Source organism: Reyranella sp. (assembly GCF_004297405.1).
Taxonomy (GTDB): Bacteria; Pseudomonadota; Alphaproteobacteria; order Reyranellales; family Reyranellaceae; genus Reyranella.
In genome coordinates this window covers 56,099-113,769 of record NZ_SCVC01000049.1, presented here as the reverse complement: position 1 = coordinate 113,769, position 57,671 = coordinate 56,099, and the positions used below count along the sequence as shown (strand labels likewise).

At 61.1% G+C, this 57,671-nt stretch carries 50 protein-coding genes and 4 pseudogenes (2 of these 54 running past the window's edge); 19 read left to right on the top strand and 35 right to left on the bottom strand.

Features of this window, described 5'->3' with window-relative positions:
* A protein-coding gene (locus tag EPO50_RS31290) for a CoA ester lyase (protein WP_296351006.1) crosses the window boundary here: on the bottom strand, positions 1–497 show its 5' portion. It extends 475 nt beyond the left edge of the window; only the first 497 of its 972 coding nucleotides appear in the window; its start codon is at positions 495–497; the stop codon falls past the left edge of the window.
* Positions 498–689: 192 nt separating this feature from the next.
* Between EPO50_RS31290 and EPO50_RS31285 the strand changes: the two genes are divergently transcribed.
* Positions 690–1,643: a LysR family transcriptional regulator gene (locus EPO50_RS31285; RefSeq protein WP_296351003.1), complete on the top strand. Its 954-nt coding sequence runs from the start codon at positions 690–692 to the stop codon at positions 1,641–1,643.
* A gap of 536 nt (positions 1,644–2,179) precedes the next feature.
* Here EPO50_RS31285 and EPO50_RS31280 read toward each other — a convergent pair.
* From EPO50_RS31280 to EPO50_RS31270, 3 genes and pseudogenes are all read right to left on the bottom strand, one after another.
* Positions 2,180–2,401, bottom strand: a complete 222-nt coding sequence (locus EPO50_RS31280; protein WP_296351001.1) for a hypothetical protein — start codon at positions 2,399–2,401, stop codon at positions 2,180–2,182.
* A 31-nt stretch (positions 2,402–2,432) separates the two neighbouring features.
* Positions 2,433–3,685 (bottom strand): annotated as a pseudogene (locus EPO50_RS31275) (IS5 family transposase); the annotation flags it as partial.
* Positions 3,686–3,746: 61 nt separating this feature from the next.
* The gene (locus EPO50_RS31270; protein ID WP_296350999.1) at positions 3,747–5,390 is read right to left on the bottom strand and encodes an IS66 family transposase; all 1,644 of its coding nucleotides are present in this window, start codon (positions 5,388–5,390) and stop codon (positions 3,747–3,749) included.
* A gap of 7 nt (positions 5,391–5,397) precedes the next feature.
* Here EPO50_RS31270 and EPO50_RS31265 point away from each other — a divergent pair.
* Positions 5,398–6,084: pseudogene (locus EPO50_RS31265) on the top strand (ISAzo13 family transposase); the annotation flags it as partial.
* A 108-nt stretch (positions 6,085–6,192) separates the two neighbouring features.
* Here the strand turns inward: EPO50_RS31265 and EPO50_RS31260 are convergent.
* The 5 genes from EPO50_RS31260 to EPO50_RS31240 form a co-directional block, all read right to left on the bottom strand.
* Positions 6,193–6,525 (bottom strand): NAD(P)-binding protein, encoded by a 333-nt coding sequence (locus EPO50_RS31260; RefSeq protein ID WP_367268085.1) that lies wholly within the window; start codon positions 6,523–6,525, stop codon positions 6,193–6,195.
* A gap of 244 nt (positions 6,526–6,769) precedes the next feature.
* The gene (locus tag EPO50_RS31255; protein WP_296350997.1) at positions 6,770–7,543 is read right to left on the bottom strand and encodes an SDR family oxidoreductase; all 774 of its coding nucleotides are present in this window, start codon (positions 7,541–7,543) and stop codon (positions 6,770–6,772) included.
* 109 nt (positions 7,544–7,652) lie between these two features.
* A complete protein-coding gene (locus EPO50_RS31250) occupies positions 7,653–8,888 on the bottom strand; it encodes an acyl-CoA dehydrogenase family protein (RefSeq protein WP_296350995.1) in 1,236 nt (411 codons plus the stop codon).
* Between the two features lie 103 nt (positions 8,889–8,991).
* Complete coding sequence (locus EPO50_RS31245; protein WP_296350993.1) at positions 8,992–9,756, bottom strand: SDR family NAD(P)-dependent oxidoreductase; 765 nt, start codon at positions 9,754–9,756, stop codon at positions 8,992–8,994.
* Positions 9,757–9,873: 117 nt separating this feature from the next.
* Positions 9,874–11,115, bottom strand: coding sequence for a phenylacetate--CoA ligase family protein (locus EPO50_RS31240; RefSeq protein WP_296350991.1), 1,242 nt, complete (start codon positions 11,113–11,115; stop codon positions 9,874–9,876).
* Between the two features lie 217 nt (positions 11,116–11,332).
* On the opposite strand from EPO50_RS31240, the gene EPO50_RS31235 reads away from it, so the two are divergent.
* Positions 11,333–11,467: a hypothetical protein gene (locus EPO50_RS31235; protein WP_296350989.1), complete on the top strand. Its 135-nt coding sequence runs from the start codon at positions 11,333–11,335 to the stop codon at positions 11,465–11,467.
* A 334-nt stretch (positions 11,468–11,801) separates the two neighbouring features.
* On the opposite strand, the gene EPO50_RS31230 is transcribed toward EPO50_RS31235, so the two are convergent.
* The gene (locus EPO50_RS31230) at positions 11,802–12,191 is read right to left on the bottom strand and encodes a hypothetical protein (RefSeq protein ID WP_296350988.1); all 390 of its coding nucleotides are present in this window, start codon (positions 12,189–12,191) and stop codon (positions 11,802–11,804) included.
* 81 nt (positions 12,192–12,272) lie between these two features.
* Between EPO50_RS31230 and EPO50_RS31225 the strand changes: the two genes are divergently transcribed.
* From EPO50_RS31225 to EPO50_RS31205, 5 genes are all read left to right on the top strand, one after another.
* A complete protein-coding gene (locus EPO50_RS31225) occupies positions 12,273–12,758 on the top strand; it encodes a MarR family transcriptional regulator (RefSeq protein WP_296350985.1) in 486 nt (161 codons plus the stop codon).
* Positions 12,755–13,861, top strand: coding sequence for an HlyD family secretion protein (locus EPO50_RS31220; protein WP_296350983.1), 1,107 nt, complete (start codon positions 12,755–12,757; stop codon positions 13,859–13,861). Before EPO50_RS31225 ends, EPO50_RS31220 begins: the two co-directional genes overlap by 4 nt.
* A complete protein-coding gene (locus EPO50_RS31215; RefSeq protein ID WP_296350981.1) occupies positions 13,858–15,369 on the top strand; it encodes a DHA2 family efflux MFS transporter permease subunit in 1,512 nt (503 codons plus the stop codon). Before EPO50_RS31220 ends, EPO50_RS31215 begins: the two co-directional genes overlap by 4 nt.
* Positions 15,370–15,554: 185 nt before the next feature.
* A protein-coding gene (locus tag EPO50_RS31210) for an IS5 family transposase (protein WP_296350979.1) occupies positions 15,555–16,318 on the top strand; the annotation gives its coding sequence in 2 pieces (ribosomal slippage) (positions 15,555–15,885 and positions 15,885–16,318; 765 coding nt in all).
* Between the two features lie 489 nt (positions 16,319–16,807).
* Positions 16,808–17,263, top strand: coding sequence for a MaoC family dehydratase N-terminal domain-containing protein (locus tag EPO50_RS31205; protein WP_296350977.1), 456 nt, complete (start codon positions 16,808–16,810; stop codon positions 17,261–17,263).
* Between the two features lie 65 nt (positions 17,264–17,328).
* On the opposite strand, the gene EPO50_RS31200 is transcribed toward EPO50_RS31205, so the two are convergent.
* The 10 genes from EPO50_RS31200 to EPO50_RS31155 all read right to left on the bottom strand — a co-directional run bounded on the left by EPO50_RS31200 (position 17,329) and on the right by EPO50_RS31155 (position 27,010).
* Complete coding sequence (locus EPO50_RS31200; RefSeq protein WP_296350975.1) at positions 17,329–17,787, bottom strand: PaaI family thioesterase; 459 nt, start codon at positions 17,785–17,787, stop codon at positions 17,329–17,331.
* 35 nt (positions 17,788–17,822) lie between these two features.
* Positions 17,823–18,944 (bottom strand): zinc-binding dehydrogenase, encoded by a 1,122-nt coding sequence (locus EPO50_RS31195; protein WP_296350973.1) that lies wholly within the window; start codon positions 18,942–18,944, stop codon positions 17,823–17,825.
* Between the two features lie 28 nt (positions 18,945–18,972).
* Positions 18,973–19,845 (bottom strand): SDR family oxidoreductase, encoded by an 873-nt coding sequence (locus tag EPO50_RS31190; RefSeq protein WP_296350971.1) that lies wholly within the window; start codon positions 19,843–19,845, stop codon positions 18,973–18,975.
* A 25-nt stretch (positions 19,846–19,870) separates the two neighbouring features.
* A complete protein-coding gene (locus tag EPO50_RS31185) occupies positions 19,871–21,010 on the bottom strand; it encodes an LLM class flavin-dependent oxidoreductase (protein WP_296350970.1) in 1,140 nt (379 codons plus the stop codon).
* A 73-nt stretch (positions 21,011–21,083) separates the two neighbouring features.
* Positions 21,084–22,184, bottom strand: a complete 1,101-nt coding sequence (locus EPO50_RS31180; protein ID WP_296350968.1) for an amidohydrolase family protein — start codon at positions 22,182–22,184, stop codon at positions 21,084–21,086.
* 67 nt (positions 22,185–22,251) lie between these two features.
* Positions 22,252–23,526: an aromatic ring-hydroxylating dioxygenase subunit alpha gene (locus EPO50_RS31175; RefSeq protein WP_296350965.1), complete on the bottom strand. Its 1,275-nt coding sequence runs from the start codon at positions 23,524–23,526 to the stop codon at positions 22,252–22,254.
* Positions 23,495–24,277, bottom strand: a complete 783-nt coding sequence (locus EPO50_RS31170; RefSeq protein WP_296350964.1) for an enoyl-CoA hydratase/isomerase family protein — start codon at positions 24,275–24,277, stop codon at positions 23,495–23,497. The genes EPO50_RS31175 and EPO50_RS31170 overlap by 32 nt, the downstream gene beginning before the upstream one ends.
* Positions 24,278–24,290: 13 nt before the next feature.
* A complete protein-coding gene (locus EPO50_RS31165) occupies positions 24,291–25,445 on the bottom strand; it encodes an acyl-CoA dehydrogenase family protein (RefSeq protein ID WP_296350962.1) in 1,155 nt (384 codons plus the stop codon).
* Between the two features lie 10 nt (positions 25,446–25,455).
* Complete coding sequence (locus EPO50_RS31160; RefSeq protein ID WP_296350960.1) at positions 25,456–26,247, bottom strand: enoyl-CoA hydratase-related protein; 792 nt, start codon at positions 26,245–26,247, stop codon at positions 25,456–25,458.
* Between the two features lie 4 nt (positions 26,248–26,251).
* Positions 26,252–27,010, bottom strand: a complete 759-nt coding sequence (locus EPO50_RS31155) for an SDR family oxidoreductase (RefSeq protein WP_296350958.1) — start codon at positions 27,008–27,010, stop codon at positions 26,252–26,254.
* Positions 27,011–27,578: 568 nt separating this feature from the next.
* Here EPO50_RS31155 and EPO50_RS31150 point away from each other — a divergent pair.
* From EPO50_RS31150 to EPO50_RS31135, 4 genes are all read left to right on the top strand, one after another.
* Positions 27,579–27,794 (top strand): ferredoxin, encoded by a 216-nt coding sequence (locus EPO50_RS31150; RefSeq protein WP_296351050.1) that lies wholly within the window; start codon positions 27,579–27,581, stop codon positions 27,792–27,794.
* Positions 27,795–27,809: 15 nt separating this feature from the next.
* Positions 27,810–29,039 (top strand): cytochrome P450, encoded by a 1,230-nt coding sequence (locus EPO50_RS31145; protein WP_296350956.1) that lies wholly within the window; start codon positions 27,810–27,812, stop codon positions 29,037–29,039.
* Positions 29,040–29,442: 403 nt separating this feature from the next.
* Complete coding sequence (locus EPO50_RS31140) at positions 29,443–29,943, top strand: carboxymuconolactone decarboxylase family protein (protein WP_296350954.1); 501 nt, start codon at positions 29,443–29,445, stop codon at positions 29,941–29,943.
* 99 nt (positions 29,944–30,042) lie between these two features.
* Complete coding sequence (locus tag EPO50_RS31135; protein WP_296350952.1) at positions 30,043–30,927, top strand: alpha/beta hydrolase; 885 nt, start codon at positions 30,043–30,045, stop codon at positions 30,925–30,927.
* Between the two features lie 24 nt (positions 30,928–30,951).
* Here EPO50_RS31135 and EPO50_RS31130 read toward each other — a convergent pair whose 3' ends face one another.
* The 3 genes from EPO50_RS31130 to EPO50_RS31120 all read right to left on the bottom strand — a co-directional run bounded on the left by EPO50_RS31130 (position 30,952) and on the right by EPO50_RS31120 (position 34,584).
* The gene (locus tag EPO50_RS31130) at positions 30,952–32,037 is read right to left on the bottom strand and encodes a Zn-dependent alcohol dehydrogenase (RefSeq protein WP_296350950.1); all 1,086 of its coding nucleotides are present in this window, start codon (positions 32,035–32,037) and stop codon (positions 30,952–30,954) included.
* Positions 32,038–32,110: 73 nt separating this feature from the next.
* Complete coding sequence (locus EPO50_RS31125) at positions 32,111–33,265, bottom strand: acyl-CoA dehydrogenase family protein (protein WP_296350948.1); 1,155 nt, start codon at positions 33,263–33,265, stop codon at positions 32,111–32,113.
* A 161-nt stretch (positions 33,266–33,426) separates the two neighbouring features.
* A complete protein-coding gene (locus tag EPO50_RS31120; protein ID WP_296350946.1) occupies positions 33,427–34,584 on the bottom strand; it encodes an LLM class flavin-dependent oxidoreductase in 1,158 nt (385 codons plus the stop codon).
* A gap of 445 nt (positions 34,585–35,029) precedes the next feature.
* Between EPO50_RS31120 and EPO50_RS31115 the strand changes: the two genes are divergently transcribed.
* A complete protein-coding gene (locus tag EPO50_RS31115; protein WP_296350944.1) occupies positions 35,030–35,668 on the top strand; it encodes a TetR/AcrR family transcriptional regulator in 639 nt (212 codons plus the stop codon).
* A 92-nt stretch (positions 35,669–35,760) separates the two neighbouring features.
* Here EPO50_RS31115 and EPO50_RS31110 read toward each other — a convergent pair whose 3' ends face one another.
* The 7 genes from EPO50_RS31110 to EPO50_RS31080 form a co-directional block, all read right to left on the bottom strand.
* Complete coding sequence (locus EPO50_RS31110; protein ID WP_296350942.1) at positions 35,761–36,555, bottom strand: ABC transporter ATP-binding protein; 795 nt, start codon at positions 36,553–36,555, stop codon at positions 35,761–35,763.
* A 40-nt stretch (positions 36,556–36,595) separates the two neighbouring features.
* Complete coding sequence (locus EPO50_RS31105) at positions 36,596–37,846, bottom strand: ABC transporter substrate-binding protein (RefSeq protein WP_296350940.1); 1,251 nt, start codon at positions 37,844–37,846, stop codon at positions 36,596–36,598.
* Between the two features lie 34 nt (positions 37,847–37,880).
* Positions 37,881–38,948 (bottom strand): branched-chain amino acid ABC transporter permease, encoded by a 1,068-nt coding sequence (locus EPO50_RS31100; protein WP_296350938.1) that lies wholly within the window; start codon positions 38,946–38,948, stop codon positions 37,881–37,883.
* Positions 38,949–38,952: 4 nt separating this feature from the next.
* Positions 38,953–39,849 carry a branched-chain amino acid ABC transporter permease gene (locus EPO50_RS31095; RefSeq protein WP_296350936.1) on the bottom strand — a complete coding sequence of 299 codons (897 nt, stop codon included), beginning with the start codon at positions 39,847–39,849 and terminating at the stop codon, positions 38,953–38,955.
* Between the two features lie 9 nt (positions 39,850–39,858).
* The gene (locus tag EPO50_RS31090; protein WP_296350934.1) at positions 39,859–41,799 is read right to left on the bottom strand and encodes an AMP-binding protein; all 1,941 of its coding nucleotides are present in this window, start codon (positions 41,797–41,799) and stop codon (positions 39,859–39,861) included.
* Positions 41,796–42,590, bottom strand: a complete 795-nt coding sequence (locus EPO50_RS31085) for an ABC transporter ATP-binding protein (RefSeq protein WP_296350932.1) — start codon at positions 42,588–42,590, stop codon at positions 41,796–41,798. The genes EPO50_RS31090 and EPO50_RS31085 overlap by 4 nt, the downstream gene beginning before the upstream one ends.
* Before the next feature lie 307 nt (positions 42,591–42,897).
* The gene (locus EPO50_RS31080) at positions 42,898–44,595 is read right to left on the bottom strand and encodes an amidohydrolase family protein (RefSeq protein WP_296350929.1); all 1,698 of its coding nucleotides are present in this window, start codon (positions 44,593–44,595) and stop codon (positions 42,898–42,900) included.
* 332 nt (positions 44,596–44,927) lie between these two features.
* On the opposite strand from EPO50_RS31080, the gene EPO50_RS31075 reads away from it, so the two are divergent.
* The 6 genes from EPO50_RS31075 (at position 44,928) to EPO50_RS31050 (ending at position 52,356) form a co-directional block, all read left to right on the top strand.
* The gene (locus EPO50_RS31075) at positions 44,928–46,022 is read left to right on the top strand and encodes an LLM class flavin-dependent oxidoreductase (protein ID WP_296350926.1); all 1,095 of its coding nucleotides are present in this window, start codon (positions 44,928–44,930) and stop codon (positions 46,020–46,022) included.
* Between the two features lie 3 nt (positions 46,023–46,025).
* Entirely contained in the window at positions 46,026–46,823 is a 798-nt protein-coding gene (locus tag EPO50_RS31070) for an SDR family NAD(P)-dependent oxidoreductase (RefSeq protein WP_296350924.1), read from the top strand.
* Between the two features lie 15 nt (positions 46,824–46,838).
* Complete coding sequence (locus EPO50_RS31065) at positions 46,839–48,299, top strand: NAD(P)/FAD-dependent oxidoreductase (protein ID WP_296350922.1); 1,461 nt, start codon at positions 46,839–46,841, stop codon at positions 48,297–48,299.
* 195 nt (positions 48,300–48,494) lie between these two features.
* On the top strand, positions 48,495–49,751 hold the full coding sequence (locus EPO50_RS31060) for a hypothetical protein (protein WP_296350921.1): 1,257 nt from the start codon (positions 48,495–48,497) through the stop codon (positions 49,749–49,751).
* Between the two features lie 16 nt (positions 49,752–49,767).
* Positions 49,768–50,289, top strand: coding sequence for an OB-fold domain-containing protein (locus EPO50_RS31055; protein ID WP_296350919.1), 522 nt, complete (start codon positions 49,768–49,770; stop codon positions 50,287–50,289).
* A 1,182-nt stretch (positions 50,290–51,471) separates the two neighbouring features.
* On the top strand, positions 51,472–52,356 hold the full coding sequence (locus tag EPO50_RS31050; RefSeq protein ID WP_296350918.1) for a helix-turn-helix domain-containing protein: 885 nt from the start codon (positions 51,472–51,474) through the stop codon (positions 52,354–52,356).
* A 476-nt stretch (positions 52,357–52,832) separates the two neighbouring features.
* Here the strand turns inward: EPO50_RS31050 and EPO50_RS31045 are convergent.
* From EPO50_RS31045 to EPO50_RS31025, 5 genes and pseudogenes are all read right to left on the bottom strand, one after another.
* Positions 52,833–53,893: pseudogene (locus tag EPO50_RS31045) on the bottom strand (IS3 family transposase); the annotation flags it as partial.
* 84 nt (positions 53,894–53,977) lie between these two features.
* Positions 53,978–54,377: pseudogene (locus tag EPO50_RS31040) on the bottom strand (transposase); the annotation flags it as partial.
* A 167-nt stretch (positions 54,378–54,544) separates the two neighbouring features.
* Positions 54,545–56,191, bottom strand: coding sequence for an NAD(P)/FAD-dependent oxidoreductase (locus EPO50_RS31035; RefSeq protein WP_296350916.1), 1,647 nt, complete (start codon positions 56,189–56,191; stop codon positions 54,545–54,547).
* A 155-nt stretch (positions 56,192–56,346) separates the two neighbouring features.
* Positions 56,347–57,261, bottom strand: a complete 915-nt coding sequence (locus tag EPO50_RS31030; protein ID WP_296350913.1) for an alpha/beta hydrolase — start codon at positions 57,259–57,261, stop codon at positions 56,347–56,349.
* A 69-nt stretch (positions 57,262–57,330) separates the two neighbouring features.
* On the bottom strand, positions 57,331–57,671 hold the 3' portion of the coding sequence (locus EPO50_RS31025; RefSeq protein ID WP_296350912.1) for an alcohol dehydrogenase catalytic domain-containing protein. 196 nt of this gene lie beyond the right edge of the window; the window shows 341 of its 537 coding nt (coding positions 197–537); the start codon falls outside the window, past its right edge; it ends in the stop codon at positions 57,331–57,333.

Here is a 57,671-nt window from a genome sequence, read left to right as displayed (position 1 = left end):
CCGACACCGAAAATCATCGCCTCGAGCCGGTCGGAGGCCTGGGCGATTTCCTCGACGTTGGCGAGTCCGGCAGCCGTTTCGATCAGAACTTCGATGCCGATCGGCTTCTTGCGGCCAATCGTGGACTCGATGCCGTCGAGCAGTTGCTCGACGACATAGACATCCGCAGCCATGTTGGTTTTCGGCAGCAGGATCAGATCCAGCCGCGGACAGCGCTCGGCCACCGCGATGATGTCGCGATAGGCCCATTTGGTGTCCAGGCTGTTGATCCGGACCGCCATGATCTTGTCGCCCCAGTCGATTTCGTTGAGTGCGGCAACAGCAAGCTCGCGCGCCTTTTCCTTGAGCTCAGGCACGACTGCGTCCTCCAGATCGAGGAAAATACCGTCAGCCGGCCCTTTGGCAGCCTTCTCGAAGAATTTCTCGGAACTGGCGGGAACGGCGAGCTCGGAGCGCTGCAGACGGACCTTGCGAAGCTCTCTGGCGCGGGGAAACACGAAAACGACCTCCTGGCGCGCTTGCCGAAGCGCATTGGACATGGGGCAGGGCAGACCAACCGTGGATTTGAGAGGCCAGCGGATCGCCTCGGACGGTTCCTCGGATTGGACGCTAGTTTCGATCGCGCCCTTGACTGAATTGAAAACCATAGCGTTTGATTGATCAATCGAAAATACGCTATCGATTATTCTATGAAACGTATCAATATTGGACCGGATGAACTTGAGACGTTCATCGCGGTGTCAGAACTGGGCAGTTTCCGCCGCGCCGCCAAAAAACTGGGCGTGTCGCAGCCATCCGTGACGGGACGGCTGCAGCGGCTGGAAAGCGTACTGGGCGTGAAGCTCCTCAATCGCACCACGCGTCGCGTTACCACGACCGAGGCCGGCGAACGGTTGCGTCTGCGGGCAGAGCATACGGTGATGGAGCTTCGTTCGGTCGTTCAGGAGTTCCGGGACGAGGCGACACTGCGGCGCGGCCGGGTCGCCATCGCCGCTTCTCCGACCGTCGCCGCCTCCTTCCTGCCGCCCGTCATCCGGCAGTTCGTCCATGCCAATCCCGGGGTGACACTGACCCTTACCGACCAGTTCGTCGGCCCGGTATTGCAGCAAATCAGCAGCGCCATGGCCGATCTCGCTGTAATCCCCTTTGCCGGCAAGAGTGCAGAGTACGATTTCGAGCCGCTGTTCTACGACGAATTCCTGGTGGTGGCTCCGCGGGATCACCCCATCGGTCGCAAGGGCAGGGCCGATTTCGAGGAGATTAGCCGCTACCCACTGCTGTCGCTGCCAAAGGAATCGGCTGTATGGTTCACGATGCGCGACGAGTTCGAGCGTCGCGGATTGACGTTCCAGCCGGCATTCCAAGCCTTCAATCTCTTCACGCTGGTCGGCCTCGTGGAAGCAGGGCTTGGGCTTTCCGTATTGCCGCAGATCATCATCTCGCGCCTGAATCTGGACACCCTAACGACTGTACGCATCAACGGCGGTATTCGGCGCCATATCGGCATCGTCACCCTGCACGGACGCGCACTGCCCCCGGCCGTCACCGCCTTCATCCGCTGCCTGCGATTGCTACGCAAAAACGACGCAGAAATGGTCTCTAAGTCAGCCAGGCGCACAATCATGCCGCGCCGTCGCCGATAGCGATATAGCCCGTGCCTATCGTGAAGTGGACGTTCTCGTATGTTGAGATATTCAGGCCGCCCCAATAGATGCCCGAATAGAGGGTACGCCTGCGGCAACGGGAGTCGCGCGTTCAAACACAAGAGGTAGCAGGAGCACGACTACCCAGTCGCCCGTGACAACGATTAAGCGGTCGAACGCAAGTCGGTTTTCAATGAAGCCAGCGGGTTTGCGATTGCAAGGTTGCGCGGCCCGATCCGGCTGGTCAGGATCGGCGGTGCGCGGCACGGCTTCGCTTGCAGTGGTCGGTATGTAGGAGTGGGACGAGTGGTCATGCATGAACGAAGGAGCCTATGTGCCGCCACGTCACCAACTGAACTGAGGATCCGTGGAAACCCCATATCCAGCTCACCGAGGCGAAGCGCGTTCCGCATCCACAAGTCCGATCTCTCGATCCGTCCGCTCTGGCATCAGCAGACCGACCGCATGCTGGCCCGTATCCTGGTCTGCTTCCTTGCCTATGCGCTGATGCGGCGGCGCGGCGTGCCGTACTCATCCTATGCGAGGATTAACCCTTCGTAGCCGTTGGCGGCCACCTCGTCGCATTTCTCGCGGTAGGCTGGGGCGCCTCCTGAGTACGGCAGGAAGGTGCGCTTCTGCTTGCCCGGCACGTTCGTGTTGATTCCCGTGAACCAGGAGTCGACCTTGGTGAAGAGCATGCGGGATGCCAGCTCGTAGACATGCTCTGTCCAAACGCGTTCGGCTTCCTGCGTAGGCATGACACGTTTTAAGCTCTTATCGCGTCGGCCGTTAAGAAGCCGGATTGAGAGCTGGTTGGGCTTTAGGGACGGTCGTCAGAGCGGCCAAGATTAGGCGCAAAAATATCCTGAGCCAGGCCAGGATGCGCCTGAAGTTGTATCCGGCGGCAGTGAGTGTGGCATTGGCGGCATCGCCGGCATGGCCCTTGAGGTAGCAGCGTCCGAGGTGGCCTTGCTCTTTCATGTGGCCGATGAGGGGCTCGACGGCGGATCGCCGCCGTAGCTCTCGTTTGATGGCGCCGAAGACGCCACGCTTCTGGCCGGAGACGAAGACGCGGCGCGGCTGCGGCGCGTCGTGCCCGCGATATCCCTTGTCGACGTAGACCCGTTCGATCTCGCGACCGGTGAGGCGCTGGGTGTCCTCGATGGCGGCGCGCAAGGTGTGGCCGTCGTAGGGATTGCCCGGCAGCGCGGCGGCGTGCAGCACGAACTGGCCGCCCGGTGAGCAGGCATTGGTGGTGACGATCGAGACCTTTACGCCGAACTCGTAGGGCGCGCGGGCCTTGCCCTTGCCGATGCACTCGACCTCCGGGGGTGGAAGGAATAGAGCTTCCAGCCGCGTTGGCGTGGCCGCTGCGAGCGGATCTGAGAGGCCCGCGAGAGCGGGCTCTCGAAGGCTGCCTCGGCGGGCTCGTGGCCCGCGATCTTGCGGCGGATGTCACGGATCAGCCGGCCCAGGCGAGTGCGCAGGAAGCGCACTTCTCGATGGTGGCGGTTGAACTGCTTGGCGTGGGCATAGCGTCCCGCCATGAGGGCCGCCCGTTTGGCGACGCGCAGATAGGATTGCCGGAGTCTCACCGTGTGACGACGGGCCAGGCGATTGAGGCCCTTGATCGCCGCATGCAGGAGCCTGGCGTCGGTCGGGAAGGCGATGTTCTTGGGCTGCACGGTGGTGTCGACCGTGACCCGCGCCAGGTCTCTGGTGCGCAGCGCACCGCTGTCGTGCGCCACCCGCAGGCTCTCGGCCAGCAGCAGGTCGAGCTTGTCACCCAAGCGCCGGCGCCAGTGGCTGAGGTCGGAGCGCTCGTGCGGGAAGGTGTGTTGGAAGAACTCTTCACCGGTGAAGTGCTGGAAGTACGGATCGTAGACCCAGCGCTCACAGACGCCTTCGTCGGATAGCCCGAACATGTGCTTGAGCAGTAGCAGGCCGATCACGAAGCGGCTTTCGATCCCGGGGCGGCCCTTGTCGCTGTAGAGCGGCGCCATCTCGTCGTCGATCCACGCCCAGTCGACCTTGCCGGCGAGCTGTACCGTACGCATGCGGTGAGGACCGCGGCGTAGCTATTTGCGGGAGGGGTTGCCGTGTTCAGGCTGCTTCGGAAGCGGCCTGCCGGGAGGCCCAGTTCCAGGGCAGCAGCTCGTCGAGGCGGTTGGCCGGGTGCTCGGCGATGCGCGCCAACACGTCGGCAAGCCATGCCTGGGGATCGACGTCGTTCATCTTCGCGGTGACGATCAGACTGTACAGGAACGCCGCGCGCTGACCGCCGCGGTCTGAGCCGGCGAACAGCCAGGCCTTGCGGCCGAGAGCCAGACCGCGCAACGCACGCTCCGCGGCGTTGTTGGTGAGGCAGATCCGACCGTCGTCGAGGAATCGGGTGAAGGCGGGCCAGCGCTTGAGCATATAGTCGATGGCGCCGGCGACGTCGCTGTGGCGCGACAGTTTGCGGCGTTCCTCGCGCATCCATGCTTGCAGAGCGGCGGCCAGCGGCGCGGCTTGTTCCCGGCGAACGGCCAGCCGCCGGTCGATCGGCAGCCCATTGATGCCACGCTCGATGTCGAACAGGGCATCGATGCGCTGCACCGCTTCCAGCGCAATCGGCGAGACGGCCGCTGGTGCGTGGCGCTGGGCCCTTCGGTGGGCCCTGGTCTCGATATCGGCGAGGATGAAGAACTTGCGTCGGGCATGGCTCCAGCACGCCGCTTCGACGATGGGCCCAGCGTCTCGCCCCTCGGCGTACAGCTTGCCGTAGCCGCCGTAGGCGTCGGCCTGCAGGATACCGCTCCACGTCGCCAGATGCTGCCTGGGATGCTCCCCCGAGCGGTCGCGCGAGTAGAAGAACACTGCCGCTGGCGGCGCCCGGCCGCCGAACGGGCGGTCGTCTCGGACGTAAGTCCAACATCGTCCCGTGACGGTCTTGCCCTTGGCCAGCACCGGCACCGTCGTGTCGTCGCCATGCAGCCGCTCGGCGGCCAGGACGTGGGCGATGAGGCGCTGATGGATCGGCTGCAGCGCCGCGCAGCATGCGCCAACCTGATCGGCCAGCGTCGACAGGCTCAAGGGCACGCCTTCGCGGGTGTAGCGCTCGGCCTGGCGGTTGAGCGGCTGATGCTGGCCGTACTTCTCGAACAGGATCATCGCCAGCAGGCTTGGGCCCGCCCAACCGCGGGGCACGACGTGGAACGGTGCCGGCGTCTGGCCGATGCTCTCGCAGTCCCGGCAGGTGAACTTCTCGCGCACCGTCTGGATCACCTTCCACCCGCGGGGAATGACCTCCAGGGTCTCGGTGACGTCCTCCCCGAGCTTCGACAGGCGCGTGCCGCCACAGCAGGCGCAGGACGTCGGCCCGGCAACGACGACACGCTCGCGCGGCAGGTGTTCGGGGAACGGCTTGCGCGCGGGGCGCTTGCGGGTGAAGGCCGCAACGTTGGTGGTCCGGGCCACTACACTCTCGGCGGCGAGCTCATCCTCGGTGGCCGTGGCTTCCAACTCCTCCAACTGCAACTCGAGCTGATCGAGCAGGCGGGCACTGCGCTCGGAGCGCTGGCCGAAGCGATCCCGGGTGAGCTTCTCGATCTGCAGCTTGAGGTGGACGATCAACGCCTGGTCGTCGGCGGCCTTGGCCCGCAGGGTGGCCGCTTCCGCTGTTACCGATACCAACTCCTCCTCGCGTGCCAGCAGCAGCCGCTTCAGGCTCTCGGCATCGTCTGGCAGGGTATCGACCGATGTCATCGTGGCGACAGAAGAGCACATCTCCGTCGACACCAAGAAGAAGGAGCTGGTGGGCAATTTCAAGACTGCCGGCCGAGAGCTGCGGCGCAAAGGTCGACCACAGCCCGTGCGCGTGCACGACTTCGTCATTCCGGGAAACGGCCGAGCGGTCCCCTACGGCGTCTACGACATTGCCGCCAACGAAGGCTGGGTCAGTGTCGGCATCGACCACGACACCGCGACCTTCGCCGTCGAGAGCATTCGTCGCTGGTGGCGGCGCATGGGGCGCAAGCGCTATCCCAAGGCCAAGCGCCTGCTGATCACCGCTGATTGCGGCGGTAGCAATGGCGCCCGGGTCCGCCTCTGGAAGGTCGAGTTGCAGAACTTCGCCAACCAAACCGGCCTCGCCATCACCGTCGCCCATCACCCGCCTGGCACCAGCAAGTGGAACCGCATCGAACATCGCATGTTCGCCTTCATCACCCAGAACTGGCGCGCCAAGCCTTTGCTCTCCCACAAGGTCATCGTGCAGCTCATCGCCGCCACAACGACAACCTCCGGACTGGCCATCGCCTGTGACATTGACGCCACGAACTATCCGAAGGGAGTCAAAGTCTCCGATCAACTGATAAAGCAACTCAATATTCGCTACGGCCGCTTCCATCCGGATTGGAACTACACCATCGTTCCAAAACTCAACCCTTCACCCAAATGATAAATCGAAGCGTTTATTTCGTCACAGGCCCTAAGCCGCCGCCGTCACACAGCTGTTGAACTCGATGTCGCGTCTCAGGTCGAATTTGTCCGCGACGAAATTGAGATATCATAGCGTTTCTGGCTGGGGGTGAGGGGTTCTTGCCGGCGGAGAAGGGGCAAAATGCTCGCTCCAGTCCCACTCCTGCAAAAGCTCCTGGGAGAACGAGTAACCATACGAATAGCTCTCGGAATCGAACCGTGCCCCGGGGTATCGATCCCAGTACCACGTGCCACCTACGCCATCGCCGGTTTCGAAGACACGAGCCGTGAGCCCGAGCTGCCTGAGCCGGTATAGTTGGTACATTCCGGAAATGCCCGAGCCGATAATGATGGCGTCATATCGCTTTACCGGTTCATGAGCGGCTGCGGGCTTGACCTGCTCGGACACAACATTGGCCATCACCAAGTTTCCTCCTACTTACTTATGGGCTCCATCGGGGTTCTCCGGATAAACCAGGGTTGCCAGCGTCAGCGCAACCATGCACCCTCCTCGCAACAATGCGATGGAACGAACGGATTTCGTTTAGCCAAGGGGAAAAGCGCGTGTAGGTGCCATGGGCGCGCGAGGGCGGGTTCAGCAACAGAAATCCCCGGTTCGGGTTGGCAGGTGCCAATCGCGAATTGCGTCGCGAGCTCAAGCCAGTTCATGCCGTTGATCCACCATCGACTGGCAGAGCCGCGCCGGTCACGAAAGAAGCCTCGTCGGACAACAGGAACAGCGCTGCATTGGCAATCTCCTCAGGCCTGCCTGGTCGACCCAAAGGCGTCATGCCGGCGTGCTTGCGAATCAGTTCATCTGGATCTAGGCCGCGCGTGCTCTGTTGGTCCGGCCTGGCGACGAAAACACGTAACATCGGTGTATCTACGGGGCCGGGACACACGGCATTGACGCGGATCCCATCACGGGCAAGGCGCTTGGCGAGTGAGCGCGTCAGACCGACGACTCCGAACTTCATGGCAGAATAAACGGGACTGAACGGCGAACCATGCAAGCCGGACGTCGAGGCCGTGAAAAGCAACGCGCCACCGCCACGCGCGCGCAATTCTGGAATCGCTGCTTCAGTGGTGATCAGCACAGAGCGCAAGTTGAGGCGAACCGCGAGGTCGAAATCCGCCAAGTCCAGACCCTCAACCGAAGCGGGGCCGGGATGGCCGAGATGATTCCAGACGAAGTCGAGGCCGCCAAAGGTGCTAGCGACATCCTTGACGATTTGGCGCGCTGCATCGTCGTCGCCGAGGTCGGCGATGATCCCTTTCGCAGTACCGCCAAAGGTCACGATCTCGTTGACTGTGGCGGCGACGCCCACTTCGTCCCGATCGATGACGGCCACAGCAGCACCCTCGCGCGCGAAGCGAACTGCTCCTGCCCTCCCCATTCCTGAGGCGGCTGCGGTGACGATGCCGACCTTGCCCTTCATTCGCATGATTACTTTCCTCTCTTGCAAACATTGGTTCAACAATGGCTTGGCGCAGCACACGTTTGTATGATGAGCGAAGCCTGCGAATCCGACGAGGCAGCTGCGACACCTACAATTCCGTATCCCCGGCAAGGAGGCGCTGCGCTATGGTGCGACGCAAAATTTCATTTGTGCCGTCAGCCACGTTGACCGAACGGACGTCCTGCCAGGCGTGAACAAGCCCGAGCTCATTAGTGAAACCCATGGCGCCATGAGTCTGGATTGCGCGATCCAGCGCCCGGGCACCGATTTCTACCGCGTAGGCCTTAGCCATCGACAGTTCCTTGACCGCCCGCTCGCCCCGGTCGATCAATGCCGCCGCGTTCAGCGCCATCAGATGCGCCGCATGCAGCTCCATCGCCGTCTCGGCCAACGGAAACGTCACGCCCTGGTATTCCGCAATCGGCTTGCCAAAGGCCTCGCGTTGTTGTGCGTAGCGCAACGCCATCTCCATCGCCCAGCGCCCAAGTCCCACGGCACGCGCTGAATTGTAGATGCGGCCGATTGAGACGCCCAGCAATCCGATCCGGAAGCCGTCGTGCAGTTCACCGACCAGCTGCCACGGCTCGAGCTGCACATCCTCCAACACGATCGAACCCTCGTTGCCGCCCACCGAGCCATGCATACGGATGACACTCTCCAGCGTGAAGCCAGGTGACGTCGTCGGCACCAGAAACGCGCTAATACCGCCCGCCCTGCGTGATGCGCGTTCAGGATCGGTGACGGCAAAGACGATGCAATAGTCTGCCTGCGGCGCGTTGGTAGTCCAAATCTTGCGGCCGTTGAGTCGCCAGCCAGACCCACTTTGGACCGCCTTCGTCTGGATAGTAGTTGCATCCGAACCGGCACCGGGCTCAGACATGCCGAAACACATCGACGTCCTACCCTCCATCATGCCCGTTAGAATTTCGGCGCGTGCACGGTCCGTTACCATCAGCAAGACCGGGCTGGGACCGAACGCCCAGTGACTGACCGTATAGGCTCCCAGCCAGTTATGACTGCCACAGAGACGATAGATACGCTCCCAGACGACGAAGTAGGCAAGCATGCCCATTCCAGCCCCGCCCAGTTCCGCAGGGACTGACATCGAGTAGTAACCAGTCTCCGCTGCCGCCATACGCACGCCTCGGACATGGTCGACCACAGCAGGGACATAGCGGCCATCCTCGCCGTAAGTGCGGCGCGGATCGGACAGCAGCGCATGATCGCGCTGGTGGCGCGGGAACACTTCCCTGCGCAGGAAGCCTTCGACGCCGTCCGCTACTGCGATGACTTCGTCAGGGATCGGAAAGGCTACAGCGGTCAAGACCGTCCTCTTAGAGTTCACCACTTGCTTCGCCGCGCCTGGACCTCTGATTTAGAGAGCACGCCTCCGTCCCCAAGCGCAGCGAGGACAAACATGGCGAGACCTAAAGCAAGACCGTCCCGCCATCGACGGCGATCGTTTGGCCTGTCACCATCGAACTCGCATCGGAAGCGAGATAGAGGATTGTGCCAACCAGATCGTCCGTCGTGAGCACACGGCGGATGGACTGACCGGAGACGATAGCTTTCACGGCGTCTTCCTTTTTTTCGCTGAAAAACTGATTCATACCCTCTGTCTCAACGGTCGCGGGCGCCACTGCGTTGATGCGTATGTTGAAGCGGCCAAGTTCGCGCGCGAGACCGCGCGTCAACCCGATCACGGCTGCCTTGGAGGTCGTGTAATGCAGGGCGTTGGGCAGACCGTACGTCGCCGCTAGCGAGGAAATGTTGATCACGGAGCCACCTCGTTCGCGCATGGGTGGCACGAACGCACGGCAGCAGTTCCAGACACCGGTAACGTTGACGCGCAGGCATGCCGCCCAGTCTTCCTCGGCGATTGTGTCAAAGCGACCCGACTTGAGCGTTGCGAAGAGCGCCGCATTATTGACAAGCACATCCAACCGCCCAAACCGGGCCAGGGTATCCTCTGCCGCTGCGCGGCAACTAGCCATGTCCCCAACATCGCATTGCCGGCCGAACGCCCGGCCACCGCTCGCCTCAATGTCGCGGACGGTATCGCCACAATCCGAAAGGTCGAGCGCAACCACAGAGGCTCCAGCCTTGGCAAGCCCTTGCGCGTAGGCGCGGCCAAGCCCTCTCGCGGCGCCCGTCACCACCGCCACCCTGCCGCTAAGATCACTCTGCGCCATCTTTATTCTCCACATTTCCACGAGACGCTGTTCCACATACCGCCCTGCCCTATTCATTGGGCGAACCGAACCGGCGTCCTGGCGGAGAGACTATCTCGTCCTCAGGACCTCGCCGGCTCAGTTGTATTTGCGTACATCATCGATCACTTTGCCGTCGTTGGGCAGGCTGCCGGGCGCCACAAACTCAACCCGACCCCGCACTTTGCAGATGTTCTGTACGTCGCCTTCTACCGACTTGGCCAAGTCGGTGGATCCGCCCACAAGCTCGACCTTCAGGGTCATCACGTCTTGCTGATCGACCCAGTCGACGACCAGCCGCAGACGACCCAGGTCGCGATGCCGGCGTGCAATCAGCGCAATCTGTTCTGGGTCAACAAACATGCCCTTGACCTTGGTGCGTTGGTCGGCACGCCCCATCCACCCCCTGATGCGCATGTTTGTGCGGCCGCAAGGACTGATGCCGGGCAGCACCGCGGACAGGTCGCCGGTGCCGAAGCGCACCAGTGGATAGGCCTTGCTGAAAGTCGTAACGACCACTTCGCCAACCTCACCGTCGGCAACGGGATCCCCGGTGCCGGGCCGCACGATCTCGACCACCACGCCTTCGTCGACGATCATGCCCTCGAGCGCCTGGGACTCGTAGGCTATGGTACCGAGATCGGCCGTGCCGTAGCTCTGTAAGGTTGAGATTCCGCGGTCGCGGAACATCTGGCGCAGCGAAGGTGGCAGCGCCTCAGCACCGACGAACGCCTTGCGAATCGACGATATGTCCTTGCCAAGCTCAGCGGCTTTCTCGAGGAGGATCTTGAGGAACGATGGCGTGCCAACATAGCCGACCGGCCGAATGGCTTCTATGGCGTCGAGCTGCAACTCGGTCTGGCCGACGCCGCCTGGTACCACGATGCAGCCCAACGCCCGCGCTGCCGTCTCCATCATGATCCCGGCCGGTGTGAGGTGATACGAGAAGGTGTTGTGGACGGTATCGCCGGCGCGGAAACCTGCAGCGTACATAGCCCGTGCACCGCGGAAATAATCCCTTTCTGCGGTGTCGATCTCGAAGATAGGACCGGGCGACATGAAGATGTGCTGGACCTCCGCGAGCGATACACCGAGCAACCCACCCATCGGCGGCTTTTTCTTCTGCAAGGCACCAAGAGTCCCTTTACGCAGCACCGGAAGTCTGGCGAGCGCAGCGCGGCTGGTAACTGTGGCTGGGTCGACGTCTTTCAGCCATTCGGCGAAAAACGGCGCACTGGCCTTGGCATGCGTGATTTGCGCCTTGAGGGCGGAGGCCAATGCGATCTCCCGTTCCTCGGACGAACGTGTTTCAAGTGTGTCGAAGTATTCGGTGCATTCCATATCTAGCGCCCTCTATGCGCGTCTCTGAACATCCTCTAAGACCGCCAAGGTTTGCCGTATTGGCAATGCTTGACGATGGGCTGGGACCAGCATGAATGGGCCGCGTTCAATCCGAGCTCGAATTTCCTCGAAGCCGGATTTCTCGCGCAACTTGGCCGTCGCTCCTTCCCGCACTAGTCTGCTCTGCTTATTATTGAACATCCATTAGAATTTCAGCGTGCGCGACATTCAATCTGGTTTTTTTGGCGCATACGAAATCATTGCTGCCGAATCCGACTTTACATTAGAATATTCTGCCAAGTATGCCGAAATGCCCTCATTCTGGGAGAGTGAAGGTAACCGTCGCCGGTAGCCTTGCTGCGGCATGTGGGAGATCGCATGGACCACGTCGGCCTCGGACTGTTCTGGACTGACCTCAAGGTCGGCCAGACGTTTCGCACCATCAATCGCACCATCACCGAAGCTGAAGCGCGATCAGAGTCTGGTTGATCCGTTCATTGAGAGGAAGCCGACTCCCTCAAATGACGGGTCAATCGACGTAACAAGTTGGGAGAGGAGTTATGAACTGAGACCTTCCGTCCTCATGGCCGCCTGGGTCGCGGGTCGCGCGCCTACGCGTTTACTCGGCTTCGGCGAGGTCTACCGCTCCGCACGCCTGCGCGGCAATCGCGCCTGGCATCCTCGTATCAAAGCTCCGGGCAATGTCCTCCAGCTCTCGGCAGGCGCACGTCCTGGACGTGGCCGGCGGCCAACATAATCTCGATATGGGCGGGCAGCAGGGTCATGCGTTTCAACCGGCCAACCGTTGTGCTTGCGACGCGACGAATGGCGGTGGCGGCCACGTCGGAGCGTCCTTGTACGAGGCGCAACAGCGCCAAGCCCGGTTGGGGTTCCAAGCGCAACTGGCTCGGGCCTCGATACGCCTCCTCGGCCGCCACGAACTCCCCTTTCAGACGAAATACCTTTGCTTGCTGGTAGAACGCCGCGGCGGCAGCCCGCTGGTTGACGCTCTGCGAACGCGCGCGATTCGTAGGGTGGCGCGCTCCTGCGCATCTGACAGCGCCGCTCTCGATCAACGCGTCGAGACTCTTTCTGTCCTATCGATTTGCGTTCGCAAACAAATAAGCTTAGCTTACTTACTAATGATATCGTCACCGATGCCTGCTGTCGAGCCGGATGATCCCACCCAAACCATGGGCATGCTGGTCTACGACGTGGCGCGACTGATGCGTCGCCACTTCGCCGCCCAGATGGCATGGAGCGGGTTGGGGCAATCGAGCTGGCGCCTTCTCGTGCACGTAGCCCGCAAGCCAGGGTTACGCGCTGCCGATCTCGCCGAGATCATGGAAATGCGGCCGATCTCGGTCAGCCGCGTACTGGACGGCCTCATGCGTTCGGAATTGATCGAGCGTCGTGCGGACGCCCAGGACCGGCGCGCGTGGCGTCTGTTTGCCACACGCAAGGCCCGGCCGCTGATCGCCCGCATGGAACATTTGGCGAGAGAGACCCGTGAGCTGGCGATGACCGGCCTTCGCCCGGAGGAACGATCGACGCTGCTGAGAGCGCTTGCGGTCGCTCGCGTCAACATGTCAAAGGCCAGCAGGGACGGCCATCGACCGGCGGGACGGCCGCAGTCAGAATGAGCGACGACCCGCCCCCGACGATAGCGATCCGTCCTCGCAGATTTTCGCGAAGCCGGACCCGGGTCCTTCTCCTCGCGCTGGTACCTTTGGTCGGCTTAGGAGGCGGCGGATACTGGTACATCTACGGCGCGCGCAACGTTTCGACCGACAATGCCTATGTAAGAGCGGCGAAGACGACCATCTCGGCCGAGGTTTCGGGACGAATCGCCTCTGTGCTCGTGGGCGAGAATGAAGCCGTCCGCGCGGGGCAGCCGCTTCTGGCAATAGACGATGAACTATACCGGATTGCATTGTCGCGAGCTGAGGCCGAGCGCGCGTCCGTGATCGCTCGACTCGATTCCCTGCGCGCCCAAATCCGGCAAAAACGCGAGGAACTGGAACTGGCGACTATCATGGCGAGCTACGCTGAGCGCGAACACGATCGTGGCGCGACGCTTGCCGCAAGAAGCGTCGTTAGCGCAGCCAAGCTCGACGAAGCCAAGAACCGGATGGACGGCGCCCGTCAACAGACGGCGATCGTTCGACAGGAGATCGGGCGCCTGGTTGTAGAACTTGGCGGCGACGAGCAAGCTCCCGCCGATGAGCATCCAGCCGTCAAGCAAGCTCAGGCGATGATAGACGAGGCACGGGTTGCGCTGGAGCGCACGAAGATATTCTCGCCGGTCGACGGCATCGTGTCGCGAGTCGATTCAATTCGGCCTGGGGACCATATCCGCCCCGGAATTTCGCTGTTCTCGGTCATCTCGATGAGCGAGAAGTGGATTGAAGCGAACTTTAAGGAAACAGATCTCACCCGCGTCGTGGCCGGGCAGCGCGTAGAAGCGACCGTCGACACCTTCCCCGGCATCAAGCTGTCAGCCGAGGTTCATAGCATTGGGGCTGCGACGGGAGCGGAATTCGCCCTCATTCCACCACAGAATGCCAGCGGCAACTGGGTCAAGATCGTTCAGCGGATTCCCGTTCGTATCCGACTTCTGGAAGCACGCTCGCTTCCGTCGTTGCGGGCAGGCATGAGCGCGCAAGTAACGATCGACACCGGGTATAATCGTCCTTTGCCTAATCTGGTTGCCCGAGCAATAGGGCGTGCGGATGGCGGTGAGTGAAAGACGCGGCCCCTCGACCGCACGTCAGCCGGGCCGGCATCACGGCATCGGTCATGCTCGCGACAACCATCTATGCCCTTGATAGCACGATGGCCAACGTCGCGCTGCCACACATGCAGGGAAGTCTGAACGCGACTCGCGATCAGGTGTCGTGGACAGTGACTTCGTTCGTGGCGGCAATGGCGATCATGACGCTGCCGATCGGCTTTCTGGCACAAAGGTTCGGCCGGCGCCGCGTCTTCCTCGGCTGCATCTGCGGGTTTACGATAAGCTCTATGGCCTGCGGCGCCGCGGGGTCGCTACCGGAAATGGTCGTCTTCCGCGTCTTGCAGGGCGCGTGTGGTGCCGCGATGGTGCCGCTCTCGCAGGCAATATTGCTCGATACGTACCCGCCCGAACGGCATGCTTCAGCGATGTCAATCTGGGGGGTAGGCGTGATGGTGGGGCCCGTGCTGGGTCCCATCATCGGCGGCTGGTTGACCGATTCATACAGCTGGCGCTGGGTGTTCTACATCAACCTGCCGCTGGGAGCCCTGGCGTTTCTCGGTATCATGGTTTTTCTCGGCGAATCGCCGAAGAAGCCGGCTCGCTTCGACTGGTTCGGATTCGTGGCATTCGCGATCGCAGTGGGGGCGCTCCAGCTGTTCCTCGATCGCGGCGAGAGAAATGGCTGGTTCGAATCGGAAGAGACCGTCGTCGAAGCCTCGATTGCCGCTGCGGCGTTCTACGTTTTCATCGTCCACCTGGCTACGTCCGAGAATTCGCTGGTTTCTCTCAAGGTTTTCAAGGACCTCAATTTTACACTTTGCACTACGCTCATGCTGGTGGTCGGAATGGTGTTTCTCGGTAGCATGGTATTGCTCCCCCTGTTCCTCCAGCAGTTGCGTGGCATGACGGTCCTGGATACGGGAATTCTGCTCGCGCCACGGGGGGTCGGCATGATGGTCACCATGATCATCGCAGGCCGCATGTCTGGGCGCATCGATGCCAGAATACTGATGTCGCTTGGCATGATCATGGCCATGGTCTCAATGTGGGAGACGTCGGGATTCGACATGAACGTTGACGACTGGTCGGTGACGTGGACAGGCCTGCTGCAAGGAGGTGGACTTGGTTTCGTTTTCGCGAGCAGCAGCGCGCTGGCCTTTATCACCCTTCCTGGTCAACTACGCCTCCAGGCGACCGGGCTTTACAGCCTCTTCCGCAACTTCGGAGGCAGTATCGGTATCGCGATTTCGGTTGGCATGCTCGAGCATTTCGCGGCGGTCAACCGCGGCGAGCTCGGCGAGCGCCTCACCGCTTTTTCGACCTGGTTCCACGACCCCGGAGCGAGCATGCCGTGGTTACCTTCCGGCGTGGCCGGGATTGCGATGCTCGATCTCGAACTGGCTCGACAGGGGTTGATGATCGCCTTTCTCAACAACTTCCAGCTCATGGCGGTGATCGGCTTCATTGGCCTGCCGCTGATCGCCTTGCTGCGTACGCCAACATCGATCCGCCGGGCATAGAATTCGATCAACAGTTCAGCTGAAGCCCATTCTCAATTTGAGCCTGCCTGAGAACGACAGCAGGTTGAAGTCGCGGCCGGTAGCGGTCTTCGCTACAAATTCGAATTGACACTAGGCTGTGGTGACAATTTGAGGATTCCCTTGGGAAGGCAGTTCTGATTCAACGCTGGCTTTAGGAGGCTGGCGTGGAAGGCGAAGTGTTGAGAGACGATCAGTGGGCACGGCTGGAGCGGTTCGTGCCTGGCGGTCGCAAGGGGAAGCGCGGTCCCCGCAGTGATGGTCGTCGTTTTCTGGATGCGGTGTTGTGGCTGGCACGCTCTGGGGCCCGCTGGCGAGATCTCCCGGAAGACCGGTTTGGTCCCTACCAGACGGCCAAGCGGCGTTACTATCGATGGATCGAGGCCGGTGTCTTTGATCGGATCTTCGAAGCCGTCGCGGCCGATCGTGATCTGGAATGGCTCTCGATCGACGCCACCGTGATACGCGCCAATGCGCAAGCCGCGAACGGGCGGCGTAAAAGGGGGGACCGCAAGCCCAGGCTCTCGGCCGCTCGCGCGGGGGCTTCGGCAGCAAGCTCCACGCGGTAGTCGATGCGCTCGGTCTGCCGGTCCGCTTCGCGCTCGGGCCGGGGCAACAAAACGATATGGCACCGGCATGCGACTTGATCCGCGGCCTTCCAGCCCATCAGGTCATCGCCGACAAAGCCTATTACGCCGACAGCCTTTACGAACTTGTCCTCGAACAAGGGGGCGAGCCGGTCGTCCCGCCCCGCAGCCATCGCAAGTACCAACATCGATACGACCGTATCGCCTATAAGCAACGCTGGGGCATCGAAGGCTTCTTCGCCAAGCTCAAGCAATGGCGACGCATCGCAACCCGCTACGACAAGCTCGCCGCCAACTTCCTCGGCTTCGTAAAACTCGCAAGCATCATGCTTTGGCTCAAATAGGATTTGTCACCACAGCCTAGTCATCTGGAACTGAACCAGCCGCATTATAAGCAAGCGCTCTGGAGTGAGGAAGGAGGAAGGAGAGGGCTGATGGCGAACGCACTTGCGAGGGACGATGAACCGCCATCGGAGCCCGGCAAACCGGGCATTCTTTCGCGTCAGCGCAATCATCCGGTCATTGTACCCATATCGGGCCAGAGGTTGAGGTCCACCATCCCTCGCATCTGCTGTATGGACGTCGTGTCCGGCAGCATCTTAGCGAGCAGCGCCTCGCCGACCGCTTTGTCTATCTCGAGGCGGCACCCGGCGAGGCCGCACATCAAGGGCTGGCCGCGACGAGCGACATGCGCTCATATGAGAATCAATTGCTACCGAATTCGAATTAACATTAGAACATGCCGCGAAGTATGCCAAACTCGCTCATTCTGGTTCTAGGGAGAGTAAAGGAAACCGTCGCCGCTATCCTTGCTGCGGCATTTGGGAGATCGCATGGACTACGTCGGCCTGGGACTGTTCTGGACTGACCTCAAGGTCGGCCAGAAATTCCGCACCATCAATCGTACCATCACCGAGGCTGATCTGGTGAATTTCATCAATGCGACCGGTATGGTCGAGATGATCTTCACCGACGTGACTTTTAGCGAACAACACGGTGCCATCGCAGGCCGCCCCGTGCCGGGCGCCCTCTGCTACTGTTTCATCGAAGGCCTCTTGGTTCAGGCCACGATGCAGCATACCGGCCTCGCAATGCTGGAATCGACCATAAAGGTGCATGCTCCGACCAATGTCGGCGATACCATTCACGGTGAAGTGGAAGTGACAGCCATCCGGCCAACGAGTAAGGGGAACCGGGGAATCGTCACGACGACCAACAACATCGTTAACCAACGAAGCGAGGTAGTGATAACCTACAGTGCAATCCGCATGATGGCGGGCCGCAGCTGAAGCCATCGCGCCTTGTGCTTCGTTGGCCAACACCGCCGCTGCTCGCCTTTCAAACGAAACCCATGTCAATCCTGGGACTTCGGTAGCCTCGGTTGCATGATCAGAACTGTGCCCTGAGCAGCGCCACAGGCTCGTCCGCCATTCTCGATATCGATCCGCACCACCGCGGTAGAGCGGGTCATGGCGATGATACGCGCCTCTGCGACCACGGTACCGGAGGAGACCGGCGTGAGGAGGTTCAGCTTGAATTCCGTGGTGGCCGCCCACTGGCCAGACTGCATGTGGGGGTAGCACACTAACCCGAGCGCATGATCGCACAACGCCGAAAGAACGCCGCCGTGCATGTTGCCGAAGCGCGTCAACAACTTCGGAGCAACCAACAGTTCCACGCGCAGTCTGCCCGGCTCGACCAACGTAGTGCGCAGACCGAGGAACTCGGGAAGGCCGGATGAAGGTACGGTCGAGTCGAGGAAGCGGCGAGCGACATCTTGATCGAAGGGCGGGAGCCGCGGTGGTAGATCCATGATGCTTCTTTTCCGGCTGTGGTTCAGTGCTAACGTCAAGACGGCGGGATCAGGCAAGAGTGGATTGAGCCTTCGCCATCTACCTGACGCGCCAGCGTACGGATCGCCAAATCCGCATCTTCCAACGCAAAATCATGTGTATGCATCAGCTCAAGCGGAACCTTGCGACTCTCGATGAGATCGATCGCCTTGCGATAGCCTGAACTGAGGACACCGATGGCGCCCTTGATGGTAATCTCCTTCCAGACGACCATGTCGGAAACGAAGTCGGGTACCGTCTTCTGACGCCTTTTGCCGTCCTGCATGGTGAATCCCTTCACCCCAGCCAACACGATCGTCCCACCTCGACGTACATAGTCAAGCGCCCCGCGTACTGGCTGGGTCGCGTATGAAGTGACATCGACGACAATATCCACGCCTCTGCCGGCCGTGATCTCGCGGACGCGCTGCTTGGGGTCCTCATTGTCCACGTCGATGGTGTAGTCGGCACCGAGCGCACGTGCGACGGCCAGCTTCTTGGCATCTGCGGCGAGCCCCGTGACAATAATCGTACCCGCTCCGGCATGGCGGGCGGCCACGACGCTGGCTAATCCACGCTGACCAGGCCCCAAGACCATCACCGTATCACCGACGCTTGTGCCCGGTAGTTCGACCGCCCAACGAAACCCGGCACCAAGGGGATTGAACATGACCGCGATTTCCGGCGGCAAGGATTTGTCGATCCGATGAACGATCGCGTTGGGCGCAAGATACATGTACTGGGAGTATGCGCCCCAGATACCAGGTGCCACCGTGAGCGGGATATAAGAATAGATCTGCCGCCGGTCGCACAAATGATAGTGCCCGCCAAGGCATGTACTGCAGCAATGGCAGGACAGCATCGTCTCGACGCAGACACGGTCGCCGACGTCGACGCGCCAACGCTTTGCCGCAACGTCGCCGATCGCCTCGATGATCCCCAGCGGCTCGTGACCTGGGACCACCGGATAAGGTGTGTTGAGCACTCCTTCGTACTGCTCATGATCGCTGCCGCAAATGCCGCAGGCCTCTATTCTGAGAATGGCGCTGTCGGAGCTGATCGGGGGGATGGGCAGATCGCGACGCTCCAATTGGCGTGGACCGGTCTGAACCATGGCCATCGTTTTCCTGGGCAGCATCGCGTCAACTCTCCTGAGACGTAGACGACTAGCCGATCTTGAAGTAGTCCGGCCGGCCAGCGGACCAGAAATCACCCCACATCTGCTGCCCGCCGTCGATCGTGAGGACTTCCCCCGTGATAAACTTGCCGGACGGGCCGGCCAGATAGACGCAGCCTTCGACGACATCCCATACATCGCCGGGACGACGCATGGGATTGCTCTCGTAAAAAGTCTTCCGGCCTTCGTCCGAGTATTGCGCGAAGCCACTGCTTTCTACGGCGCCAACCCCGAGGCAGTTGACCCGGATGCCCAGTGGCGCCCATTCGACAGCCACCGTCTTCGACAGATAAATGACCCCCGCCCGGGCAGCGGTCGAATGCGCCATGTGAGGCAGGCCGCGCCCGACCGTGGCCGTGACGTTCACAATGTTGCCCGTCTGGGCATGATCGCGCCAGCGCCGAGCGGCGGCCTGCATCATGTACCATGTGCCGTTGAGATTCGTGTCGATGACCGCCTTCCAGCCTTTGACGCTGAAATCGATGGCCGGTTGCGCGAACTGTCCGCCGGCGTTGTTGACGAGCACATCGAGCCGGCCATGGCGCGACCATACGCGCTCCATGAACGATTCGACTTCCTCCGGTTCACGGATGCTCATCGCCATGGCATCGACGTCGGTACCCACGCCGCGCAGCAACGCGACTGCCGCTTCGAGTTTCTCCGGCTTGCGGCCACAGAGAACGAGCCGTGCACCGAGCCTGGCGAAGAGTATGGCGATAGCCTTGCCGATGCCGCTGCCACCGCCCGAAACCACGATCACTTTGTCCTTAAACAGGTCGGGCCCGAACACGGTGGGATGCGCGACGAGTTCGGTATCGGTGAAGCCGAATCGGCGATCGCCAGGGGATGCTGAATCGGTCATGAGTGGCAATGTTTCGCCGGCATGATCAAGCCGGATCCGCGAAGCGCGGCATGACCTTCGTCGCCATCAGCTCCAGCGACCGCAGTATCTGGCCGCGATCATGCAGGCCCTGCGGGATCAGCAGCACGATTTCGTCCTGGCCGGGTACGGCCTTCTGAACTTCCTCCAGACGCCGCGAGATGGTGTCGGGCGACCCGACCAGTAGTTCCGGCAGACCCTGGCCGAACGGAGCAGACCATTGGTCCCAAAACCACCGCATGTCCTCAAGCTGTGCGTGCGCTTCGGCGTCGGTCGGCGCGCAAATGAAGATGCCGCCCCAGGCGGTCGCGTGGCCAGGCTCGACAGCTCGGCCGTGTTTCGCGGCCTCGGCGTGATAGGCGCGATTGAGCTGAGTGTAGAAGTCAAGTTCGTCCGTCAAGACGATCGGCTTGCCGCCGTACTTCGCCCAGAACAGCGCCGTGCGCATTGAGGCGGCGAAGCCGCCATAGAGCGGCGGGTGCGGCGTCTGCAGCGGACGCGGCGCGATGCCGACCTCGTTGATGCGCATGTCCGGGGCGACGCCCTGCCCATAAGTCGTGTAGACGCCGTGCGGATGCGGATTGACCATGCCGACGGGTGGAAAGTTCCAGTACTTGCCACGATGGCTGAAGGTATCGTGCGTCAGCGCCTTGACCACGACGTCGACGAACTCGCTGAAATATTCGCGGTTGGCTTCGTCTGCCGGCGAGTCCTTGTTCCATGGACCGACAGCGTGGAGATCGCCCCGCACCTTGAAATTTTCGACCCATCGAGCCTGATAGCCACGCACCAGGCCGACGCCGAAGCGACCGCCGAGCATGTGGTCCATGGTGGCGATGTCCTCGGCCACGCGCAGCGGATTGTGCGTGGTCGACACGAAGCCGCAAGTGATCACCCGCAATTTCTTGGTATGCTGGCCAATCCACATTCCCATCAGCCGAGGGTCGTTCGAGATCTCGAAGCCCTCGATCTGCAGATGGTGTTCGGGATGGCCGAACCCGAAATAGCCGGCATCGTCGGCGAACCGCGCGTACTCTGCGATCTCGTCCAGCATGCGCTGGTACAGCTCCGGTTTGCGGCCGGCCATCCCGCCTTCGAGTTCAGCCCGCCGGCCGACGGTGCAATAGATGAACAGGCTGAACTTCATGTTGATCCCTCACGGCTAGAAAGCGATTTGCCGGTAGTTCATTCGGCATCTCAGGACGTAAAACCGCCGGCAGCTAGACCGCAAGCTTGTAGAGTTCCGCCACGTTATCGTGCAGAATCCGCTGACGCTGTCCTGCGTCAAGATGGGCTGTCTGTTCGGCGATTACGTCCTTACTCCACGGCCACGTCGAGTCGCTATGCGGGAAGTCGTTGGCCCACATCAGCTGATGCGGCGACATCATGTCGGCTAGCTTGAACGCGACGTAATCGTCCTGAAACGTCAGGCTGATGTTGTCGCGGAAATATTCCGATGGCAGGCGCGGCAGCTCCTGCCCCTTCATCCAGTAGCGGTGGCGCTTGTAGGCATGATCCATACGGTACATGAAATGCGGCGCCCAGCCGGCGTCTGCTTCGACGCACACCACCTTGAGCTTGGGATGACGGGCAAAAACGCCGCTGAATATCAGCATGCCCATGATGTCCTGACAGCCGCGGATGATCGACAGAAACCCGTTGATCTTCGGACCACGGTGCTGATTTATGCTGTCGCTGCTCGACGTCAGGATGTGCCACGACAACGGAATGTCTAGAGCGACGGCAGCTTCCCAAAGGGCATCGTAAGATGGGTTGTCATAGTCGAGCTCGCCGGGATTGCCCGGCATCATGACGCCCTTGAATCCCATGGCTTTGATGCGTTCGAGGTCGGCGACACCTTCCTTGATGGTGCGGATGCCCGTTTGACCGATGCCGATCAGCCGGTCGGGGGCATGTGACGTGTACTGCTGGAGCCAGCGATTGTAGGCGTCGAAGCAGGCCTTCTTATAATCCTGGTCGGGATGGTTGCAGAGGACCATGCCGACAGTTGGATAGATGATTTCGGCGCCCACGCCGTCCTTGTTCTGGTCGGCAAGCCGGGCGGCCGGATCCCATCCCCCGCGATGCAGGTCTTCGAAGTGCGCGCCGCCGATGCGGATGCTACTGGGCTCGACGCCCGCCGCCGCGACAAGACCCATCGGGATGGTCTGCTTCATACCTTCAACGACGTAGATGTCGCCGTATTTGGGGTCGCGCACGACATGGGGCGCGCGTTCGCGGTAGGCGACTTCGATATGCTCGCGATAGCAATCTGGCGGTTCGGTGATATGCGAATCTGCGGAAATCGGAAGCTGCTTCATAGCCATCTCCTCACGTAATTCAGCTGTTCAATCGACGATCAATTTCAAGCATCGAAACGGGCGCGTGCTATCGAGTCGGCTGTCCATATGGCCCAACCAGGCCCGATGCTTCCTGGAGCCTAAGCGCCTCGTGAACCGAGCGATGGAAATGCGCCAGCGCGGGCTCGTTGCGGCCGAACAGCAGATGGTCCTGCGCGCCGGAATGGAAGCCACGCTGCATGTCCTCGCCCAGCGGAAAGTCCTCTTTCTCCACGGTGTCGAGCAGGATCTTCATATTGCGATCCCAATGGCGCTTAGCCTTATCAGTAAGCGCCGGCTCCGGGATGTAAAGGGACGCATGCATCACGCTTTCGTCCGGAGTGTTGCCGGGGAAGACGCGCCACGTCTCCATATGGTCTCCCTGCCAGACCAGCACGGTGTTCGGGAACAATTCGTAGACGACGGCAACATGCTTCAGCACGTCCCACTCGCGTTCCGGCGTTTTGCGTAGCGTCTCGAAACCGGAGCGCGGCACCGCCATTCGAACGTGCCGGCCATAAGGATCGAAGGAGGTTTGTGCCCCCAGAAGTAGCGACGAGATCGTGTTCCGGTGCAGAACCTTGATATGGTAGCCTTCCAGGAACGTGCCGATGACGAGCTTCCAGTTCATCGCTCGCCGCAGCGTGCGCGTCTCGTAGTGGCTGTAGCGCTCGAACCCATACGCCGCCATCTCGGGCGCGAGAGTACCCAGCAACGCGTCGGGGTCGAAGGGCTCTTCGCCACCCGGCCGCACCCAGATGAAGCCGTTGCGCTCAACGGCTGCCAGGCGTCGAAGACCGTGCGTGGAGCGGTCGACCTCGCCGAACGCTTCGGCTTCCCGAACGCCGAGTAGACTTCCATCGAGGCCATAGGCCCATCCATGATAGGGGCATATGAAGGATTCGTTCGTTCGCGCGCAGCCTTGAGCAAGATCGGCGGTCGCCAGCTTGGCACCGCGATGGCGGCACACGTTGAGGAACGCATTGACCTTGCTGTCCTTTCCGCGGACCACGAGAATCGGACGACCCGTGAAATCGTTGGTGAAGAAGTCGCCGGGATTCGGCAAGTCGGCGGTCATGCCGAGGAGGAGAGGATGGTCGTGGAACAGAACATCGCGTTCACGCGCCGCCTGATCGCGACAGATATAGTCTCGTACCGGATTGGCAAAAGGCGCCGCGTTTCGTGCCTGCTCGCCCTTGTCGATGTACGTGAACAGAGTGTGGCCGAGCTCAACCTGTGTTGCATGTTCCATGACCGTTTCTCCTAAACCTTCGACAGGCGGCGTGCCGCCGCTATTTGAATTTCGGCTCCCGCCGCGCGCCAAACGCGGCCAGCCCTTCCGAGACGTTCTCCGAGCGGAGCGCGTCCACGACGCACGCGGACTCGCATGCCACCCCCGCCGCCAGTGTTTCGTCGAGACCAGTGCGGGCGAGCGACTTCATTGCCGCCATGGACTCGGGATTGCGTTTCGCCAGCGCTTGCGCATACGCCACGGCCCGGTCGGTGAGGGCATCATCGTCAACGACGAGATTCACAAGCCCCCATTCGCGCGCCGCTGCCGCATCCAGCCACTCCGCGCTGTACATCAGGTGAAGCGCTCGACGCAGGCCGACCAGGCGCGGCAGGCGCTGCGTACCGCCCCATCCGGGAATGAGTCCATACCGCGAATGCTGGTCACCGAAACGTGCCGAACTGGCGGCGAGCACGACATCGCATGCCATCGAGAGCTCGAGCCCACCGGCCAGGCACAAGCCGTGTACCGCGGCGATGACCGGCAGGCGCGAGCGCTCAAGGGCAGTGAGGGCTTCGTGCCCCGCCGACAGAAAGCTCTCGAGTGACGCCCGCGAAGCGCGCGCCTCGAGAACCTCGTCGAGATCGGCGCCGGTGCAGAAATGCTTGCCATTGGCTTTCAGCAGCACGACTCGGCAGGCTGGATTCGCTTCCAAAGACCGAACGCCGGCACACAGGCCGTCCGCCAGGCCTCGCGAAATGCAATTGAACTTCTCGGGCCGGTTCAATGTGATCACACCGACTTGGGCTTGCAGGTCTACGAGGACGGGCGGCGCAGTGGTCATCGGCATCCTCCGCCTAGTAAGGCACCGCCACGCGCCCGATCTTCTCGCGCGCGATGATCATTTTCTGGATCTGCTCGGTGCCGTCGCCGATTTGCAGGCCCATCACGTCGCGCAGGCGCTGTTGGTGCGGCAGGTCCATCGTGTAGCCTGAATGACCGTGCGTCAGCAGGCACCGGTGAATGGCCTGAAAGGCTGTCTTCGGGGCCCACCATTTGCACATGGCCGCCTCCGACGTGTGGGGCATGCCCTGATCGCGCAGCCACAGCGTCCGGTAGCACAGAAGTCGTGCGGCTGTGAGCAGCGTTTCCGCCTCGGCCAGCGGTTCCGTCACGCCTTGATAACGTGCCAGCGGCTGGCCGAAGGCTTGGCGCTCGGTGACGTAGCGCCAGGTTTCCTCGAGCGACGCGCTGGCGGGCGCCAGCACCTGCAACCCGATCAGCGCGCGGCTGTAGTCGAAGCCTTGCATGACCGTGCGAAAGCCCTCGCCTTCACCGCCGATACGCCATGCGTCCGGCACCTTGACGTCCTGGAAGAAGATCGAGCCGCGGCCGACGACCTTCGAGCCCACGTCGTTGAAGCTAGAGCGGCTGATGCCCGGAAGGTCGAGCGGCACGTGGAAGGCCGTCACGCCGCGAGCCCCGGAGCCGGCCTCGCCAGTGCGAGCGAAAACGACGATGGATTCCGCCTGTTCGATCATCGAAATCGAGGTTTTCTCGCCATCGAGCACATAGCCTTCGTTGTCGCGGCGCGCCTTGAGCTGGAGGTTCGCGGCATCGGAGCCGCCGCGCGGCTCGGTCAGGCCCAGCGCAACCACAGTCTCGCCCCGGCAAATCTTCGGCACGACGTCCCCGGCGATCTCCGGCGGCCCGTGGCGCACCAGGATCGAGCCCATCAAAGACCCGAGAAGCTGCACATAGGCTACGCCCAGATCGGCCGCAGCAACGCCTTCGATTACCAGTCCAGCCGTGACGCCGTCCGCACCGAGCCCGCCGAACATTTCAGGCAAATCGACCCCGATCAGCCCGACGGCCCCCATTTCCCTTATCAGCGACGGCGCGATGTGGCCCTCCTGTTCACGCGCCGCATACCCCGGCGCAAGCTTTTCGACGCCAAAGCGCCGGGCAGTTTCGCCAATCTGCTGCTGTTCCGGGGTGAGGGAAAAGTCCAACTGTCGGCCCCTACTTGAGGAAGTCCCTGAAGCGTGGCGGGCGCTTCTCGTTGAGCGCCTTGACCCCTTCCTGGGATTCGGCGCTCGCGTAGTAGAGGCGCAGGGCCTGCATCCCCAGACCGCCGATGCCGCGAATGTTTTCGCTGTCGGCGTTGAAGGACTTCTTGGCGATGGCGATGGCCGTGGGGCTGCGCAGCACCAGTTCGGCGCACCACGCCTCGACTTCGGCATCGAGCTTGTCGTCGGGCACGACGGCGTTGACCAGCCCCATGTCCATCGCCTGTCGCGCCGTGTAGCGCCGGCACATGTACCAGATTTCTCGCGCTTTCTTCTCGCCGACCACGCGCGCCAGATAGGCAGTACCGAAGCCGGGATCGACGGAGCCCATCTTCGGCCCGACCTGACCGAAGATGGCGTTCTCGCCGGCGATAGTGAGATCGCAAAGCGTGGCCAGAACGTTGCCGCCACCGATCGCGTAACCGCGCACCTTGGCGATCACCGGCTTCGGTACGTCGCGGATGACGCTGTGCAGTTCTTCGACCGGCATTCCGACCGAGCCGCGCGTCGATCCGTCGCCGTACTGGCCGCTATGGTCGGACTGGTCGCCGCCGGTGCAGAACGCCTTGTCGCCGGCACCAGTTAGGACGATGGCGCCGACGTCGTCATCCCAGCCCGCCTTGAGAAAGGCGTCGAGAAGTTCGACTACCGTGCGCGGGCGGAACGCGTTGTAGACCTTTGGCCGGTTGATCGTGATCGTGGCGACGTGGTCGGCCTGGGCGTAGAGAATGTCCTGATAGTCCATCGAGTTACCCGTGCATCGTGAGGCCACCAGAGACGCTGATGGTCTGACCGGTGATGAAATTGGCATCGTCGCTCAGCAGGAAGCAGACGATGCCGGGATAGTCGTCCGGCTGCCCCAGGCGACGGAGTGGGATCGCCTTCTTCAGGGCCTCGGCAAGCCCCGCCGCGGATTCGCTGACAGTCGCGAACAGGGGCGTGTGGGTCGGTCCTGGGCAGACCGTGTTGAACACGATCCCCTGACGTGCCACTTCCCGGGCCAACGTCTTGCCGAACGCTGCAATCCCGCCCTTGCAGGCGGAATAGACAGCTTCGCCTGAGGAGCCGACCCGACCCGCGTCGGAGGCAATACTGACAACGTGGCCTTTGCCGTGCTTGACCATCTTTTTCAGCACAACGTGCGTGACGTTGAGCGGGCCCCAGAGATTGATGTCGATCACCTTTCGCCACAGGTCACGGTCGCTCTCCACGAACCGCACCGCCTTGTCCCAGCCCGCGTTGTTGACCAAGCCGCCGATCGGTCCAGCGGCCGCCTCAAACGCATCGACGGCGCGTGCCACTGCGGCATAGTCGACGATGTCAACCTCGTAAACCGATGCTCGACCACCATTCTCACGAAGCGTACGCGCTGCGGCTTCGGCCGCTTGCCCGTTAATGTCGAAGATGCCGACGACGGCACCTTCGGCCACGAGACGCCCGGCGATCGCGCGGCCGATGCCGCTGGCGCCGCCCGTGACAATGACAGGCTTGTCTCTTAATCCGCGCATCCCGCCCATGAGCCTCCCGAAAGATAAATTCGCCAAGTCGGGCGATGGAATCGCTAGGCGATCCGCGCGCCCTTCCCGGACCACTCCACGCGCCAAGCGAGGCGATTGTGCCCGAGGACTTTCAAATACCTGTTAGAAACGTAGGCAGCTGGTACCGATGAGTCAAGCGGTCTGCCCCCTCACGAACGGCGAGGCCGAAACACCTGCTCCCGTTCCCAAAAGGGTCCGCGACCTCCACAGGCCACTGGCAGCGACATTCTTGGCTGGACTGCGCCGCAAGGATCTCCGCCAATGCACCACAAGTTCCTTCGCACGGCAGAGCGGCGATATTCCTGCGAGCGCGACGCCATGCCCAAACCCAAGAGAGCAATGCCGGGCTTCCCACAATGGTCGAGTCACTTGGGACGGCCCGTCGCACCGATTGACTACCCTTGCCTAAACTTCTAACGTTCATTAGAGGATTGCGCTTGCTGATTACCGACGAATTGGCCAGTTGGTCGATTATGGCGCAGGCGACGAACTATCCGCAGCGGACGCGTTCGGAAACTGCGCAGGGAGGGTTTCAGGTATGCCCCAGCACAAATTCCTTCAAGTCATCGTCGACCCGGAGCGATGTCAGGGACACAACCGATGCAAGGCGATAGCACCGAGATTGTTCGAGCTCGATGAACTCGGCCACGCGCGCGCAGTCGGCGATGGCACGGTCCCTCCCGGCCTCGAGGATAAGGCGCGGCTTGCGGAAGCCAACTGCCCCGAATTCGCGATCAAGGTGGCGCAGGCTTAACTAAAGGAGTTCACCATGACCGATCGCCCGCCTGTCTCAGATTGGGCCAAAGACTTCGATCACCTGGACCCACGCTGGGTCACCGAACCCTATCAGATCTGGGATGAGTTGCGTCGGCAATGCCCTGTCGCGCATACCGAACGATACAACGGCGTCTACTTTCCTAGCCGCTACGCCGATATCCGGGCGATCGCATATGATACGGAGCACTTTTCTTCACGCCGTGTGGTCGTTCGTGAAATGCCACCTCGTGTGCCAACGGATTCCGGGAAGCCGAAATCCCCGCCTGGGGCGTCGACATTGGCTTCGCCACCGATCACCTCGGATCCACCGTATCATCGGCCGGCGCGAATGCTCCTGCTACCCGCGTTCACCCCGGATGCAATTGGCCGCCTGGAGGCAAAGACGCGAGCGATATGTGGCGACTTGATTGATCGCTTCGCATCGAATGGCCGTTGCGACGCGGCAACCGACTATGCACAGCATGTTCCCGTTGCTGTCATTGCACATATGCTCGGATTGCCGGAGGGAGACGGCGAAAAGTTTCGGCGCTGGATTCACCTGCTGCTGCACGAAGGAATCGCGGAAAACGCCTCCTTCACTCAAGCACTCGCGGAGATGGACGATTATTTCAGAGTGCAGATCGCTAACCGTCGTTCCGTCCCCGGAGAGGACCTGATCACTTTCTTGCTTGGCGCACGAATGGAGGATCAGCCCCTTTCCGACGAGCACATTATCGGTACGCTTCGTCTTTTACTGATTGCCGGCATCGATACGACCTGGAGTGCCATCGGCTCCTGCCTATGGCATCTGGCCCAGCACCGTGATGACCGTCGTCGGCTGGTCACCGAGCCTGCACTCATGCCGCTTGCGGTAGAAGAGTTTCTGCGGGCCTATGCCCCGGTGACGATGGCTCGCCAAGTCGCCAAGGAGACAACAGTCGGCGGCTGCCCGTTCAAGGAACGCGAAATGGTGTTGCTGTCCTTTCCGGCGGCCAACCGTGATCCGGAGGTCTTTCCACAAGCTGATCGTGTTCAGATCGATCGGGCCGAAAACCGACATGCTGCCTTCGGATTGGGAATCCATCGTTGTATCGGCTCAAATCTCGCCCGCATGGAGATCACGGTAGCGCTGGAGGAATGGCTGACGCGTATTCCTAACTTCGACCTCGCCGACCCCGCCTCCGTGACCTGGTCGCACGGCCCGGTACGCGGTCCTCGGAAACTTCCTGTGGTCTTCCGATGACAGTGTTGTTGGTCTCGCACGTCCCCTGACGTCTGCGCTTTGTGCGACACCGCGCGCTCCTCACCGGATTGGATCTGCCCGAAGGTTTCTGGTGCGGGGTTGCGTTCGCCTCTCAGCATGCGCACCCCTCACGATAACGGCCCGAGGCACCGGTGGCGTGCGCCATCACAGATGGCAATGGGCGCGCAGCGGGAGTGGGGCCATCGCAGTTGGGTGGCTACGCAGGATTGGATGCCATACGTCCAAGATTCTGATGGGAACAAGCGGCCAGATTTCCTGAGGCGCTTTGTCTGGCGACGCGGCAATTTGAAACTGAAAGGAAGGCCAAATGGTCACGCGCATTGAGATGCTGTCAGTCGAGCAAGCCAAGGCTGCCGCCAAGGAGTGTGGCATTCGAGAGTCGATGGCCGGCCTCAGTGTTTATCGGGCGCTGTTACGTCATCCGCAGCTCGCGTCTGCAGTCAATCACTTGCTGACAACGCTGCTCTTCACTGGAAATAAGCTCGATGTCCGCCTACGCGAGCTCCTGATCATGCGCATCGGATGGACGACGGGCGCCAAGTACGAATGGACGCAGCACTGGCATTTCGCGGAACGCGTCGGGCTGCCGCCTGAGGACGTCATCGCTGTCCGCGACTGGCGTTCGTCGACGCGTCTCGGTGCAGCGGACCGGGCGGTGCTGGCCGCGGTCGACGATACGCTGGAGCGCGGCAAGATCTCGGATTCCGTGTGGGCTGAGTGCGTGCGTCATGTCGGCAGCCCGGAGCAGCTGCTCGAGATGGTCATCGCGATTGGAAACTGGAACATGTTCTCGCAGCTTCTTCGAAGCGTCGAAATCCCTTTGGAGGACGGCGTCAAGGACTGGCCGCCCGACGGCAGGATCCCCCAAGGAGGCGATGCTTGATGGCACGCATGCGCTATGGCCTAGCCACTGCGTACGTATGCCTCTGCCTCAGCATGTCGCTCTGGCGTTGAACTGGTTTTGTGTGTGCAGGAGACGTCAATGAATGAATTGAGTTTGGTGGGCGCTGATGGAATTCGGCTTGCCGCCAGTGTTGCTGGAAATATTGACCAGCCGACGATCCTGCTTGCCCACGGTGGCGGCCAGACGCGACATGCTTGGGGTAACACTATGAAAGTGTTGGGCGACCGAGGCTATCGCGCAATTGCTCTGGACCTGCGTGGGCATGGTGACAGTGATTGGTCCGAACATGGACGCTACGAATTGGACGCATTTGCCGCCGATTTAATCGCAGTTGCTCGACATCTCGGTCAACCGCCGGCGGTAGTCGGCGCCTCTCTCGGCGGGCTCGCCGCTCTTGTTGCTGAAGGCGAGAAAGCGCCGGGGACCTTTTCCAGTATGACGTTGGTTGATGTCACGCCAAGAATGGAGCTGGCAGGGATAAATCGCGTGGTGGGCTTCATGACTGCTCACGCCCAGAAGGGTTTCGGATCAATCGATGAAGCGGCCGACGTCATTGCCGCCTATCTGCCCAATCGCCAGCGACGCCGAAACCTGAACGGGCTCGCCAAGAATCTACGGCTCGGACCTGACGGTCGCTACCGCTGGCATTGGGATCCACGTTTCATCACGAATGTGCAGCCTCCAGAGCAAGAGCGGCGATTTGACCGACTGGAAAACGCCGCTCGGCGCATTGGCTGCCCGGTCCATCTGATCCGAGGGGGTATGAGCGACCTCGTAAGCGAAGAGGTTACCAAAGCATTTCTGACGCTTGTTCCAGAAGCGAGCTATTCGAATGTTGTAAATGCGGGGCATATGGTGGTCGGCGATCAGAACGATCACTTCTCAGAAGCAGTTCTTGGGTTCTTGGAAATCCACTACCCGCCCAAAGTAACACCCCCCCAATCATACACACCACGGCCGTGATAGACTGGTTCGGCGCGCGCTGCCTCAAAATTCAATGACTGTCCGCGCCACTTCGCCTGTCTTGAGCTGCATGAATGCATTGTTGATGCCGGCGAGCCGGATACGTCCCGAGATGAGCTTGTCGAGCTTCAGATCGCCACGCAAATAGAAGTCGACCAGCCGCGGCATATCGATACGAAACTTGTTGGATCCCATGGCGGAGCCCTGGATACGCTTCTCGCCAAGCAGCTCCGCGCCGGAGACCTCAAACCGGGTGCCGAGCGGCATCATTCCAATGACGGTCGCGGTGCCCCCGCGCCGCAACATGCGGAATGCCTGCTCAACAGTCGTCTTCGAGCCAACACACTCGAACGAGTATTCCACGCCGCCACCGGTCATCTCGCGAATGGCCTTGATGGGATCAGTAGCGCCTGCATCCAGGACATCTGTGGCGCCGAATTCCTTCGCCAAGTCGAGCTTGGAAGCGACCTTGTCGATCGCGATTATGCGGCCGGCGCCGGCTATCGCTGCACCGTTGACCGCCGACAGGCCGATGCCTCCCAAACCGATCACCGCGACTGTTGATCCGGGTTCGACCTTTGCGGTTCGAAACACCGCGCCCGCGCCGGTCATCACTGCACATCCAATTACCGCTGCCCGGTCCAGCGGCATGTCAGGGCGGATTTTCACGAGCGAGCGCTCATGTACCAGCATATACTCGGCGAACGACGAAAGATTGCTGGTGTGCTGCAGCGGCGTCCCCTTCAGCATCATTCGCTGTGGCCCCTTCGGATCGCGGCGCGTGCTAGGACTGAGGCAGAGTGACAACCGGCCGGTCATGCAGTACTCGCACTCTCCACAGAACGTCGAGATGCAGGTGATTACGTGATCGCCTGGCCTCACGTAGCTCACGTCCTCGCCGACCGCCTCCACGACACCGGCCGATTCGTGGCCCAGAACGCACGGGCACGGGCGTGTATAGAGCCCCTCGATGTAGTGCAGGTCACTATGGCAGACGCCTGCAAAGGCGGTGCGAATGAGCACCTCGCCACGCGCTGGCTTGTCGAGGAGTATTTCTTCGATCCTTAACGGTTCATTGACGGCGTACATGATGGCAGCTTGGGCTTTCATTTTGCTCCTCCATAACGCTTGTCTTTGTTCCGTACGCGTCGTCGACGATCACCGCCCGTGCATCGAAGCTTCGTTACTCTGGCGCTTGGCTCATGACGTTGCGCGCAATGATATTGCGCTGGATCTGGTTGGTGCCTTCGACGATCTGCAGCACCTTGGCGTCTCTAAAGTAACGGTTGATTGGAAATTCGTTGGAAATGCCGGCCGCGCCGAAGAGTTGTACGGCATCGGTGGCAACACGCATCGCGGTGTCACTGGCGTGGCACTTCGCGATTGCTGCCATGGTCGCTAGAGCACTACCACCCAGGCCAGAGTCGACGGCCGATGCTGCTCGGTATACCAACTGGCGCGACGCCTCGATCTGTATCGCCATGTCGGCGATCATCCAGCGCACGCCCTGAAACTCGCCAACTTGCTGGCCGAACGCGCGGCGATCTCGGATAAAAATGATGGCATGATCCATGGCACCTTGAGCCAAGCCGACGCCGCGGGCACCGATGATCGGCCGGGAGTGGTTAAAGGTCTCCATTACAATCTTGAAGCCTTTGCCTTCCACGCCGAGCCGGTTTTCTTCCGGAACGTAGGCGTCCTCAAAGTACAACGCATAGGAAGGGACACCGCGCGCGCCGAGCTTGTCCTCCTGGCGGCCGACCGTAAAGCCGGGTGTGCCTTTCGGCACGATGAACAGGTTGATGCTGCCGGGTGCATCCAACTCACCTGTCTTCGCAGCGACAACCACGAAGTCCGCAACACCGGCGTTTGTGCACCAGATCTTGGAGCCGGTCAGCCGATACCCTGCCCCGTCGCGCTTCGCGCGCGTCCTGATACCAGCGACATCGGAGCCACTCTGAGATTCGGTGACCGAGATCGCACCGCGAAGTTCTCCCGTCGCCAGGCCCGGTAGATATCGCTGCTTCTGCGCGTCGTCGCCACCCGCGAGGATTGCACCAAACGGCACCCATTGAACCAACAATAAATAGGCAGTGTTGTAGCAGACGCGGCCGAGTTCCTCGATGGCCAAGCAAGCAGCCAGCACGCTATTCATGCCACCGTAGTCCACCGGAAACGGCAACGTGAACAAGCCGAGTTCACGTAGCAGATCAAACATGTCCTGCGGGTACTCGCCTTTGGCGTCGATCTCTTGGGCGCGCTCCGCGACCCGCTCGCGCGCCACGCGTCGCACGAGTTCCTGCACTTGGCGCTGTTCGTCTGTTAGGCAATAGCCCATACAACCGACGTCACAATTGTCGACCGAGCAGGCATCCCGGCCGCAAGATCGTCCCCCGACGCTCCGCAATGAACTCACGTTCGCGAGGGCGCCACGAAGGCGAGATGCTATCCAGGGACGTCGGGAACGCGGCGCTGCATGGTGCCCTTCCCTGTGTCGCGCTACTCCGCAGCAAGTCTCGCTTCCCCGAACGCCGGCATGACATCGCGCGCGAACCAACGCAGCTGGTCCTTGAACTCGGCCGGCGACAATCCTTCAGCCCAGTGGATCATGAAGTCATCGAGCCCGGGGTACTTGGCCTCGATCGACTTGATCCCCTCGATGACTTCGGCCGGCGTGCCGCAGAACCACGCCTTCTGCTTCACGCCGTCGCGGATCGACGGGATCGACGCCGGCGCGCCGGGCGTGCCCCAGGTGCGGCCCTGATCATCGGCATAGCGCACGAAGCCGAACGGCGCGAACCACTTGTAGCGCTCGTCATGCGCCGGCTCGACACGGCGGATCGCCTCCTCCTGGCTGGCGGCAAGATACAGGCCGGCGCCCCAGATCATATCTTCGCCGAGTTGTTTGGGCCGACCGTGGCGGGCGCAGGCGGCGTGATACTCGCGCACGACGTCGTCGAGTATCTTCTCGCCGTTGAGCGTCACCATGGCCTTGAGGCCATAGCGGGCCATCATGTCGATAGTCCTGCCGCTGGCGATCGGCATCCAAATATCGACGGGCAAGTGCTTGGGTCGTGGCACCACCGTGATGTCCTTCAGGCGATAGCCTCTGTAGTCGACGGGCGGCGGACACTCGAAGTACTTTCCCTTGAAATGGAAGGCCTCCTCGTTGAAGCACTTCAGCAGAAGCTGAAGCTGTTCCTCGAAGTATTCGCGGTTTGCCTCGGCATCGATCAGCGGCGCGCCGAAGGTTTCCACCTCGCGACTGTGGTAGCCACGGCCGACGCCCATGATCACGCGACCGTCCGTCACGATGTCGGCCATGGCGTAGTCTTCAGCCAATCGAATGGGATGCCACATCGGCAGAACGTTGAAGGCGCAGCCAAACTTCAGGCGCTTGGTCTGCGTGGCGAGCCACAGGCCGAGCTGTACCAGGTTGGGCAGACATTCGTAGCCCTCACGCTGAAAGTGGTGTTCCGCCATCCACAGCGCATGGTACCCGAGCTCATCCATGGTCCGCGACACGTCGCGTGCGGTCGCAAAAACTTCGCTCAGTCGCTGGCTGGAATAGCGACGGTCGTTCGCAGGTGTCCCGTGGAGACCGACATTGTCGAGATCGATCTGTCCGACATAAAGAACATGGAAACGTTTGATCATGTAGGTCGATTCCTCACTTGAAAGACGCTTGTACCTCCAGGATTCGAATCGGGACGTGTTCTCGGGAGGGGTCAACTCGCAGATCTTTACTTGGCCACCGTCACATGATGGAATAGTAGGTTCTAGGATCTACACAGCTTGAGACACGCGGCAGTCGAAATCCCAAAAGTGCGCTGATTTCGAATGATCATTAGGAAATGCTAGGCACGCCATATCAGTGAGTCAAGAGCAGGGCGTCCTAATTGTGCTGTCAACGTTTTGTACCATCGCGACAATGGCGGTCTTATCATTCAAGCCGCACATAGGTATAATGACGTTAGCAAAATGGTGCATCTGCAGCCTAATCCGGCGGCAAATGCCGCGGTCTTGTTGCGTTTGAGCCAATCCATGCTGGCTCCAATGGGGGTTTTTAGTGAGTCAAGGAGTATCGGCCCGGTCTCGTCGTGTGTCCCATCCGAAATCGGCGATCACCAAGCAGCGCATCCTTGATGCGGCAGCACGTGCATTCAGTCTCAACGGATATGCTGGGACGACCATTAACGACATTGCGATGACTGCAGGAATGCAAGGCGGTAGCATTTACTATTACTTCGAGTCAAAGGACGACATCCTGCAGGAAGTGCTCGATGTAGGTATAACTCGAGTGTTTTCCGCTGCCCGTCTCGCCATCGGGTCCCTGCCCGCTTCCTCTGCATTCAGCGAAAAGCTCGAGGCCGCGGTGACGGCTCACCTTACGATGCTTTTGCAGCAAGGCGACTATACATCGGCGAACATACGCGTGTTCGAGCAGGCGCCCCCAGCGGTGAAACGCCAGAATCGGAAGCTTCGTACCGCCTATGGCGAATACTGGGGGCAGCTTCTTTCCGAAGGCCAGCGCTCAGGGGAGATTCGCAAGAATGTGGACCTGACCATTCTGCGTTTGATGCTTCTCGGTTCAATGAACTGGGCGGTTACATGGTATCGATCAGACCGTATGCCTATTCCCGAGCTAGCTCGGAAATTCTGCGAAGTCGTCTTAAAGGGTGTTGGATTGAGCGATGATCAGCTCGAAAGCTCCTCGAGAGGGCGGCGCGCTCGTTCCTGAGCGATTGGGCCCACGGTATCTTGCATTGACCTGGCACTTCGCGTTCAGGGGTCCCGTCGTCCAACACTTTTTTCACGACGCGCAATAGAAAGTCACGATAGCCAGCGCTTGCGCCTCTTGTAATGCTTGGTATCGCGGTATGACTTGCGCGCGCCACCCTCGTTGAGGCCGAGATAGAATTCCTTGATGTCGGAATTGTCGCGCAGCTTGTCGGCCGGCCCCTCAAGCACGATACGGCCGTTCTCCATGACATAGCCATGGTCGGCCACCGCCAGCGCCATGGTGGCGTTCTGCTCGACCAACAGGACCGAGAGCTTTTCCTGCTTCACCAGCCGGTCGACGATGCCGAAAATTTCCTCGACCAGCATGGGCGCCAGCCCCAGCGACGGCTCGTCCAGCAGCACGACCTTGGGCCGGCTCATCAATGCCCGGCCAATGGCCAGCATCTGCTGCTCGCCGCCCGACAGATAGCCGGACTGCTGATGGCGTCGCTCCTTCAGCCGCGGGAAATACGTATAGACCAGCTCGATGCTCTGCTTCACCGCACCGCCATCCTTCTGGACATGGCCGCCGGCGATCAGGTTTTCCTCCGTGGTCAGGTGCTCGAACACGCGCCGGCCCTCGAACACCTGGGCGAGGCCGAGCCGCGTGACATCGTGGGCGCGCATGCCGTCGATGCGGCGGTCGCCGATCTGGATCGTGCCCTTGGTGACCTCGCCGCGCTCGCTGTGCAGGACGCCAGAGATCGCCTTGAGCGTCGTCGTCTTGCCGGCGCCGTTGGCACCCAGCAGGGTCGTGATTGCGCCTTCGCGCACGTCGATCGACACGCCCTTGAGGACGAGGATGACGCGGTCGTAGACGACTTCGATGTTGTTGATTGCCAGCATGGGATGTCGGGCGGCGATTGCTCGCCGCCCGCCCGTTCGTTTAGGATTTCTTGGCTTCTGCCTCGAGATGCTTCAGGATTACGGGCCGGAAGCCTTGGAACCAGTCTTTGGACTTCACGAGCTTGCCACCCTTAACTGTCCAGATCTGGACCCAGCCACCGCCCTCGTGGTCGGTCGGAGTAATCTCCATTGGCGGCACCAAGCCACCCAGGGTGAAGCCCTTGACCTGCTCCATGCCCTTCTTGACCTCTTCCGAGGTCGGCGCTGCGCCATTTTTGGCCTTGATGGCATTGCGAGCCGCCTCGACATGCAGCGCCGCCATGAAGACGCCGCGGTTGTAGTAGACGGTCGAGTCCATTTCCTTCGGCACAGGCTTGCCTTGCGCCTTATACATGGCCTCGATGTCCTTGATGACCTGGAAGTCCTTGCCGACGCCGGCAAACTGGATGCCATTGTAGCCTTCAGCTACGCCCATGCCGCCGGCCGCGATGATATCAGCCTCGGCGCTGCCCCAGACGAAGGCGACGACTTTACTCAGCGAATAGCCCTTGCCCTTCAGCTCCTTGATGGAGACCGACGGAGAGCGTCCGAACAGATGGGTGATGATAAAATCCGGCTTGAAGCGGCTGGTGATATCGAGGATTTGCGCGCCCATCTCCAAACCCGGCGCGGGCACCGCGAAGGTACGCAGTTCGAAACCCTCGGACTTGGCGAGTTCCTCGAAGATCGGCATCGGCTCCTTGCCCGCCGGGTTGTCAAAGAACAGATAAGCGATCTTCTTGCTCTTGAGGGTACCGCCCAGCTTCTCCTTCGCGAACGCTACCGCTGCGCCCGCTTGCGACCAGTAGCTGGCCGCGATCGGGAAAGTGTAGGGGAAGCGCTTGCCGTCGGCCGCCGCGGCCGTGCCGAAGCCTGGCGAAGTGCCGAGAATCTTGTCCTCCTCAAGCTTCTTGGTCAGCGCCATGGTCGAGGCGGTGCCGAAGAGACCCTCGAGGACCGCCCCCTCTTTCTTGAAACGCTCATGCGCCTCCATGGCCGGCGGGACCTTGTACTCGTTGTCGACCTCGAGAACCTTGATCTTGAAACCCTCGACGCCACCCTTGCTGTTCACCAAGGCGATATAGTCGTGATATCCGGGGCACAGGTTCACGCCGACTGTGGCCGTCACGCCGGTACGGTCACATTGTAAGCCGAACACGAGTTCCTTTTGCGCGAAGGCTTGGCCTCCGTCAACGGCCAAGGTCGCGGTGGCCGCCGCGATCCCCAGCCAACTCCTAACGAACCTCGTCATGGATTCCTCCCTTCGCTCGCCGTAACGCCCCGCTCTAGTAGGAGAAGGGCCAGACCCGGAAGTAGCTCCGGATATTCCGCCACAATCGATTGAGCCCTTCGGGCTCGACGATCAGGAAAAAGATGATCAGCCCGCCGAAGGCGCCGAGCCGCAGACCGGAGATGACGTTCGCCATCTCGGCGGTCGTGAAGAACAGCGATCCGACGTTCTCCATCAGGATACGGATCACGATCGGCAGCAGGGTGACGAAGATCGCGCCGAGGATGGATCCTAGCACCGACCCCAGACCGCCGATGATGATCATGGCGAGATAGTCGATCGAGACGATGAGCTGGAATTGCTCGTAATTCGCGATGCCGAAATAGTAGGTGTAGAGCACGCCGCAGACCCCGGCGTAGAAGGACGAGATCGCGAACGCCAGCAGCTTGTAGCGATAGATGTCGATGCCGATGATCTCGGCGGCGATATCCTGGTCGCGCACCGCCACGAATGCCCGGCCGATGCGGCTGCGCACCAGATTGAGCGTCGCCACGATGGCGACCACCGCAAAGAACAGCAGGAAGAAATAGAGGCTGCCCTGCGTGTTGAAGCTGAAGCCGAACAGGCTCGGCCGGTCGACCTGGATCGAGGCCTGTGCGCCACCCGAAATGGCGGGGACGTGATTGATGGTCCATTCGATGATGAGTTGGCCAGCCAGGGTGGCGATCGCGAGATAGAGGCCTTTGATGCGCAGGCTCGGCATGCCGACGATGACGCCGATCGCCGCGGCCATGAGCCCGCCCGCCGGTAATGTGATCCAGAACGGCAGGTCGAGCCTGACGGCGAGATTGGCCGCGGTATAGGCGCCGACCGACATGAAGGCGGCGTGGCCGATCGAGATCTGCCCGGTATAGCCCACGAGAATGTTGAGCCCGAGCGCGCCCACGATGGCGATGAAGATGAGATTGAGGATCGAGAGATAGTATTCATGGACCGTGAGCGGCACGATCACGACGAAGATCAGGGCCAGCACCGCCACCGTCCACTTGGCGATCGGCAGCGGATAGAGCGCCATGTCGGCGCTGTAGGTCGTCTTGAAGACTCCGGATTCGCGATGAAACATGGGCCTACACGCGCTCGATCTTGCGCTTGCCGAAGATGCCGTAGGGTCGGATCATGAGAACGAGGATCATCAGCACATAGGGCGCGAAGTCCTTGGTCCCGCCCCCGACATAGGGGTCGAGGTAACCGGCGGCGAGACTTTCGACGATGCCGATGATCAGGCCGCCGACGAGCGCGCCGCCGATCGAATCGAGGCCGCCCAGGATCACTACCGGAAACACTTTCAGGCCGACCAGCGCCAGATGGACGTCGACCCCCAGCATGCTGCCCCAGACGATGCCGCCGAGCGCCGACACGACGCCGGCCATCGCCCAAGCGAGCGCGAAGTAGCGCTCGACGTTGATGCCCATGGCCTGCGCGACCTGTTGATTGTCGGCCACCGCGCGCATGGCAACGCCCATCCGGCTCCTCTTGAAGAACCAGCTGAACGCCAAGAAGAAGACGATCGCAACGACAGCGCCCGCGACCTGGATGGGCGGCAGGCTGGCCGGCCCGAAGACGATCGGTTCGTCGCCAATGGGAAGCGACACGGCCCGGGTCTCACTGCCGAACACCACCGGGCCCAGCCCGCGCAGGATGGCTGCCAGGCCGATGGTCGCCATGATCACAGCGACGACCGGGCGGCCGAGTAGCGGTCGCAGCACCACGCGCTCCAGCCCAAAGCCGAAACCGATCATCACGGCGAGCGTCACGGCCACCGCGACGGCAAGCGGCACGCTTTCGAAGGACAGCAGCATCGCCACGATCAGGCCGGCGACCATGACGAACTCGCCCTGCGCGAAGTTGATGGCGTCGGTCGCCTTGTAGACCAGCACGAAACCGAGCGCGATCAACGAATACATCAGCCCGATGGACACGCCGTTTAGCAGCAACGCGAAGAGAAAGCCCAGATCTTCCGACATCGCCTTTCCTCAAGCCGCCCGCCGAATCGGCGGGGCCGATACGAGGTCGTGGATGATGATGATGGATGTCATGGTCGACTTGCGACCATCCTCGAAGGTGATCTCCACGGTGACCTCGGCGCTGTTCTTGCCGCCATAGAAGGCGTCGATTACGTTGGCGTACTTTTCGGCCACGAACTTGCGGCGCACCTTGCGGGTCCGTGTCATCTCGGCATCGTCGGCCTCGAGTTCCTTGTTGAGAAGCAGGTAGCGCTTGGCCTGCTGCATGTCCGGAAGCGTGGCATTGGCCTTGGCGATCTCCTCGCCGATCAGCTTCGCCACCTCGTCCTTGCGGCTTAAGTCCATGAAACTTGTGTAGGCAAGACCGCGCTTCTCGGCCCACGTGCCGACGGTCTGCATGTCGATGGCGATCATCGCCGCCACGAACGGCCGATGATCGCCGAAAGCCACGGCCTCGCGGATGAACGGGCTGAACTTCAGCTTGTTCTCGATGAACTGCGGCGCGAAGGCCGAGCCATCGGCGAGCTTCCCGACATCCTTGGCGCGATCGATGATGACGAGGTGGCCCTGCTTGTCGAAGAAGCCGGCGTCGCCCGTCTTCAGCCAGCCGTCGGGGGTCACGGTGTCGCGTGTCACCTCCTCCTGCTTGAAGTAGCCCTTGAAAACGTTGGGCCCTTTCAGCAGGACCTCGCCTCGGTCGTCAATTTTGACCTCGACGCGCGGCATCGGCCGGCCGACCGTATTGGGGTTGGCCTCCGCGTCGGCCTGGCAGGCGATCATCGCCGTGGCCTCGGTGGCTCCGTAGATCTGTTTCAGGTTGATGCCAAAGGAACGGAAGAAGCGATAGGTATCCGGGCCCAGAGGCGCCCCGCCGGTGTAGCACCAGCGGGCATTGCGCACGCCGAGCTGATCGCGCACTGGTCCGTAAACTAGGATCTCACCCAAGGCGAGGCCCGCGTGCTCGATAAGGGTCAAAGGCTTACCATCGGTCCGCTTGAGTTCGCAGCGCTCGGCCAATGCACGAAAATGCTCGAAGGTGCGGCGCTTAAGCGGCGAAGCGTCGTCTGACTTAACCTGCATCGTGGTCAGCATGTTTTCCCAGATGCGCGGCGGCGCCAGCACAGCGTCGGGGCCAAGCTCGCGCAGGTCGCGCTGCACGGTCTCTGGATTCTCCGGACAGTTCGCCGTGGCCTTCGCGACCAACGCCATACCGAGCGAGAAGGCTGCGTCGCCGACCCAGGCCATTGGCAGGTAGGACAGCCAATCGTCACCCGCCTTGATCTCGTTCACCTCGACGAAAGCCTCGGCCGTCGCGATCATGTTGCGGTGGCTCAGCATCGCGCCCTTAGGTGCGCCGGTTGTGCCCGATGTGTAGGCGATCATCGCCGTATCGCCAGCCGCACCCTTGGCGACTTCCTTGGCGTAAAAATCCGGGTTCGCTTTTCCGAACGCTCTGCCCGCTTCCATCACGCTTTCGAATGAGCACAGGATCGGATCGTCGTAGGCCCACATGCCGCGCGGATCATCGAACACAATCGAACGCAATCTGGGCAATTGGTCTTTGAGCGACAGCGCCTTGTCGACCTGCTCCTGGTCTTCGGCGACGATCACCGAGGTCTCGGCGTGGTTCAGCACATAGACCAGCTCCGAGGCGATCGAATCCTGGTAGACCGGCACTGAAATGCCACCCAGCACCTGTGCCGAGAGTTGGGCGAAGTAGAGTTGCGGACGGTTGTCGCCGATCACCGATAGCTTGTCGCCGCGCCCGAAGCCTAGCGACGCCAGCCCGAGAGCGAAATCCCGCACGTGGCCCTGGTAGTCGGCCCACGTATAGGTGTGCCAGACGCCGCGCGTCTTTTCACGCATGCCCGCACCGCCCGGATCGGTGGCGGCGTTACGCGCCACAAGCTTGGGCAATGTGTCGGTCTTAGGGGAGTCGACGAGACTCATACACGGCCTCCGCTTTTGGACGTGCCGAGATAGGCCTCGACCACTTTGCGGTGGCGTTGCACCTCATCGGGCGTGCCCGTAGCGATACACCGGCCGCGGTCGAGCACTACAACCTTGTCGGAAATATCCATGACCACGCCCATATCATGCTCGATCAGGACGACCGTCACGCCGCGTTCCTGGTTCACATCCAGGATATAGCGCGCCATGTCTTCCTTTTCGTCCTGGTTCATGCCGCCCATCGGCTCGTCGAGCAGCAGCACCTTGGGATCATTTGCCAGCGCCCTTCCCAGTTCGACTCGCTTGCGCAGGCCGTAGGCCAGCGCCGCTGTGGGCTGCTTGCGCAGGTCCTGGAGCTTCAGGAACTCGATGATCTCCTCGATCGCCTCGCGATGGGCAATGTCTTCCTTCTGCGCCATGCCCCAATAAATGACGCTCGACAGGACGCCGGCCTTCATCCGCACGTGCCGACCGAGCATCAGATTGTCGAGAACGGTCAGTCCGCTGAACAGGGCAATGTTCTGGAAGGTACGGCCAATGCCCAGCGCCGCGATGTCGCTCGGCTTCTTCTGGGTGATGTTCTGGCCGTCGAGCACGACGCGGCCGGTATCAGGCTTGTAGAAACCCGAAATCATGTTCAGAAGCGAGGTCTTGCCGGCACCGTTGGGGCCGATGATCGACAGGATACCTCCGCGCGGTACCTCGAGCGATACGTCCTGGACGGCGGTGACGCCGCCAAACTTCTTGGACAAGGTAGCGACGCCGAGGATCGAAACGTCATCCAACTTCAATTGCCTTTCAACGCCTTAGCTGCACATCTGAACATCTCCTGATTCGTGCGATCATGGTCATGTCCAAGCACCTGCAGGCCGGGCAACGGGGCAGAGCAAGCCTGGCACAAACACGTTCCAAAGAAATGATTGCTCACATCCAGCGTCCTACCCGTCGACCATTTTTTCTAATGACTATTTGGTTTTGAGTCACCCTATTGGTGATGGGGCGGAACCGTCAAGAGGAATGAACGGCATTCGAGATCTTAAGAGGTTCCGCTGCTCGAACTACGCAAGCGACAAGCGTAGAGAGCGATTGCTTCAACCTTTACGCGTCTGCTCGACCACGCCGCAATAGACGTCCCGGCATTGCCGATGTCGAGTGGTTCAAGAGGTCCCGATTGGATTGCCTCACCATCGTACCGTTCACAACTACGGCCTCAACACCCGCTGCGTCGGAAACAAGACGGTCGGCGCCGCTCGGAAGGTCAAAGACCCGGCGAACCTTGCCACTACCGACTGTTCCCGGATCAAACACCACAAGGTCCGCGGGCATGCCCAAAGCAATCAAGCCTCGATCTGAAAGCCCAAATACTTCGGCCGGACGACTGGTTAGCATTCGCACGGCCTCTTCCAGCGAAAATGCCGCTTTTTCGCGAACCCAGTGGCCAAGCAGATAGGTCGGCAGGCAGGCATCGCAGAGCTGACTTGCATGGGCGCCAGCGTCCGACAAGCCGATCACGGTACAAGCACTCTTCAACAATCCTTCAACTTCGGCTTCGTCATGATTTGCTACAGGCATACGGAAGCGCGCATCTAGATTTGTTGCCAGCGCGAGATCGAGAAGCAAATCAGTCGGTTTGACTTTTCGTTCTCGTGAAACCTCTACCAACAGCCGTTCTTCCAACTTCGGGTCGGGGCTGAACTGCGAAATGACCGTCTTTGCGAACGCTGACCGGAAGGACTCTCTTGCACCCCGTTCCATCAGTTCAGCGAAGCCAGCCCGAAAGCCAGAACTGGCATAGATGCGACGCTTGCCATCCTGATCTGCCGCGGCAACCGGCTTGAATAAGGACATCGGCTCGAAAAGGAAGGGCTGCCTCAACTGGTACTCAAACATAAGCGCGCGAGGCGTTACTTGCGGGAAGATTGGCAATCCCTCCGCCGCCAACTCCTCAGATCGACGAAGCTGTTCTCGGTGATCGCCCGCTCCGAGTGACAGCCCTGTGAGCAATGCCGTCCAGGTGACAGGACGACCGGTCGCCCGTGCAATTTCTGCGAATTCCTCCAAGAACAGCTCTCTACCGACGGTCGCTTGGAAAATTCCGCTGCCTACCTCACCTAACACCTTCGCTAGTGAAATTATCTCCGACACTTCCGCCGCCCGGCTCGGAACCGGCTTGCCGCCGTAGCCTACGTGGGTTGAAGCCTTCGAAGTGGCGAACCCGACTGCCCCGGCAACAAGCGCTTCCCGAACCAGTTCACGCATACGCGCTAGTTCGTCGGGCCGCGCCGGCCGTTCGACAGCTTCCTCCCCCATGACGTAAAAGCGCACGGGCGTATGACCGATGAGAACGCCGACATTGATCGCACTGCCTCGGCGCTCAATCGCGTCGAGGTACTGAGGAAACGATTCAAAGGGCCAAGTCGGCCCAAGCCCAGCCTCCAACGCGTCGACGCTCATGCCCTCGACTTTTTCCAAGGTTCGAAGAATCAGATTGCGGTGATCCGGCCGCGTCGGCGCAACGCCAAAGCCACAGTTCCCCATCACGACGGTGGTAACGCCATGCCAAGGCGATATGCTGAGCATCCGGTCCCACATGATCTGAGCATCATAGTGGGTGTGAATGTCCACGAAGCCAGGCGCCACGATCAACCCGCTGGCGTCGACCGTTTGTTCACCTTTGCCAGATATCTCGCCGATAGCGACAATTCGGCCATCCTTTACGCCGATATCGCCGCGGAAGCGCTCCCGCCCCGTGCCATCTACAATACTGCCGCCGACAATCTTCAGATCGTAGGTCATACCACGCACCCCTCGCCGCACTGGCCGTAGCTGAAACGCCCGATCGACAAGCGCAAGGCGGTCGGCACTCGAACCGCTGCCGAAAGCTTCACCCTGTTCCCGCCGAAGAGAGATCTCGGCGGTTGCGCTTCACACATAAGGCAATCGCGATCTGCTTCCAGATTGGTATTGCACACGGCATAAATTCTAATTAATGCTAGAAATAGTCAAGCATCAAATGAACGTTTTCTCGCCTCTTCCAGAGTGAACTTCCGATGGCGCTGCAGAGGATGAAACTTTTCTTCGTTGACCGATTGCTCCACATCTGAGGAAACGCCGCGATGCATGTCGGAATGAGCACATTCTTTCAGAACCTGTCGGGTCTGACAGACCGTGAGGTTTACCGTCATGAAGTCTCGATGGCAGATCTCGCTGAGCCCCTTGGCTTCGATTCGATCTGGGCTGCCGAGCATCACTTTGACCACTACACAATGTGCCCAAACGTTGCGCAGTTCCTGACCTATATGGCCGGCCGCACCAAGCGCGTTAAACTTGGATCTATGGTCATGGTGCTTCCCTGGCACGATCCGGTTCGTCTGGCCGAAGAAGTCTCCGTCCTCGATCACGTTTCCGACGGCAGAGCAATTCTGGGCATCGGGCGGGGACTTGGGCGCATCGAATTCGATGGCTTTCGTGCGCCTATGGGCGAGTCCCGTCAGCGTTTTGTGGAGTACTCTGAGGCGATTCTAAACGCCTTGGAAACAGGCTGGATCGAGAGCGCAGGCCAACTCTACCGCCAGCCAAGAACAGCGATCCGACCCTCTCCTCACGCCAGCTTCAAGGGACGCGTGTACGCTTCAGCGGTATCTCCGGAGTCTGCCCGTATCATGGCCCGGTTGGGCGTCGGTCTTTTGATCATCGCGCAGAAACCTTGGGACAAGACGATCGCCGAGCTCAACGCGTATCGTGAAATATATCGGGAAATTCACAACGACGCGGAACCGCCGAAGCCGATAGTCGCTTGCTTCATTTGTTGCAACGAGGATGCAGCAACCGCGGAGGCAATGCATGGAAAGTACACTCGTGGCTACAGCCGCTCAGCGCTTGATCATTATGAGTTTCACAATGAAGGTCTCGCCGACATCAAAGGATACGAGTACTACGGCGCTCTAGCGAAGAACATACGAAAGCACGGCGTCGATGTCTTTGTGAATTTCCTTGCGGACCTGCAGGTACGCGGGACGCCACAGCAGGTCTACGACCAGATGCTTCAGTATCAGCATCTCACCGATTGCGCCGGCTTCATAGGTATTTTCAGCTTCGGCGGGATGCCCCATGACGCGGCTGAAGCGAACATGCGCCTCTTCGCGAAAGATGTTCTTCCCCGACTCCAGGCATTGGACGTTGGTGCATCGGTTGGAACGCCCCTGGCGATCGCAGCTGAGTAGCCAATGGTCGAGACAGGTCTCGGTCGCAAATCAGTACTGGTCACGGGCGGCGCGTCCAACATTGGGCGCGCCATCGTGTTTGCCTTGGCCCGGGAAGACGCAAATATCGTCTTTGCCGACATCGACGAAGAGCAGGCACAGCGAACACTGAAGGATGCCACCAAGCAAGGCAAGGGGCGGATCAGCTTCCAAGCAGCGGACGTGACAAAGGACGAAGACGTAACCGCGCTCGTCGAGCGCACGATGGCCGAACACGGACGCCTCGATGTCCTGGTCAACAACGTCGGATGGGACCGCCCGTCAGCGTTCGCTAGACAGTCGACGATGCACTGGCGGCGACTGATCGAGATCAATCTAGTATCGACGATCTTGTGTACCCAAGCTGCATTGCCTCGGCTTATCGACGCCGGTGGGGGCGCGATTGTCTCTGTCAGCTCGGATGCCAGCTTTGGCGAGCCTCGCGAAACGGTCTATGGGGCAGCGAAGGCCGGCGTAAATACCTTCATGAAGGCAATTGCGAAGGAGTACGGCCGCCACGGCATCCGGTGCAATGTTGTAGCTCCCGGCCTGATCTTGCCGACAGCCGCTGAAGAGATCGGCACGAACAGCCTATGGGTCGGCCGTGACGCCTTCTTTTCCGATGATCAAGTGGAGAAAGCTAGAAAAGTGATTCCCCTCGGCAAGGTTGGGCGAGCCGACGATATTGCGAATGCAGTGCTGTTCTTCGCCTCACCCGGCATGGCTGGACATATCTCCGGGCAAGTGCTGAGCGTGAGCGGCGGCTATGCAACCCCAGGCTGAATTAAAGGTGGCAGTGTGAGTAGGCGTTTCGCGATCATCGGTGCGGGCATGTCGGGCATCCTGACGGCCATCAAGCTCAAGCAGCGCGGCGTCCGGGACTTCGCGATCTACGAGAAGGCCGGTGGCTTGGGCGGCACCTGGCGGGACAACACCTATCCCGGCTTGTCGTGTGACGTACCGAGCCATGTCTATGCCTATTCCTTCGAACTGAAGCCCGACTGGTCTCATCGCTTCTCGCCGGGCGCAGAGATCCAAGGCTATTTCGAGGGTGTAGCGAAGAAATATGGGCTCGACAGCCACTTTCGTTTCAACAGCGAGATCGTACGCGCCGAGCATCACGACGGACGCTGGCATCTATCGATCAAGGACGGTGCCACCGATGTCGTGGATTTCGTCATCTGTGCCACTGGGGTGCTGCATCACCCGGCCTATCCCGACATCCCGGGACTCGGCGACTTCGAGGGTGCCTGCTTCCATTCAGCGCGCTGGGATCATTCCGTGCCGCTCGAGGGCAGGCGGATCGGGATCATCGGTACAGGCTCGACAGCGATCCAGATCGTGCCAGCTCTGGCCGATATCGTGTCGAAGCTAACGCTCTTCCAGCGTACGGCTCAGTGGGTTTTACCGCTCGCCAACCCTGCGTACAGCGAGGATGAGAAGGCGATGTATCGCGCTTCGCCCGAGCAGCTGCAGCAATCCTACGATTTCTGGTCGGCGCGCTTCGTTGATACCTTCGCGCGCGCCGTCATCGGCGACCAGGACGGGCTGCGGAAGATCGAGGCGGCCTGTCGAACCAACCTCGAACAGAACGTCGTCGACCCCGATCTGCGACGGCGGCTGACACCCAACTACCGCGCCGCCTGCAAGAGGCTCATCATGTCGGATGCGTTCTATCCGGCGATGCAGAAGCGCAATGTCGCGCTGGTGACCGACGGCATCGACCGCATCGAGCCGGGTGGCGTGCGGACCAAGGACGGTGTCCTGCATGAGCTGGACGTGCTCGTGCTGGCGACCGGCTTCGACGGACATGCCTTCCTGCGGCCAATGGAAGTGGTGGGCGAGAGCGGCCGACGCCTCGCTGACGCCTGGGCCCAGGCCAATGAGGCCTACCGCTCGGTGGCGGTGCCCGGCTTCCCCAACTTTTTCATGCTGGTCGGTCCCAACAGCCCGATCGGCAATTTCTCGGTAATCCTGATCTCCGAGATTCAGCTCGCCTACATATTGCAGCTCGTCGATTTGGTGCTCGGCGGGAAATGCCGCTCTGTAGTGCCGAAGGAGGAGGCGACTCGCCTCTTCAACATCGCGCTGCGCGAGGCCATGAAGGGCACTGTCTGGGTGACCGGCTGCCGGAGCTGGTACCTCGACCGCAACGGCAATCCCGCGCTGTGGCCCTGGAGCTTCGACCGCTTCCGCAAGGAGATGAACTCGCCCGACCTCGCGGACTTCGATCTCGCTTCAACCATCAGCTCGACATAGCCCAGTCGCAGAAGTGCGGGCCCATCCAAACCAGTCAAGAAAGGCCAAGCGATGGATGATCTGACAGCATTGATGTCGTTCCTTCGCAAGCAGCCGTCAATGTCTAGCGCGACAGTGGCCGAACGGCGCGCGGCCTACGACCGCGCTGAGCGAGGCAATAGGCGGCAACCCAGGCTGAAATAGGAGGAGGACTCCATGCCGATGCCGGCCGAGACCGACACCACGAGTCCCAAGTACCTTCGCGACAAGTACGCCATCGTCGGCGTGGGCGAGACGACCTATACGCGCGGCTCAGGAATAACGACGCGCGCGCTCGGCACCTGGGCGGTGCGCAACGCCATCGAGGACTCAGGTCTGAAGGCTTCCGACGTCGACGGCATGCTGTCCTACCAGTCGGGCGATTCGACCTTCTCGACCTTCATCGCCGGCGATCTCGGCCTCAGGCTCAACTTCTACATGGACGTGTTCGGCGGCGGCTCCTCGACCGAGGCGCTGGTCGGCATGGCGATGGGCCTGATGGAAGCCGGCATGTGCAAGGCCGTGGTGATCTTCCGCGCCATGAACGGCTTTTCCCAGGTACGCATCGGGGGTACCGGGGCGCGCGCCGTGGCGCCGGTCTCGGGCGACGCGCTGCACATGCGCGCCTACGGCTGGCAGAGTGCTGGCCAGATGTTCGCTCCGAGCTTCATGCGCCACATGCACGACTACGGCACGCGGCCCGAGCAGGTCGCAGCCGTGAAGGCGACGCACAGCGAGCATGCCTCGAACAATCCGAAGGCCTTTTACAAGAAGCGCTTCACCGTCGACGAGGTGCTGGCGAGCCGCATGATCTGCAAGCCGCTGCACCTGCTCGACTGCTGCGTGGAGACCGACAACGCCACGGCCGTGGTCGTGACCAGCGCCGACCGGGCCAAGGACTGCCGCCATCCGCGCGCCTTGATCAGGGGCGTCGTCGGGCGCTGCAGCAAGCCGCGCACCGACATGCACTACCAGACCGGCCCGATCTCGACCGTCGCTGGCCACTATGCCAAGGACATCCTGTGGCCCAATTCCGGCGTCGGTCCGGAGGACATCGACGTCACCGGCTCCTACGACGCCTTCACCTTCACCACCGTGCTGCAGCTCGAGGATTACGGCTTCTGCAAGAAGGGCGAGGGCGGGGATCACGTCTCCAACGGCACCATCCGGTTGGGCGGAAAGCGGCCCAACAACACCAGCGGCGGCCATCTCTGCGAGGGCTATACGCACGGGATGAACATGGTGATCGAAAACGTGCGGCAGCTCAGACACGACGCCGACGATTCCTGTCCCATCGGGCCCGACGGCAAGCGCCAGCACACTTATGACTATCGCGAGGGCGGCTGCCGGCAGGTCAAGAAGTGCGAGCTGACGGCCAACCTGGGCTGGGCCAATCCCGGCACGGGCTCGGCCATGGTCATGCGGCGCGACTGAGGGAAGGGAGAGAACCATGGGAATCCAGGCCACCTACCTCGGCATGCCGCTTCAGCTCGACGATCTCGACGTCGAGAACCTCGCCTTCTTCAAGCACTGCGCGGCGCACAACTTTCATCTCCAGAAGTGCGCCAAGTGCGGATTGCTGCGCTATCCGCCGACCACGGCCTGCCCGTGGTGCATGAGCCCCAAGTCGCAATGGGTGCCCGTCGACGCGCGCGGCGCCGTCCATTCCTACACCGAGGTCCATCACGCCATTCAGCCGGCCTTCAAGAGCCACACGCCCTATCTCATCCTGATCGTCGATCTCGACACTCAGAAGGGCAAGCCGACCGAACACGAGGCCCTGCGCGTCGTCGGCAACCTCGCCTTGCCGGACGGCACGCTAGCGCCGCCGGAGATGGTGCGTCGCGTAGGCATCGGCACGCGCGTCCGCATGGTCTTCTCCGGCGTGGCGCCGGGCCTGGCCCTGCCGCAATGGACCATCGACGAGGGCGTACTCCATCCCCCCATGCCGTGGCGTTATCCGCAGGACTGACGATAGGCAGGAATGGGATACGAAGTATGGTCGGTCATCGCTGGAGTGGTCCGGAGGTCTTGGAGGTCAAGGATCTAGTCGAGCCGCCTTTGCCGTTGGCGCGCGTACGGATCGCCGTCCGCGCCGCGGGCATCGCCTTTCAGGACACGCGGCCGATCGGGGGCAGTCCCAGACGAAACCACCGTTTCCAATCTGCCCGACAACGAAATCTGCGGTATTATTGCCGAGGTTGGCCAAGGCGACACGGATCTCAGATCTGGCGAGAAGGTCATCGCGCTGCTGCGCTACGGCGGCTACGCCGAGCAAGCGGAGGTCCCGCAGGGGCAGGCACAGAGTGCCGACCGACACAAGGAGCACGACGCCGCCGGCCTCGGCATGGACTACCGCACAACCTAGCAAGGGCTCGTCGATCGGGCCGGACTGAAGCCTGGCTCGATCGTCGTGATGCGCGGCGCAAGCGGCGACGAGGGGCTCGCTGCCGTTCACTCGCCGCAACTCAGAGGGCGACCGTGATAGCCGCCCGCAAGCCTAAGGTTCCCGTTCCCATCTGACATGGACCGAATTTTCCAGACCTTCATCGATAGTCTTGCGGCGAGTTCCGATGAACGAGCGCTCCGCCTCACGATGGAAGCGGCTGCAGCGGCGGTCGACTTGGCGTGTTTTGCCTATCTGGCACTGCCGCGAGCAGCAGGGGGGCGGCGCGCGGCTTATTTCGAACTATCCAACAGTGTGGACAACAGGCCAATCTGCGTGAGCGGACGCGGCCCACGACAGGCCAACGAGCAAGGCGGATGCAGCCCGCAGCACCATGAGGTAGGCTCCTCTTACAGGTACTTCGTGATGTCCTTGAGCTCGTCCAGTGATGCAGCGGTCTGAGGGGCCATCGGTCTGACCGGCGTTGTCGACTATGCGCTATCTGGTTTGTGTCAGGCTGTCGCGGTGAGTGCGGCGTGGGCGGATGTGCATCAGGCCAGGGTGATCGCCGCGCCTTTCCAGCACCTTGGCAACGACGGCTTCCTTGCGGATATGGCTCTTGGCGATGTGTTCCACCTCGAGGCCCGCGCTCGCCCCGTCTTCGCAACCCGGCCCGCTCCGGATGGCGACACCCGCTCCGGATAGCGTTTGACAGCTTTGCCGAATGACTCGATGATAAGAAAAAAACCTGACGGGAGGGATAAAACCATGGAGAGGCTGGTTCCGCCGGACGATATTCCGCGCTGGATTCCAGGGAAACTGACGCTGGACAGCAGCGGATCCCGATGGCGTGGCGTGACACTGAAAGGCTATGAGTACGCCGACCTTCATGTCGCCATTCCGTCGATGCGTGACTACATGATCGTTGTCTACGAAGGCGAAGCAGCCCGTATGGGACGACGATGCGGGGGACCTTGGGAGTATCATTGGGTCGAGCCTGGCGTAGTTTCTCTTTTGACGCGCGCGGAACAGTCGGAATGGGCGTGGTCACGGCCGATCTCGGTGTCCCACGTCTATCTCTCCCATGACGCGATCACCAAGGTTGCCGGCGACATTTACGACCGCAACATAGCGGATGTCGAAATCGGCGATAAGGTCCGCGCGGTCGACGACTTCCTCCCTTGGGTCAGCCGCAGGCTTCGGCAAGAACTGAGCGGCGGCGAGGTTGGCGGACGCGTGATGGTAGAGACTTTGCTTACGCAGGCTTGCGTGCATGTCCTGCGTAGCTTTGCCCACACCGAATTCCGCGAGCCAAGGAGTTCGGGTACCTTCACCCCGGCCCAGCGCAGGGTCCTGACCGAGTACTTGGCCGAGAACCTGAAAGGTGATGTCTCGCTCGCCGATATGGCTGGCGCGGTAGGGCTCAGCGTATTCCATTTTTCGCGCAAGTTCCGTGCCGAGTTCGGCTGTCCGCCGCATCAGTGGCTGGTACGCGAACGGATTAAGCGCGCGAGCGAGTTGATCAAGCGGCAATGTCTGCCATTAAAGGAAGTCGCGTACGAGGCGGGCTTCGCCGATCAGAGCCACATGACGAGGCTCTTCCGCCGGCTTTACAGAATGACGCCCGCTGAATACCGGCGGACTTTCGACTGATGGCGGGCGCGCGCTTGGACATGACGTGACTGGCTTAGAGACTTCTCTGATTGGGGCCCTTAAAGTCAAGCTGCTCCTGCTTCTCCTCACTCCACGCCGTCGGTTGGCATCTTATCTCGGTTCCGTGGGCTACTCGCTTCTCTTCGCGGTCGGCGCATTGGCCGCCGCATGATGGGTCAGAAGAGCAAGGCGTCCCAATTTGTCTTACGACCTTCGGTTCCGGACTCTCAACGATATCGCCTTGCCCATCGTCCCCACGGGGACGATACCTTCCGCTGGCGCGGATTTCTTGATGTATTGACCTGCCCTGATTCTTCGGACCACGGTTAAGTTGGAAGAACCGGCGTCTCCTGGTCTTTCGATTGTCCCAACTCGGACGGTGCGGCAACGGGCCGGGGCGCGAAGCCCCCATGTCGCGCAGCGTCCCGGCCCGTTGCGGAAGCGGGAGCTGCGTTGGTCTGTTGAAGCTTCGCGGTGAACTCGGCCGGCGTCAAATAGCCGAGGCTCGAATGCGGGCGAACTTCGTTGAAGTGTTTGCGCCAGGCTTCGATGACCACCTTGGCCTCGGCGCGAGACCGGAACCACTCCATGTTCAGGCATTCGTCACGGAACTTGCCGTTGAAGCTCTCCAGCGCACCGTTTTGCCAAGGCTTGCCGGGATCGATCAGTGCGGTCTCGATGCCCTGGTCGACGATCCACTTCAGCAGCGCCCGCGAGACGAACTCCGGGCCGTTGTCGGATCGCAGGTAAAGCGGCGCCCCGCGTTCGCTGACCAGCCGCGACAGCACCTCGATCACGCGGCCCGAGCGGATGCGACCGTCGACCTCGATCGCCAGCCCCTCCCGGGTCCATTCGTCGGTCACGGTCATGCACTTCAGTTGCTGGCCGTTGGCGCACCAGTCGAACACGAAATCGTACGACCACACCTGGTTCGCGCCGGTCGGCGCCTGCGGACGGGGCCGCCCGGTCGCGATCCGCTTGCGCGGGCGCTTGCGGGGTACCTGCAGCCGGGCCCGTCGCCACAGTCGCCAGCAGCGGCCCCAGCTCATGGCATGGCCCTCGCGATCGAGAAAGATGCGGATGCGCCGATACCCGAAGCGCGGGTACTGCGCAACCAGCGCCGCCATGCGCGCCAGCACAGGCGCATCCTTCTCGGCCTTCGTCGACCGGTAATCCAGAGCCGAACGGGCCACGCTCAGAAGCGTGCAAGACCGTCGTTGCGACAGGCCGCGGCGCCCTGCATACGCCACCTGCTCGCGACGGGCCGGCACGCCTACCATTTTTTTGCGGCGATCTCCTTCATCACCTCGATCTCCAGATCGCGCTCCGCCACCAGCTTCTTCAGCCGCGCATTCTCCTGCTCGAGCTGCTTCAGGCGCCGCACATCGTCCGGCTGGAACGACCCGAACCGTTTCTTCCAGGTATAGATCGCCTGATCGCTCACGCCGTGGCGCTTGGCCACTGTCGCCACAGGATCACGATCCGTCTCCTGCAGGATCCCCACGATCTGCTCTTCCGTGAACTTCGACTTCTTCATCCCCTGCCTCCTCTCGGAGGCCAGTCTCTCAACTAATCGTTGGTCCGAAAACCCGGGGGCAGGTCAGTATCTCGGTTTGTCTCCTTAGGCCGCGACGACGGTGATCGTCTTGACGTCTGGGGTCGCCGCCGGTTCGTGACCGAAGCGGAATTCCGCATCGTCGATCCACATATGGTGCAAAATTGTTGCGAGTTTGCGAGCGACCGCGACACGCGGGCGCGCCATTCCACGATGTTTGGCGATCTTCATGCCCATGCCCGCAAGGCACCATTTCTTGCTGCGAATGAGGAGCCGAATGCGCCGCTTCGTAGAGCGCCGTTCGCGCCAGTTCGTCGCCACATCAGTTGATCCGCCCTTGAAGATCCGTCTCGTGGGACTGGTAGCGTCGTGGGGTGAGCCCCAGATGAGCGCCGACGTCCCTCGATTTCCTGAACCGCTCGGGCTGGTCGATCGGCGCCCGGAACGCGAGCGCCGTCAGTGGACCTGATCCCACGCCATATTGCTCACTCATCCCGCAGGGGGGGGCCGCCATGGCCAACATCCTGATGTTTACCATGGTGAACCACATTCTCCCTGTGTTGCCTCGCGAATTCGTCCGGTTGGAACCACGGGCGACAGCATGAGCTTGCCGACGCCCGCATCGAGAAGAAATCACTGTGCGGCGATTTCTTCGGCATGCTTCTTGAGAAGCACGAAGTTGGGAAAGCCCTTGTCCGACTCCTCGTACAACGCGGCGCGATAGGCCGGCTGTCCGCCGATAAATGGCTGGATCTCAGGCCGTTTGCCCGGAACATTTGCTGCCATGTACCACGACTTCGCTTTCACGAAGAGGCTCTTTTCGGCCACGCCGTAGCAACGCTTGCCCCACGCCTCGGCCGCATCGCGTCTAGCTTCGAATCGGCGGACGCCCATTTTGTCCATATTCTCAATGAACTTCACAACCCAGTCGCCTTCGAGTTCACCGCCGGTCGGCCCATTGATAAAGGCCGAGGGGGACTGAAGCGCATAGGTGTAGAGCAGGTTTGGATAGCCGGGAACTGCCTTGCCTAGATAGGTCAGAGATTGCTCCTTCCACAGATCGCCGATCGTGCGGCCATCCGCATCCTTGATGTCGGCCGCCGAGATAGCGCCGGTGCAAGTGTCGAAGCCGATTGCATAGACGATTATATCGACCTCGTGCTCCTTGCCTCCGGCTACGATGCCTTTCTCGGTGATCCTCTCAATCGGTGTGGCCTTAAGGTCGACGAGATCGACATTATCCTGATTATAAAGGTCAAAATACCACTGCTGTAGACAGGGACGTTTCGTTCCAAAGGGGTGGGGCGGCTCGGTCGGGGCAAGAACCTCGACCAAATGTTTCTTCTTGATTAGCTTGCGCGTCTCATCGCGCCAGAAATTGTAGTGCGCGCGATTGCATTCATCATCGAAGAATAAATCCATCGGCGCCGCCAGCCAGAAGGTGAAGCCTTTCTGCTCCCAGTTAAAGCGCATGACTTGCTGGCGCTCATCCTCGCTCATCTCCTTCCACGGCTTGTTAATCAGGTCATAGGCAAAGCCGGCAAAGGTTTGTTTGGTCCTCTCCATCACTGGCTGGAAGAGCTGCCTAATCTTGTCGTATTCCTCGCGGGTATATTTCTCCTGTCCCATCGGTAGAGCGAGGTTGGGAGTCCGTTGGAAGACGGTGAGATGGTCCGCCTCGCGCGATGTTTCCTGGATGATCTGTACGCCCGACGCACCCGTGCCGATGACGGCAACCCGCTTGCCTTTCATCGCGACGCCGTCGCGCGGCCAACGTGCGGAATGATAGGACTGACCCTTGAAGGTTTCCGCGCCGGGAAAGGACGGCGTGATCGGTTTCGTCGTCGATCCCAGCGCGAGCAAAAGATATCGGGCGGTCCGGTTCTGGCCGTCGCTCGTCCTTACCTGCCAAACGCCGGCTGCCTCGTCGAACGTCGCCCCGCCGACGCTTGTCTTGAAGGTCATGTAGGGCCGGATACCCCATTTGTCCGCGACATAGTTGAAGTAGGATTTCAGCTCCCGCCAGCCGGGGAACTTCTCCGTGAAATAATAATCCTTCCAAAGCGCCGGGTCGGTGTACTGGTAGACCCATATCTCGGAGTCAACGCGGGCGCCCGGATAGTGGTTCTTATCCCACGTCCCGCCCGGCCCGTCGCCGTCGTCGAACAGATGCACCCTGTAGTTGCGCTTCACCAGCTCATGCAGGATATGAAGGCCAGAAAATCCAGCGCCGACGACTATCACATCCAGATCGGTGTCTTTGTTGACTTTAGCGTCCATGTTTGTTTCCTCCTTATACGATGAATATGTCGTGCGCCCTTTCTCCCCTGACAGAGCGCCAGGCGCAGGTATTTGGATCCCAATAGAGCACCATCGCGGAGCACAGACTTGCATTCATCCGGCTCGCGCGATTGGTACATTTCTCCCTGTGGGAATCAGCTCAGACCAAGCTTCGAGCGAACCCACTCGGCCATGCGCTTAACCGCATCGTCGGCTTCAGGCGCAGTTCCCGCGAGAAACTGGAAGACATGCTGCATGTCGGGGAAAACATCGATCCTAACGTCCACGCCCGCTTTCTTCGCTCGCTCCGCTATGCGCCGGCTGTCGTCGAGAAGAGTCTCGGCGTCTCCGACCGTGATGTATATCGGCGGAAATTTCGAATATTCGGTGTAAAGTGGATTTGCCAAAGGATCCTTTGGATTGCCCTTCTCACCGATGAAAAGACTACCCAAGGCCGTGGTGGTGTCTCGCGAAACCAGCGCATCCCTGTCCTTGTTCGTGTCGTACGTTTGGCCCGAGGTGTCCATTCCGGCCCAAGGGGACATCGGCATGGTTGCCACCGGAAGCGGCAACCCCTTATCCCGCGCGGCGGCGATTGTCGTGAGCGCAAGCGCGCCGCCGGCGGAGTCGCCCGTCAACGCGACATGTTGCGGCTTCAACCCCTCCCGCTCCAGTAACCAGCGATAGGCGGTGACCATGTCGTTGACAGGACCGGGATGCGGATTCTCGGGGGCGCGCCGGTAATCGACGATCAGCGCCCGGCAGCCGACCGCCTTGGCGATATGTCCAAAGAGCTTGCGGTGGGTGTACATCGAGCCGACGACATAACCGCCGCCATGCGAGCAAAGCAGAACGCGATCACGCACGGCACCGTGGGGGATCGCCCACATCGCCGGAATCCCTTCGACCTCGATCTCCAGGTAGTCGACGCCCCTCGGATCGGCGGTCACGTCGCCCCAATGGCTGAACAGACGTCGGATCTCTTCGAGGCCCATGTCGGGCTTGGCCGTCATTTCGGTGACCCATGACCGGTAGAGATCAGCGAGTTCTGCGGATTCCTTGCTTGGCATATCGGTACTTCCTTCCCTTGGTGAGTAAATAGTCGGTCCCCTCCACGTATGGACACGCGGCGGTTCCCTTCACGGAACGAGGCTTGCGCGCAGCACCGCGCGCCTGTCCGCCTGAGCAAAAGCCTCGTTGATCTGGTCCAGCGGAAGTTTCGCGCTGAGGAGTTGACCGAGCGTCAGCTTGTCTCGGTTGCGCTCAAACTCCCCGACGAAATGCGGCCATTCGGTAGCGTCGCCGGTCATCGCCTTGTCGATGTGGTCGCAGGCGGCGCGGCGTCCGCGCTGGCAGGAAGGGCAGTGGCCGCAGCCGGTGAAATAGGCGACGATAACGTGGTCATCTTCGTGAAGCGGCTCGCCGTGGCTATCGCGATCCACGTCCCGGCCGAGCGCGGCGATCATGCCCGTCATCTCGT

Coding starts and splice junctions, on each gene's coding strand:
- EPO50_RS31285 (WP_296351003.1), top strand. CDS start 690: ATGAAACGTATCAATATTGGACCGGATGAACTTGAGACGTTCATCGCG.
- EPO50_RS31280 (WP_296351001.1), bottom strand. CDS start 2,401: ATGCCTACGCAGGAAGCCGAACGCGTTTGGACAGAGCATGTCTACGAG.
- EPO50_RS31270 (WP_296350999.1), bottom strand. CDS start 5,390: ATGACATCGGTCGATACCCTGCCAGACGATGCCGAGAGCCTGAAGCGG.
- EPO50_RS31260 (WP_367268085.1), bottom strand. CDS start 6,525: ATGGCCAATGTTGTGTCCGAGCAGGTCAAGCCCGCAGCCGCTCATGAA.
- EPO50_RS31255 (WP_296350997.1), bottom strand. CDS start 7,543: ATGAAGGGCAAGGTCGGCATCGTCACCGCAGCCGCCTCAGGAATGGGG.
- EPO50_RS31245 (WP_296350993.1), bottom strand. CDS start 9,756: ATGGCGCAGAGTGATCTTAGCGGCAGGGTGGCGGTGGTGACGGGCGCC.
- EPO50_RS31240 (WP_296350991.1), bottom strand. CDS start 11,115: ATGGAATGCACCGAATACTTCGACACACTTGAAACACGTTCGTCCGAG.
- EPO50_RS31225 (WP_296350985.1), top strand. CDS start 12,273: ATGCCTGCTGTCGAGCCGGATGATCCCACCCAAACCATGGGCATGCTG.
- EPO50_RS31220 (WP_296350983.1), top strand. CDS start 12,755: ATGAGCGACGACCCGCCCCCGACGATAGCGATCCGTCCTCGCAGATTT.
- EPO50_RS31205 (WP_296350977.1), top strand. CDS start 16,808: ATGGACTACGTCGGCCTGGGACTGTTCTGGACTGACCTCAAGGTCGGC.
- EPO50_RS31200 (WP_296350975.1), bottom strand. CDS start 17,787: ATGGATCTACCACCGCGGCTCCCGCCCTTCGATCAAGATGTCGCTCGC.
- EPO50_RS31195 (WP_296350973.1), bottom strand. CDS start 18,944: ATGCTGCCCAGGAAAACGATGGCCATGGTTCAGACCGGTCCACGCCAA.
- EPO50_RS31190 (WP_296350971.1), bottom strand. CDS start 19,845: ATGACCGATTCAGCATCCCCTGGCGATCGCCGATTCGGCTTCACCGAT.
- EPO50_RS31185 (WP_296350970.1), bottom strand. CDS start 21,010: ATGAAGTTCAGCCTGTTCATCTATTGCACCGTCGGCCGGCGGGCTGAA.
- EPO50_RS31180 (WP_296350968.1), bottom strand. CDS start 22,184: ATGAAGCAGCTTCCGATTTCCGCAGATTCGCATATCACCGAACCGCCA.
- EPO50_RS31170 (WP_296350964.1), bottom strand. CDS start 24,277: ATGACCACTGCGCCGCCCGTCCTCGTAGACCTGCAAGCCCAAGTCGGT.
- EPO50_RS31160 (WP_296350960.1), bottom strand. CDS start 26,247: ATGGACTATCAGGACATTCTCTACGCCCAGGCCGACCACGTCGCCACG.
- EPO50_RS31155 (WP_296350958.1), bottom strand. CDS start 27,010: ATGCGCGGATTAAGAGACAAGCCTGTCATTGTCACGGGCGGCGCCAGC.
- EPO50_RS31150 (WP_296351050.1), top strand. CDS start 27,579: ATGCCCCAGCACAAATTCCTTCAAGTCATCGTCGACCCGGAGCGATGT.
- EPO50_RS31145 (WP_296350956.1), top strand. CDS start 27,810: ATGACCGATCGCCCGCCTGTCTCAGATTGGGCCAAAGACTTCGATCAC.
- EPO50_RS31140 (WP_296350954.1), top strand. CDS start 29,443: ATGGCCGGCCTCAGTGTTTATCGGGCGCTGTTACGTCATCCGCAGCTC.
- EPO50_RS31135 (WP_296350952.1), top strand. CDS start 30,043: ATGAATGAATTGAGTTTGGTGGGCGCTGATGGAATTCGGCTTGCCGCC.
- EPO50_RS31130 (WP_296350950.1), bottom strand. CDS start 32,037: ATGAAAGCCCAAGCTGCCATCATGTACGCCGTCAATGAACCGTTAAGG.
- EPO50_RS31125 (WP_296350948.1), bottom strand. CDS start 33,265: ATGGGCTATTGCCTAACAGACGAACAGCGCCAAGTGCAGGAACTCGTG.
- EPO50_RS31120 (WP_296350946.1), bottom strand. CDS start 34,584: ATGATCAAACGTTTCCATGTTCTTTATGTCGGACAGATCGATCTCGAC.
- EPO50_RS31110 (WP_296350942.1), bottom strand. CDS start 36,555: ATGCTGGCAATCAACAACATCGAAGTCGTCTACGACCGCGTCATCCTC.
- EPO50_RS31105 (WP_296350940.1), bottom strand. CDS start 37,846: ATGACGAGGTTCGTTAGGAGTTGGCTGGGGATCGCGGCGGCCACCGCG.
- EPO50_RS31100 (WP_296350938.1), bottom strand. CDS start 38,948: ATGTTTCATCGCGAATCCGGAGTCTTCAAGACGACCTACAGCGCCGAC.
- EPO50_RS31095 (WP_296350936.1), bottom strand. CDS start 39,849: ATGTCGGAAGATCTGGGCTTTCTCTTCGCGTTGCTGCTAAACGGCGTG.
- EPO50_RS31090 (WP_296350934.1), bottom strand. CDS start 41,799: ATGAGTCTCGTCGACTCCCCTAAGACCGACACATTGCCCAAGCTTGTG.
- EPO50_RS31080 (WP_296350929.1), bottom strand. CDS start 44,595: ATGACCTACGATCTGAAGATTGTCGGCGGCAGTATTGTAGATGGCACG.
- EPO50_RS31075 (WP_296350926.1), top strand. CDS start 44,928: ATGAGCACATTCTTTCAGAACCTGTCGGGTCTGACAGACCGTGAGGTT.
- EPO50_RS31070 (WP_296350924.1), top strand. CDS start 46,026: ATGGTCGAGACAGGTCTCGGTCGCAAATCAGTACTGGTCACGGGCGGC.
- EPO50_RS31060 (WP_296350921.1), top strand. CDS start 48,495: ATGCCGATGCCGGCCGAGACCGACACCACGAGTCCCAAGTACCTTCGC.
- EPO50_RS31055 (WP_296350919.1), top strand. CDS start 49,768: ATGGGAATCCAGGCCACCTACCTCGGCATGCCGCTTCAGCTCGACGAT.
- EPO50_RS31050 (WP_296350918.1), top strand. CDS start 51,472: ATGGAGAGGCTGGTTCCGCCGGACGATATTCCGCGCTGGATTCCAGGG.
- EPO50_RS31035 (WP_296350916.1), bottom strand. CDS start 56,191: ATGGACGCTAAAGTCAACAAAGACACCGATCTGGATGTGATAGTCGTC.
- EPO50_RS31030 (WP_296350913.1), bottom strand. CDS start 57,261: ATGCCAAGCAAGGAATCCGCAGAACTCGCTGATCTCTACCGGTCATGG.